The organism is Micromonospora sp. NPDC048063, from assembly GCF_043202855.1.
Lineage (GTDB): Bacteria > Actinomycetota > Actinomycetes > Mycobacteriales > Micromonosporaceae > Micromonospora.
The window spans coordinates 505,964-558,082 of sequence record NZ_JBIDBG010000004.1; the positions used below are offsets into that span (position 1 = coordinate 505,964).

The following is a 52,119-nucleotide window of genomic DNA, read 5'->3' on the forward strand; positions in this document are numbered from 1 at the left end:
TGAACGTCGCCGCGCTCGGGGGCCGGGCGGTGCTGGTCGCACCGGTCGGCGCGGACGTCGCCGGGGACGAGTTGCACGACTGTCTGGACCGGGCCGGCGTCTGGGACCGTACGGTCAACCAGCCCGGCCGCCCGACGCCGGTGAAGCGGCGCATGCTGGCCGGCAACCAGATCCTGCTGCGCGAGGACTCCGGCGACCCGGACGACGCGCTCGACGACGACGGGGTGGCCCGGCTGCTCACGGCACTGGACTGCGCCACCGAGGAGCTGCGCGCCGCCGCCGGTGGCGAGGCGCCCACCCTGGTGGTCTGCGACTACGGCCTGGGGGCGCTGCCCGCTCCGGTGCGCGCCTGGCTGGTCGCCCACCGGGAGCGGTACGCGACGGTCGCCCTGGACGCCCACGACCTGGCCGACTGGCGGGGCCTCGCCCCGACCGTGGTGACCCCGAGCTTCGCCGAGGCGACCCGGCTGCTCGCCCGGGCCGCCGGCACGCGGCCGGCCCACGCGACCGAGCTGCACCTGGACCACCCCGACGGCGATCCGGCCGACGGCCCCTCCGAGCTCACGGTGGGCGCCGCGCCGGGCGGCCTCGGGCCGCTCCACGGCACCCGCCACCCCGACGCGACGGGCCTGACCGGGAACGCCGGTGGCCTGCCCGGGGCCCACCCGGCCGGAAACGCCGGCGGCGTGGCCGGGACCCACCCGACCGGAAGCGCCGGCGTGGCCGGGACCGGCCCGGCCGGCGGCGGAACGGGACCGACCGGGCACGGGGCGGGCCCCGTCCGCGCCGGTGTCGGGCCGACCGGCGAGCCGACGCCCGGCGAGGGCCGGGTGGCGATGACCGGGGACGGGCTCACCGTGACCGGGACCGGCGTCACCGTCAACGCCACGGCCGGCGAGGGCGTCGACCGGGCGGTGCTGGCCGAGTCCCGTCTCGCCGAGCTGCGCGCACACACCGGCGCCGACGTGGTGGCGGTGACCCTGGACACGGAGGGGGCGGTGGTCGGCGGGGCCGACGGCGAGCCCCGGCGCAGCCACAGCACCCCGGTGCCCGCCAGCCACGCGGTCGGGGCGGGGGACGCGTACCTGGCGGCGATGACGCTGGCGCTGGCCGCCGACGCGCCGCTGCCGACCGCCGCCCAACTGGCCCAGCTCGCCGCGACCATCACCGTCTCCGACACCGGCACCTGCGTGTGCCGCCGGGAGGACCTGCTCGCGGCCCTGGACGTGCCGGTCGACGGGGCGGGCCACCGGTCGCTGGTCGGGGCCGACGAACTGGCCGCGCTCGCCGCGGAGCACCGCCGGGCGGGTCGCTCGATCGTCTTCACCAACGGCTGCTTCGACGTGCTGCACCGCGGCCACGTGCGCTACCTGGAACAGGCCCGGGCGCTCGGTGACCTGCTGGTGGTGGCGGTCAACTCCGACGGCAGCGTACGCCGGCTCAAGGGCCCGGACCGGCCGGTGAACCCGGTCGAGGACCGGATCGCGCTGTTGGCCGCGCTGGCCTGCGTCGACCACGTGGCGGTCTTCGAGGAGGACTCCCCGGCAGGTCTCATCGAGACCGTCCGCCCCGACGTGTACGTCAAGGGCGGCGACTACCCGCCGGAGATGGTGCCGGAGGGCCCGCTGGTCCGCCGGCTCGGCGGGCAGGTCCGCACCCTCGGGTACGTGCCGGACCGGTCCACCTCGGCGATCATCGACCGGATCCGGTCGCACAGCCAGGAACCCCAGGGGGACTCCTCCCTGACGAGCAAGCCGTCGTGAGCCGCCCGCTCGACCCCGGCACGGCCGAGCGGTTCCGCGCCGAGCGGCTGCTCGACGTGCTGGTCCCGACCCGCAACCGCCCGGCCGAGCTGGCGGTCACGCTCTCCGGGCTGGCCGCCCAGGAGGGCGTGCCCGGCTTCGGGGTGGTGGTCAGCGACCAGTCCGACGGCGACGCCGCGTACCGGCATCCGGCGTCGGCCACCATGGTCCGGGCGCTGCGCCACCGGGGGCACCCGGTGCTGCTGACCCGCCGGCTGCCCCGGCGCGGGCTGGCCGAGCACCGGGCCTACCTGCTGGCCGCCTCCGCCGCCCGGTACGTGCTCTGCCTCGACGACGACGTCTGGCTGGAACCGGGCACCCTGGGCCGGCTGGTCACCGCCATCGAGGAGCTGGGCTGCGGCTTCGTCGGCAACGCCGTGCACGGGCTGTCGTACGCCGACGACGTCCGGCCGGACACGCACCGGCACTACGAGGAGTGGACCGGGCGGCCCACGCCGGAACGGATCCGACCGGGCACCCCCGAGTGGGACCGGGCGTCGATCCACTCGGCGGCGAACCTGCTGCACGTCACGCGGAAGCTCGACCTGCCGCCGGGGGCCTGGCGGGCGTACAAGGTGTCCTGGATCGGGGGCTGCGTGCTCTACGACCGGGCCAAGCTCCTCGATTCCGGCGGGTTCGACTTCTGGCGGCGGGTGCAGGAGAAGCACCAGGGCGAGGACGTCGCCGCCCAGCTCGCCGTGTTGGCGCGCCACGGCGGCGCCGGCGTCCTGCCCAGCGGCGCGTACCACCTGGAGTCGCCGACCACCGTCACCGACCGGGACGTGGAGGCGTGGGAGGTCGTGCTCGCCGAGGAGGACGCGGCCCAGCCGGCCTGAACCCGCGACCGGCGGCCGTGCTCAGGGCGCGCCGGGCTCGGGGTGCAGCAGCTCGCGGGCCGCCTCCACCACCTCCACCACCGGCACGTCGGTGACGAACGAATCCCGGTGCGGGCACTCGCCGTCGCCGGGGCGGTGCGGGTAGATGCCGGGGGTGCAGTCCACCCCGCAGACCGGGCAGAGCACCGTCCACGAGGCGATCGGCCGGTGCCGGCCGCGCAGCAGGTTCGCCACGTTGATCAGGTTGCCGACCCAGTAGATGCCGACGGTCGCGGTGCCCACGGCGGCGGCGAGGTGCAGCGGCCCGGTGTCGTTGGAGATCACCAGTTCGCAGCCGGCGTAACAGCCGGCCAGCCCGCCGAGGCTGAGCGTGCCCACCTGCGGGCGGACCGGCACCCCGGCCGCCGCGACCACCCGGTCGACCACCTCCTGCTCCGCGGGGGTGCCGGTGACCAGCACCTCGTACCCGTCGCCGACCAGGTCGCGGGCGACCCCGGCGAAGCGTTCGGCGGGCCAGCGCCGGCGGGTGTCCGTCGCGCCGGGGTGCAGCGCGACCCTGGGCCGCTGCGCTGGGCCGAGCACCTCGGCCGCTTCGGCCCGGTCGGCGTCGGTGACGGCCAGCGTCGGGACGACCGTGGTGGCCGGCGCGCCCACCAGCGCGGCCACCTCCAGGTAGCGGACCACCTCGTGCTGGTAGTAGACGTACCGGATCCAGCGGTCCAGCGGCGGCGCGTCCTCGGCGCGCAGCCCGGCGGTGACCCGGGCGCCGAGCGCGCCGACGAACGGGTTGGAGTTGGCGCCCCCGCCGTGCACCTGCAGCGCCAGGTCGAAGCGCTCCTTGCGCGCCGTGGCGAGGAAGCCGTCCGTCGACGACTCCGGCTCGTCCGGCTCGGGGTGGCGGATCCCGGGCGCGGGCGGCACCACCAGGACCCGGTCCACCGGGCCGGGCCGGTCGCGCCAGAGCTTCGCGTGCCACGGCGCGCCGAGCAGCACGATCTCCGCTTCCGGGTACGCGGCGCGCAGCGCGTCCAGCGCCGGCAGGACGAAGATGAAGTCGCCGAGCGCGTTGGCGCGCAGCACGGCGATCCGCTCGACGTCGGGCACGCGCCCGGCGACCGGGCCGAGCACGTCCGGGGTGACCACGGGCCCCGCTACGGCCGGTCGGTCTCGCCGACGGCGATGTCCGGGTGGTGCATCTCCCGGTCGGCGGCCGGGTCGACGACGGTCCGCGTGCCCACGGGGGCACCGGGGCGGCCGACGGTGATGGTGCGGGGTGCGGGGCGGGCGGCCCGGGGCAGCCGGACCCGGAGCAGGCCGTGGTCCATCACCGCGTCGATGGCGTCCGGGTCCACGCGGGCGGGCAGGTCGACCCGGTACTCGAAGCCCCGCGTCTCGAAGCCGCCGGGGATGCCCTGGTCGGCGTTGACCTCGGCCTCGGAGCGGGCCCGGACGCACAGCTCGCGGTCGTCCAGCTCGACCGCCACCTCCTCCGGCGCCACCCCGGGCAGCCGCACCACGACCTCCCAGCCGTCGGCGGTCTCGGCCAGCTCGACGTCCGGCGGCCCGGCCCGCCCGCCGACCAGCCGGCGCAGCTCGGAGCGCAGGGACTGCAACTCGCCCATCGGGTCCCAGCCCTGCTGCCGCCCGCGCCAGCCCCGGCCGGACCCGCCGCCCTGCTCGCTCATGCCGACCCTCCGCTGCTCGCTCATCGCACCTCTCCGATCCGGTGGGTGGCCGCCGAGGACCGCAGTGAGCTGGGCGCGTCCAGGCCGGCGTCCCGGTCCACACCGACGCCGAGCCGGTCGACCAGTTCCCCACCGAGCCAGGCGCTGATGCCGAGGATGGCCAGTGCGACCACCTCGATGGCGATCAGCGCGCCGCCGGCAGCCCGGGAGTCGGCGTTGAGCCGCACCACCCAGGTCGCCGCGAACAGCAGGATCACGGCGAGGTTGGCGGCGGCATGGCTCAGCCCCACCCGCTTGGCGCGGGTCCCCGACGGGATGGCCAGGAGGTCGAACGTCCCGGCCGCCGCGGCCAGCAGGCCGCCGACCAGGCCGACGGTGATGTTCCAGTACGCGACCTCGCCGAGGAAGTCCGGCCCGCCGACGGTGTCGACCACGTCGAACAGGACCGCGGTGACCAGCAGGGCCACCGGGAACATCACCAGCATCGGGTGGACGGGGTGGCCCAGCACCTTGAGTCGGCTCTCCATCCGGGCCTCCACTGCTCGGTCTGTCCGGGCGCCTCGGGTGAGGCGGTACCCCCGCCGCCGATGGGCAAACCTCGCGCCGGCCGCCGCCCCCTAGGCTGGCGGGCGGCGGCCACGCCGCCACCGGAATCAACGCACGGGGGAGGGTCACGTGACGGTGGAGATCACGTCGCACGAGGAACTGCGCGAGCTGCTGGGGGCGCCGATGCCGCGGGCGCTGGCCAAGGAACGGCCCGTCCTGCACGAACGGGACCGGCAGTGGCTCGCCGCGTCACCGTTCTGCCTGGTGGCGACGGCCGGCGCGGACGGCAGCTGCGACGTCTCGCCGAAGGGCGACCCGCCCGGCTTCGCGCTGGTGCTGGACGACCGGACCATCGCGATCCCCGAGCGACCGGGCAACCGGCGCGCCGACGGCTACCGCAACATCCTCGACAACCCGCACGTCGGGCTGCTCTTCCTGATCCCCGGGCGCACCGACACGCTGCGGATCAACGGCCGGGCGCGGCTGGTCCGGGACGCCCCGTGGTTCGACGACATGGTGGTGAAGGGTCACCGCCCGATCCTCGCCGTGGTCGTGGAGATCGAGCAGATCTTCTACCACTGCGCCAAGGCGTTCCTGCGCTCGCAGCTCTGGCAGCCGGAGAGCTGGCAGCCGGAAGCGCTGCCGTCCCGGGCCCGGCTGATCAAGGAGGTCGAGAACCCGGCCGAGAGTCTGGCCGACCTGGAGCGCCACTACGGCCCGAGCTACGCCGCCACGATCTATTCCTGACGGCCGTCCCGGTGCGGTTTCGGCCGCCTCGCCTCCGCCATTGCTAAAGACATCTTTATAAAGATAGCTTTAGGGTATGTCCCTACCCGAGGTGAAGCTCTCCGACCCCAAGGCCCTGCGCGGCTACGCGCACCCGCTGCGGATGGCCCTGATCGGGCTGCTGCGGCAGCAGGGCCCGTTGACCGCCACCCAGGCCGCCGAGCGCCTCGGCGAGAGCGTGCCGAACTGCTCGTTCCACCTGCGACAGCTCGCCAAGTACGGGCTGGCCGAGCGGGCGCCGGGCACCGACGCCCGGGAACGGCCATGGCGGGCCACCGCCCTCAACACCTTTTGGGACGACGCCTCCGACGACCCCCAGACGCGCGCGGCCGTCGACGAGCTGAACGCCGTCCAGCTCGCCCTCTACACCCGCCGCGCCGAGGAGTTCCTGAGCCGACGGGCCGACGAGCCGACGGAATGGCGGGCGGTCACGGGGTTCAGCGACCGGCCTGTGCACGTCACCCCCGACGAGATGGCCGAGCTGACCGCGCGGATCGAAGCCCTGCTCGCGGAGTACGACGACCGGATCACCGACCCGACGAAACGTCCGGCCGGCAGCCGGAAGGTCAGCCTCATGCACCTGGCCGTCCTCACCGATCCGCCGCCGGCCGGAGCCTCCGCCGGCGAGCAGGGCGGTGCGCGATGAGCGCCGAGGCGACCGCCACCCCGGTCACCGCCCCGCCCGGCAGCCCGTCCCGACGCGGTCCGCTGCCCCGGCTGCTGCGCGACAGGGTGTTTCGCCGGTACTGGTCGGCGCAGACCGTGTCGTACTTCGGCGACGAGATCTCCGCTCTGGCCCTGCCGCTGCTGGCCGTGCTGGTGTTCCAGGCCACGCCCGCCGAGATGGGCTACCTGACCGCCGCCGCGCTCGTCCCGAACCTGCTCTTCTCGCTGCTCGCCGGCGCCTGGGTGGACCGGTACCCGCACAAGCGCCGACTCATGATCCTCACCGACCTCGGCCGGGCGCTGCTGCTCACCGCCGTGCCGGTCGCCTACCTGCTGGGCGTGCTCACCCTGACCCAGCTCTACGTGGTGGCCTTCGCGGTCGGCACGCTCGCCGTGCTCTTCGAGGTCGCCCGGGGGCCGCTCTTCGTCTCCATCGTGGCCCGACCCGACTACGTCGAGGCGAACACCCTGGTCAACGGCAGCCGGGCGATGTCCCACGTGGCCGGGCCAAGCATCGGCGGGGTCCTCGTGCAGGTGCTCACCGCGCCGATCGCCCTGATCGCCGACGCCCTGTCGTACGTCGTGTCCGCGTACTTCCTGATGCGGATCCAGCCGACGGAGCCGGCGCCCGCCCGCGGCGGCCTGGCCCTCGGCGGTGGGCTGGGCTTCATCGCGCGGACACCGATGATACGCGCGATCCTGCTCGGCACCACCACGCTCAACCTGTTCAACTTCATGCTGGCCGCGCTGTTCGTGCTCTACGCCACGCAGGAACTCGGCCTCTCGCCCGGCCTGCTGGGCGCGGTGCTGGGCGCGGGCGCGGTGGGTGGCCTGATCGGCGCGGCGCTGACCGGCCCGCTGGTCCGCCGCTTCGGCGTCGGGCTGACGCTGCTGGCCGGGTTCGTCCTCTTCCCTGCCCCCATGCTGCTCATTCCGCTCGCCGGCGGGCCGACACCGCTGGTCGTCGGGATGCTCTTCGCCGCGGAGTTCCTCGCCGCGGTCGGGGTGATGCTGCTCGACATCACGACCGGCTCGGTGCAGACGGCGCTGACCCCGCAGACGCTGCTGGCCCGGGTGGCCGGGGCTCGGCGCACCATCAACTACGGCATCCGGCCGATCGGCGCGCTGCTCGGCGGCGCGCTCGGCAGCACCCTCGGCGTACGGCCGGCACTGTGGATCGCGACGGCGGGCGCCCTCGCCGGGGTGCTCTGGGTGTTCTTCTCGCCGGTCCGCCACCTCCGTGACCTGCCGGAACAGGCCGACTGACGGGGCCGGACGTTTGAGGTGGCCGCCGAGGGTACTGCTATCGGGGACGGCCCGGCGCGTCACACGGCGCCATTCTCTGGACACGGGTCGAAGGAAGGACGGACCTCCCATGCCCACGCGAAGCAGCTCGGGGTCGACCGCGACCAAGAACCCCCCGGGCAACCAGACGCCGAACACCCCGGACATCAACGAGAGCGAGATCGCCCGGATGAAGGTCGACGACCTGCGCGACCGACTGCGTCGGCGCGGGGTCACCGACACCGCCGACATGAAGAAGGACGATCTGGTCGAGGCCCTGGTCACGAGCCTCCGGGACGCCTCGGACTCCTCCGGCTCCTCGTCCGGCGGCATCCGGACCGGCGCGCAGACCTCCACGTCGGTCAGGTACTCGCAGGTCATCGACTCGGTGGACGACGAGCCGGAGCGGCCGGGTCGCAGCCTGGTCACCACCGACCACGAGGTCATCCGGCAGTGGGCCGAGGCCCGCAAGGGCGTGCCGTGCACCGTCGACGGCACCGACCACGACGGCCACGCGGGCGTGCTGCGCTTCGACTTCCCCGCCAACGGCCGCGAGGACCGGCTGCGTGAGATCAGCTGGGAGGAGTGGTTCGAGGCCTTCGACAAGCGCCGGTTGAACTTCATCTACCAGGAGGAACGCGCCGACGGGCGGCAAAGCAACTTCTTCCGGCTGGACAGCCCGGACCGCGAGGACGGCTGAGCCCCTCGTACCGGACGGCAGGCCCGGGTCGGCATCCCGCCGGCCCGGCCGCCGCGTGTCGACGGCACGTCCTCGCCCGGCTCGCCGACATCGGGCGCGCTGTCCGATGTGGTGTTCCGCCAGGTCCGGCGATTGAGCGTCATCACCGGGGGTAGGAGTTCACACGGACGAGGGACGGCTCTCCCCTCCGACGAGAGCAGTTCGACCAACGAGGAGGATCACCCGTGACCACGAAGGTCGAGAAGTCCATCGAAGTGCAGGTTCCGGTCAGTACCGCGTACAACCAGTGGACGCAGTTCGAGGAGTTCCCCCAGTTCATGGGGGGCGTCCGCGAGGTGCGCCAGCTCGACGACCGACGGATGCACTGGGTCGCCGAGATCGCGGGCGTCAAGCGCGAGTGGGACGCGACGGTGCTGGAGCAGGTGCCCGACCAGAAGGTGGCGTGGGCGGCCACCGAGGGCGCGACCAACGCGGGGGCGGTCTACTTCCAGCCCGTCGGCCCCGACCGCACCATGGTCCGGCTGCACCTGGAGTACGAGCCCGAGGGCATGATCGAGAAGGCCGGCGACAAGCTGAACCTCGTCGAGCGGCAGGCCGAGTCCGACCTGCGGAAGTTCAAGTCGTACATCGAGGAGCGCGGCGTGGAGACCGGGGCCTGGCGCGGCACGGTCGACGGCGGTCTCGGGGTCGGCACGCCGGGCGTCGAGCACGCCGCGGGCACGCGCGGCGACAGCGGCAAGGCCGGGGTGTCCGGCAAGGCCGTGGCCGCGGGCGCCGCAGCGGCCTGGGCGGCGGCGGCCGGGGCCGCCGCGGCCGCGAAGCGCCGCTCCGACACCGACGAGGACGGCCGTCCGGCCACGGGGACCGACGCGGGGTACGTGGTGCCCGAGGTCGAGGTGGTGCCGGATGCCGGGGCCGCCGGCTACCCGCACCGCACGCTCTGAACCTTTCCCGTACGCCCAGGAGCGCCAGCGACCGGCCCAGGTCCCCGTGACCTGGGCCGTCGCTCGTGCCCATCCCGGCCCCCGCGGCCCGGCCGCCCGCCGCCCTGTCCGCGCCGGCCCTGCGGGGGATGCTGGGACGGCCGGGTGGCGCGCTGTCCCTTTCGCGGGCGGCGTCAGGCCGTCTCCGCGGACACCATCCACAGGTGGCCGTCCGGATCGGCGAAGGCACCCGCGTAGCCCCACGGCTGCTGGCCCGGCTCGACGACCACCTCCGCGCCGGCGGCCCGGGCCCGCTCGACGAGCTGGGCCGCTTCGGCCGACGTCGTCGCCGACAGGCTGAGGACGCACTCGCTCTGCCCGCGCCGGGCGACCTCGTGACGGCCGATGACCCAGCCGAAGCCGCCAGCCGGCACCAGCATGACCCGGAGACCGTCGTTGAGCGCGAACTGCAACGGCTCGGGGATGCCGTCCTCCGCGAGCTCCCCGATGGCGTCCAGGCCGAGCCCTTCGGAATAGAAGCGGTACGAGGTCGGGCGGTCAGCGATCGGCAGGCTGACGACGACCGGTGCGTACTGCATGAGCTGCCTCCAGAGGTTGACGGACGACGTGAGTCGTCAGGGTGGACGCCGACGGGCGCGGAAACTCACCGCCCCAGTTGCGCCCGGAGGCCGTACCGGTCGATCTGGATCCAGTACTCCACGATCAGCCCGTCGACCACCCGACAGACCGCGCTGGTCAACTGGCTCACCGACGCGCCCCGGTGGGCGCGAGACCGTCGACCTCCCCGACGCGGTGGGGACTGCGCTCGACCACGGCCGGGGCCTCGGCCTGCACCTGGCGGGCCGTCCCCGTCGGGGCCATGAAGCGCCCGGCCTGGGAAGGGTCGACGTCGGACCGGACCACTGTGCATCACGACAGTATTCCCGCAGGTCACCGGGATCGCGGCGCGACCGGCCCCCTCGGTCACTCGCGCCAGCCCGCCGCGTTCGTGCAAGACTCCCGCGAGATGCCGGAGCCGGTGTCCGGCCACCCGCCGAACCGCTTGTTGTGCAGGTGGGCGAAGAAGTAGCACATGCTCTCGCACGTGCCGTCCGGCACGGCCACGGCGGGGTCGGCGTTCACCGCCTCGTAGAACTCGCGCCCGAGCGCGACGATGTGACCCCGGGCGTAGAGGAAGCCGTCGTCGGACCCGTCGGTCACCTCGTGGACGTCCGCCCGGTCGATGTCGTGCAGCTTGCGCTCGACCACCCGGTCGAGATCGGTCAGCTCCTGGCTGGACAGATCCGCCGAGAGCTGGCGGAGGTTGTCGAGGAACGGGTTGAGCCACGCGTCGATGGCGTAGACGCTGTCACCATCGTCGTCGGCTCCCGGGTCGCGGGTCAGGAGCGCCCGGCGGAGCGCGGCGGGCTCGGCACCCAGCCGCTCCCAGGCGGCCTCGACGAGAGCCCAGAACCGGGCCTCGTCGTCGGCGCTGGGCAGCTTGGCGATACCACTGGCAGGATCAGTCACGGCGGGAGCGTAGCGACCGCGACCGACAACCTCGCCCCGCCGAGACGACACCGCAGATCGAGGACGCCGGCGAAGCTCCGGCCGCCGGTCGATCGCTTCGGTGGGTACCGAAGTGTCACGCCCGTACCGTCGGCGACCATGACGACGACGACCAGCTCTCTCGCCGCCACCGAGCATCTGACGATCAGCCCGAAGGTCCTGTACTTCGGGACCCCGGTGGTGCTGCTGAGCACCGAGAACGACGACGCCAGCCCGAACCTCGCACCCATCTCCTCGGCGTGGGCTCTCGGCCACGTCGTGGTGCTCGGACTCGGTTGCGAGGGCCAGAGCGCCGCCAACCTCGCCTCGCGCCCCGAGATGGTGATCAACTTTCCCGCCGCGCACCAGTGGGAAGCCGTCGAACGCCTCGCCCCGCTGACCGGCCGGCACCCGGTACCGGTCCAGAAGCGTGACCGCTTCCGCCACGAACCGGCGAAGTTCGAGGCCGCCGGGCTGCGCCCGCAGCCATCGCAACACGTGCGACCACCCCGGGTGGCCGACTGCCCGCTGCAACTGGAGGCCCGCGCCGCGCACGTCCGCGCCGACGCGGGCGGCGACTTCCTGATCGTCGAGGCCCACGTCCTGGCCGTGCACGCCGACGCCCGCATCGTCGTGCCGGGAACCGACCACGTCGACCCGAAGTCCTGGAACCCGCTGATCTACAACTTCCGCCACTACTTCGGCCTCGGCGACCAACTCGGTCACAGCTTCCGCTCCGAGACGCCCGCGGTGTGACCGCCGACGGCGTTGACGATCCGCCCGCCCCGCGCTCGTGGCCGGGGCCGCCTCTCATTCAGGCGGAACCGGCGCGGGGTGACGGCCGCCGCCACTAGCGTCGGGACCATGCCCGCCCGTCCGTCCCGATGGTCGATGCCGCCGCGGGTGCTGGAGGCACCGTCGTACCTGCAGGCGTTCGTGCTCTCCGGGGTGATGACGGTGCTGGTGACGCGGGCCTTCCTCCAGGCGGCCGGCTTTCCGCGGCTCGGCGGCGGCGGGCTCCACATCGCGCACGTGCTCTGGGGCGGGCTGCTGATGACCGCCGCCCTGGGTGTCGCGCTGGTCTTCCTCGGCAGCGCCCCGCGCATCCTGGGCGCGATCCTGGGCGGGACAGGGTTCGGGCTCTTCATCGACGAGGTGGGCAAGTTCGTCACGGCCGGAACCGACTACTTCTACGCCCCGGCCGCCGGCATCATCTACGGCGCCTTCGCCCTGCTGGTCGTGATCACCCAGGCGATCCGCGGGCGGACCAGGCTTTCCGGCCCGGAGCGGACGGCCAACGCGCTGTACACGGTCGTCGGCGGGCTCCGCACGGGGCTCACCGATCGGCGTCGCACAGCGGTCATGCGTCAGGTCGACGGCTGCGGCCCGGACGTCGAGGAGGCGGTGGCGAAGCTGTTGGACGCCGTACCCCGGCGTGAGCCGCCCGGCACCCGGTTCTGGCAGCCCTGGCTCAGCCGGGCCCGCCGGGCGGTGATCTGGGTGACCACCCACCGGTGGGTGGTGTCGCTGGTGGTGCTCTACCTGGTGGGCGAGCCGTTCGTCGTCGTGCTCACGGTCGTGCAGGACGCGGTCACCGGCCTGTTGCCCGACCAGCGGGAGTGGCGGGCGGTGGTCGGGGTCTCGGTCTCCGCGCTGATCACCGCGGTGTTCGGCATCCGCGGGGCGTTGCTGCTACCGCACGACCGGGTTCGAGCCTTCCGACTGTTCAAACTCGCGCTGCTCGTGGACCTGCTGTTCGGGCAGATCTTCAGCTTCACCGTCGATCAGTTCGGGGCGCTCTCCGCGCTCTGCGTGGACCTCTTCCTGCTCGCGGTGGTGACGGCCGAGTACCGCCGGCTCTGCCGGCAGGCACCGACGTCACGCACGTGAGATGCGGCTGACCGGCTTCGGCTGGTCGCTCCGCCACCTGATCGGCGGCGGCCTGAAGAAGCGGCGAAGCCGCTCGTTGACGGGACTTCTGCACCGTCGCGCGGTGCCGCCCAGGACGTGTTTGCCCCCACCGCTCCTGCACACAGCGTGCGGCCTCCCGATTCTGGTCGGGAGGCCGCCGTCGACTGAAATTCAAGCGCGGGAAGTGTGGGAACCGGCGATCAACGGACGAGGCGGATCTCCACCGGACCAGTGAAAGCACCGCCGTCGAAATCCGAAGCTGTGGCCACGGCCAGGCCCGGGTGGTACGGCGAACCGCTTCGCGACTGCACGAGAATCTGCGATGTCTGCGTGAAAGAACTGCAGACGCTGAAGAGGAAGCCGAAGCCCTCCACGAGTTGAGTCCCTCTGGCCTGCGCGACGTAGACCTCGATGTTGGCGGGTTCGGAGGGGGTGCACTGATAGGTGACCGAGACGGTCACGAAGACCCCTTGGGAGCTGACTTGTGCTGTCGGAGCAAGCTCGATCTGCGAGACAGCGGCTGAGGCAGGAGTGGGGTAAACCAGGACCGCAACGAGGAATACGACACCTGCCAACAGTGCCGACACTCGTCTTTTCATGATCCAACTCACCTTCCTTACGACTACCGCCCCGTACACAATTTCGGGGCATCGGTCGGCGTCGTTCAGGCATCACGCTACTCGTGACACTCCGTGATCGGCCTGACCAAGCAGACGGCGGTAGCCGACTGATCGGCTCGGCTTGCTTTTGGATGATCGGCCGATGCCACGTGCTCATCCGAGCCTCGAACCGCGCATCACTCTCCCTCACCGGACCGCAACCGCTCGGAAACCTGCCCAGCATCGCCGGCCGGGCTGACCGATGCCGGCCGGGAGGTCGCCAGCAGGTCGGCCCGGCCCGCTTGCGGGCCGCCTTGACGTGTACGCGGGGCTGTCCGGTGACGACTTGGACGCGGTCACCAACCGGCTGGACGAGGCGACCGCGGCACGGGATGCGGACCGTCCGCGGCTAACAGGCAGACTTCTGGACGAAGGTGCTCTTACCGCTTTCGGAGCCTGGTCTCAGCAACCCTGACCTTCACGTAGACGCCATCCTTGCCGGCGACGTCGGTTGGAATCTCCACCTGGGCGTCGATGCCGCCTCTCTGAAGCGTGATCGACCATCCTGAGTCCGACAGGGACCACTCTGCGACTCGCATGGTGGCAACGTCTGGAAAGTCGACCACCTCGGCTTGGGTGACTCGGTCTTGCAGAGCTTTTCGCGCGATCTCTACTGCTTGGGCTTGGCTGAGGGGCTTGGCTTCGCCGCCGGGGTCGCGGTGAAGTAGGCGTGAGATGGCGACCTTGAACGCGTCGTAGGCTGAGTTGCCCAGCATGCCGGCACCAACGGCACCGCTGATCCACACCATTGCCGTGGCGAGCATCTCGACGGTGACTACGTCGCCGCCACCCAATTGGGCGACTTCGGGATCGCGGTCGGCCGAGTCGCTTGCTGATCTGAACTCGGCGAGCAAGTCCATCAATTCGTCCATGCTCACCGGAGGTTGGGTATGAGGGCCGTCGTCGTGGGATTCGGGCAGCGAGGAAGGGTCGCTACTCATGCCTCAATGCTAGCGGGGCCAAGTACGGCGCTCCTCCGCCAGTTGTGCTGCACGCCCTCGACCGCGCCGGGCATCTGGCGACCCAGCGCGAGGCGCTCGACCGGGCGGTGTCGGCGCTGATGGAGGGCAACCTCGCGGCGCTACTGCAACCCAACAGCGCAACCCAGGGGCCCTCGGCCTGACTTCCCCGGACCTGACGAAGGCCCCGCGACCTTGGCGTTTCGCCTGGTCACGGGGCCTTCGCCTCGCTGGAGCCGCCTGACGGAATCGAACCGTCGACCTACGCATTACGAGTGCGTCGCTCTAGCCGACTGAGCTAAGGCGGCAACGATCGTCAAGTGTACGGCACGACCGGCCGCCCGGCCGAGCGGGATCCCCCACCCGCCCCGCCCGACCCGGACATCCGGGGCCGATCCGTCGTTCCCCGGACAGCGATGGCGGCGGGTCCGGACTACGCTGCGGCGGGTGACGGACGATCGTTCCCCCGACGACGACCCGCAGGACGGCGCGGCGGCGAGCCCGCATGCGAGCGAGGCGGCCGGCGGGCGGGCGGCGCGCCGACCGCGCAGCACGGATCCGCACGAGCTGGGCTTCACCCCGCGCAAGCCGGTGCCGTGGCTCGCGCCCTTCCTGCTGATCAGCACCGGCATCCGTACGCTGCTGGCGATGCTCTTCGGGGCGTACCTGGACAAGCGGGAGCTGCAGAACGCGTTCGGTGACGGGGTCTTCCGCCAGGTCGGGCCGGACGGCGGGCTCTGGCTGGACTACGTGGCCGACCTGGGCGACGGCTTCAACGCCACCTACTCGGTGGCCTACCTGATCGCCCAGCGCGAGCTGGAGGTGGACGGGCACCGGCTGCCCCGGGCGCAGACCCTGGTGATGGGCGGCGACCAGGTCTACCCGTCGGCGGCGTACGAGGCGTACGAGGACCGGTGCAAGGGGCCCTACCAGGCTGCCCTGCCCGTCAGCCCGCCGGAGCGGCCGACGCTCTTCGCGGTCCCCGGCAACCACGACTGGTACGACGGGCTGACCGCCTTCCTGCGGCTGTTCGTCCGGTCCCGGGACCGGCACTTCGGCGGCTGGGACACCGGCCAGTCCCGCTCGTACTTCGCCGTCGAGCTGCCCGCCGACTGGTGGCTGCTCGGCCTCGACGACCAGTCCGGCTCGTACCTGGACGACCCGCAGCTCACCTACTTCGACAAGGTCGCCGAGCGGCTGGGCCCGCAGAGCCGGGTGATCCTGACCGTGCCCGCGCCGACCTGGGTCAAGGCCGTCGACCACCCCACGGCGTACGACTCGATCGACTACTTCATCCGCACGATCATCGCGCCCACCGGGGCGCAGGTGCGGCTGCTGATCTCCGGCGACCTGCACCACTACGCCCGGTACGCCGGCCCGGACCGGCAGTTGATCACCTGCGGCGGCGGGGGTGCGTACCTCTACCCGACGCACAAGCTCCCGGAGCGGATCGAGGTGCCCCCGCGTGACACCCTCGCCCGGCGGGCCAGCACCTCCCGCCCGTACGACCTGGCCGGCCGCTTTCCGGACGCCGCCCGCTCCCGGCGGTACGGCTGGGGGATCTTTCCCCGGCTGCCGCTGCGCAATCCGGGCTTCACCACCCTGCTCGGCACCCTGCACACGCTGCTGATGCTGGCGATGGCCGGCGTCGTGAGCAACCGGACCGGCACCGAGCAGCGACTGTTCAGCGTGCCGCTGGTGGCGATGCTGGTCGTCACGGTGCTCGCCGCGGCGTTCTTCGCCAAGCCGCCCAGCTCCGGCGGGAAGCGGCACGCGCGGCACTGGCTCCTCGGCGTGGGTCACGGCCTGGCCCACGTCGGGCTGGCCGCCGCCGGCACCTGGGCCTGGCTGGCCCTGCCTCTCTACGACTGGCCGTGGCCGCTGCCGGCCGTCGCCGCGGCGGTGGTCTACGGTCCGGTGAGCGGGCTGGTGGCGAGCCAGCTCGTGGCCGCGTACCTGCTGGTGGCGGGCGCGTTCGGGGTGAACGTCAACGAGCTCTTCGCCGGCCAGGGCATCGAGGACGCGAAGGCGTTCCTGCGGCTGCGCATCGACCCCGACGGCACGCTGACGATCTATCCGATCGCGGTCGACCGCGTCGCCCGCCACTGGCAGGTCAACCCCGACCAGTCCCCCGAGTCCTCCTGGCTGGCGCCGAAGCACCCCCTCCACCCCCGCCTGGCCGAACCCCCCACCACCCTCACCTGACCACCCCGCCCGGGCGACCCACGCCGCCGGCCGCCGGCCTCGTTGATCATGAAGTTGTTGCCGCGACACGCCGCTGGGGTGGCAACAACTTCATGATCAACCGAGCGGGGCGCACGGGGAGAGGGGGCGGGGGCGGGGGGCGGGGCGGGGGTTAGGGGTTGTAGTGCTGGTCGTGGGCCTGGCGGGGGCCGCAGACCGAGGCGCGGGAGCAGGAGCAGCGGGAGCCGTCGGCGTCCAGGCGGACCGTGACGGAGTCGCGCGGGACGCTGTGGCCGACCACCCGGCCGTCGCCCTCCGGCGTCGACACCCGCGCGCCGATCGCCGGGGCGGATTCCTGGAACCGCTGGTAAAGAGGATGCTCGTACTTGAGGCAGCACATCAGCCGACCGCACGCGCCGGAGATTCGCAGCGGGTTGAGCGGCAGGTCCTGCTCCTTGGCCATCCGGATGGTCACCGGTTCGAAGTCGGTGAGGAAGGTGGCGCAGCAGAGGTCGCGGCCGCAGGAGCCGATGCCGCCCTGCACCCGCGCCGAGTCCCGGGCGGAGAGCTGGCGCAGCTCGACCCGGCAGTGCAGGGTGGCCCCCAGGTCGCGGACCAGCGAGCGGAAGTCCACCCGGTGCGGGGCGGTGAAGTAGATGGTGCTCCGCTCGCCGCTCCCCTCGCCGGAGCCGAGCACGTGGTCGACCGCCACCACCTTCATCGGCAGGCCGTGCTCCCGGATCAGCCGCTTCGCCGCGACCTTCGCCTCGGCCTTGCGCCGGCGCACCGCCTCGTCGCGGCGCAGGTCCTCGTCCTGCGCCAGCCCGGCCAGCCGGGGGAAGCCCGCCGTGTCCTCGGAGACCCACTGCGCGGCCCAGACACACTCGGCCACCTCGGGCCCGTCGTCGGTCGGCACCAGCACCTTGTCGCCGACCTGCGGGCGCAGCTCGCCCGGGTCGAGGTAGTAGAGGCGCCCGTACCGCTGGAAGCTGACCGCGCAGAGCATGCCCATGCCTCTCACCCTACGACGGCCGGGCGGCTGCGGCCGGGCCGGCCGTCGCCGCCCGACTACGCCGTGCAGCGATCCACAGTGGTCGAATCGACCGATCCGCAGGCCACCCCGTCGTGCCGTCCCCCCTCGCCCGGACGGTTGATTCCGCTGCCCCGTACGGGACAAACGAGCACCGGAGGCGTTGAGTGGAGGCAGACCTGCGGGGGGTGCAGGGGGAAAGGCCACGGCGTCGCCGCCGGAGCCCGGCGGACCGGGCCCTGGGCGCGACGCCGTGCGCCGTGCCGGGGTCCGTCACGGAAACGCCGGGCGCGCCACCCGGACGGGGGCGGTCGGGAACTACCAGCCGACCCGGGTGGGGGCGTCGTAGCGGGGACGGTCGGTCACCGGCTCCCACCAGCGGGACTCGGCCAGGCTCGGCCCCCACTGGCGCAGCAACGTCTCCGCCCCGTCGTACGCGACGCAGAGCACCGCCAACACCCGCGCGGCGATCTCGGCGGCCTCGGTCCCGCCCGGCCCGGCCGGCCCCTGGTGCACCGGTCCGCCGCCCGGCACCGAGGTCGCCGCGACCACGGCCACCGCCTCGGCGGAGCGCAGCACGTCGGCCAGCGCCCGGGCCAGCGCCAGCCGGCTGCCCTCCACCCAGTCGGCGAGCGCGTCGGCGTAACCGGCGGTCGACTCCAGCCGCCCGACCAGGCTCTCCGGCCCCTCGTCGAGATGGCGCAGCAGGGCCGCCCGGGACTGCCCGTAGGCCGACGCTGCCGGACCGGACCAGAGCACCGGATCGGCCAGCGCGGCGGAGGCGGCGTCGTAGCCCCGGACGAGCCGGCGCGCCGCGTGGCCGGCGCCCGCCAGCGGCGCCGGGTGCAGGTCGAGGAAGTTCCGGACCGCCTCGCCGGGGAGCACCTGCATGCGGCGCAGCAGCGGCCAGACGCGGTGGCCCTCGGGCGCCCCGGCGGCGAGCAGCGTGTCGACCCGGCCCAGCAGGTCGAGCCCGGGCTCGGCGAGCCGGTCCAGCGTGTCCATCACGCCTCCCCGGTCAGCCGGTGGCGGGCGGCGCGGTCGGCGTCGGCGTAGTGGTCGGCGGCGGCCCGCACCGCCGCCGCCGCGGCCGCCAGCCGCTGCGCCACGGCGTGCGCCTCCCGGGCCCGGTCGCCGGTGGCCGCGATCCACTGCCGGTGCAGGGCCCGCCCGATCTCGCCGGGCCGGCCGGGGGCGTCGACGCCGAACGCGGCCTGCGGCGGGTCGCCGGCGGTGACCGTGCGGGACACGGCCGTCATGGTCTCGCTCGCCTGGTCGAGCCGGGCGGCGAGGGCGTGCAGGGTGTCCATGTCAGGCTCCCGCCAGCGGACGGTAGGCGGCGAAGGTCTCGTTGTGCAGCTTCTCCCGGGCCCACTGGGCGGCATCCGCCGCCGCGGTGACCGCGGCCTGCACCGAGCCGGCGACGTCCCGGGGGCTGCGGGTGTGCAGCGGGCCGAGGAACCGGACGTCGGTGATCCGCCCGCCGGCGGTGACCACCACCTCGACCAGCCCGTCGGGCGACCGGACGGTGACCTCGACGGTCGCCACCGCCCGTTCGAACTCGGCCTGGAGGGACTCGATCCGGCGGTAACGCCGCACCGCCTCCTCGATCCAGGCCTCGTCGATCTCCCCCCGCGACATCGGCGGACTCCTCCCGGACAGCCATCACTGAGCGTGCCGCCACCGTCACGGCACACCGGACCGTACCGCACAGCAATTGCGGCTGTCGATGCCTGTGGACAACCGATGCGGCCGGCGGAATCCGGCCCGCGCGGAACGGGGCGGGTCAGCCCTTCCAGAGCGCGAGCATCATCGCCTCGACGGCGATCCGGGGCTTGACGTTCGCCTCGATCGCCGCCCGGCACTCCAGCACCGCCTCCAAGCGGCGCAGCGCCCCCTCGGCGTCCCACTTCTGCGCGCCCGCCCCGGCCAGCGCGGCGGTGTCGGTGTGCACCGGCGCCACAGGGGCGCGCAGCGCCATGGTGAGCGCGTCCCGGTAGAAGCCGGCCAGGTCGACCAGGGCGCGGTCGAGCGCGTCCCGCTGCGCCCGGGTGGCCCGCGACTTCTGCCGCTTCTCCAGGTCCTTGAGCTGGCCGGCGGCGCCCCGGATCGCGCCGGCCGCGCCCCGCCCGGTGCCGCCGGCACCGAGTGCCGTCTCCAGCGCCGCCCGCTCGGTCGCGTCGGTCTCCGCCACCGACGCCGCCGCCTCCGCCTCCGCCGCCTCGATGAGCGCCGACGCCGCGTCGAACGCGGCCCCCACGCCGGTCAGCCGGCGCGGCACCGCGAGCACCGCCTCCCGGCGGGTGCGCGCCTCCGGGTCGCGGGCCAGGCGGCGGGCCCGGCCCACGTGCCCCTGCGCGGCCGCCGCCGCCCACTGCGCCACGTCGGGCGCCACGCCGTCCCGGCGGGCCAACACCTCGGCCACCGCCTCGGCCGCCGGCTGCCGCAGCGGTACGACCCGACAGCGCGACCGGATGGTCACCGAGATGTCGTCCGGGTGGGTGGACGGGGCACAGAGCAGGAAGACCGTACGCGGCGGTGGCTCCTCGATGGCCTTGAGCAGCGCGTTGCCGGCGGCCTCCGTGAGCCGGTCCGCGTCCTCGATGATCACCACCTGCCACCGCCCGCCCGACGGGGTGCTGGCGGCGCGCAGCACCAGCGCCCGCATCTCGTTGACGCCGATGGAGAGCCCCTCCGGCACCACCAGCCGGACGTCGGCGTGCGTGCCGGCCATGGTGGTGTGGCAGCCGGGGCACTGGCCGCAGCCGGTGCCGTACGCGCACTGCAGGGCGGCGGCGAAGGCCCGGGCCGCCACCGACCGGCCCGACCCGGGCGGCCCGGTGAAGATCCAGGCGTGCGTCATCCCCGCCCCGGGATCGACGGCGGCACCCGCCCCCGCGCCCCCGGCACCCGTGCCCTCGGCCTCCTCGGCGAGCGCGTCGAACTCGTCCCCGGCGGCGGCGGTCGTGGGCGGGACGACGGCGGCGCGCAGCACGGCCGCCGCCGAGGCGGCGGCGCGGCGCAGCGTGTCGACCGCCTCGTCCTGCCCGACCAGGTCGGCGAAGACGTCCGGCATCAGGTCCGATGCTCCATCGTCACCAGCTCCGATTCGGATAACTCCGGCTGCACCGAGGTGTCCGGCCCCTGGGCGGGGCGCGGGTGCACGATGCCGCCGGGGGCGCCCAGCATCTCCTCGACCCGCCGGGCCACCTGCTCGGCGATCTCCTCGACCGGGCGGGACGCGTCGAGCACCAGGTAGCGCTTCGGGTCGGCGGCGGCGAGGTCGAGGAAGGCGTACCGGACCCGCTCGTGGAAGGCGACCGACTCGGCCTCCACGTGGTCGGCCGCCTCGGCGCGGGACGCCACCCGGGACAGGCCGGTGTGCGGGTCGACGTCGAGCAGCACCACGAGGTCGGGCTTGAGCCCGCCGGTGGCCCAGGAGGACAGCCAGGAGACCTCGTCGACGGGGAGCGTCCGCCCCGCCCCCTGGTACGCCAGGGACGAGTCGACGTACCGGTCGCTGATCACCACCGCGCCGCGGACGAGCGCCGGCCGGACGACGGTGGCCACGTGGTGCGCCCGGTCGGCGGCGTAGAGCAGCGCCTCGGCGCGCGGCGACGGTACGTCGGACCCGGGCGCGCCGAGCAGCAGCGACCGGATCCGCTCGCCGACGGCGGTGGCGCCCGGCTCGCGGGTGACCACCACGTCGCGCCCCTGCCCGCCCAGCCGCTCGGCGAGCGCGGCGAGCTGGGTGGACTTGCCGGCGCCCTCGCCGCCCTCGAAGACCACGAAGAGGCCGGCGGAGACGAACGATTCGGCGGGCATCAGCGGGCGACCCCGGACGGAGCCCCAGAGGTCGGCCAGGACGGGGACGCCCTTCTTGTCGTCCATCTGCCCGAACGCGCTGATCCCGGCGAAGATGCCGGCGGCACCGGCGGCGAGCAGCAGCAGTCGGGTGGACGAGATCGAGACGCCCAGGTCGGCCAGTTCCAGCCGGCGCGAGCCGCCGACGCCGGCGAGCAGGCTGCTGAGGCCGATCGCGAGGATCAGCACCAGCCGGGTGCCGATCTGCACCACCGCGAAGACCCGGCCCCGCACCTCGTCGGCGATCTCCCCGCCGAGCAGGGTGGTGCCGGAGAGGAACGCCATCCCGGCACCCGCGCCGACCAGGACCGCGCCGACCATCGCCATGGACAGGTGGATGGCGAAGGCCAGGGCCATCACCGACGCGCTGGCCAGCACGATGCTCATGCCGAACCAGCGCCGCCGGGACATGTCCTTGACGATCATCGGGCCGAGCCCGATGCCGAGCGCGAGGCCGATGAAGATGGCGCCGAAGAGCAGGTAGAAGGCGGCGTCGCCGGCGCCGAGCGAGGTGGCGAAGAACTTGGCGGTGCCGATCACGATGCCGCCGCCGGCGAACGCGCCGAAGATGCCGAGCACCAGGCCGCGGACCAGCGGGGTCTGGCCGATGTAGCGCCAGCCCTCCTTGAACTGGCGCAGCATGCCCTGCTCCGCGCCGCTCCGCTCCGCGGCCTGCCCCTGGCTGATCTCCTTGATGCCGTACGCCACCACCAGCGCGGTGGCCAGCCGGGAGAACGCGTTGAACCAGAGCGCCAGATCGGCCGGCTCCGCCCAGTTGGGCGTCGAGCCCCCGGTGGCCGCCCGCACGATGCCGTCGAGCGCGGCGAGGATCAGCGCGGCGAGGACCGGCGTGAGGCCGTACGTGGTGATCAGCGTGAGCTGGTTGGCGGCCTCCAACCGGGCGCGCGGGATCAGGTTGGGGACCGCGGCCTCCTTGGCCGGGATCCACAGCAGCGTGAGCGACTCGATCAGGAAGGTGGCGATCGCCGCCCAGGCGACCACCGCCCCGCCGGGGGCGCCGAGCAGCGCGGCCAGCGGGATCGAGGCGAAGAGCAGGAACCGCAGGATGTCGCAGATGACCATCGTCCAGCGCCGGTCGAAGCGGTCGGCCAGCACGCCGGCAACCGGGCCGAGCACCAGCGCCGGCAGCAGCCGGATGGCGATGACGCCACCGAACGCGGCGCCCTGGGCGGTGCTCCCCTCGACCTGGGAGGCGGCGAAGACCGACGTGGCGAGCAGGCCGAACCAGTCGCCGAACGACGCCGCGCCGAGCACGATCCAGAGCCGGCGGAACGGCGTGATGCGCAGCACCGACCGGATGCCGGCGTAGCCGGACAGGTCGGCAACAGGCTGGTCGGCGGTGCCGCCGGGCTTGTTCGATGACGGCGACACGCCGGGCGACTCGCCGTTGAACTGGCTTTCGATGGCCGTACCTCCACGTGCCGGCCCATCGCTGGGCAGTCCCGGTGGAACACTCTAGACCCGGTGGGGGACCTTCCCCGCCGCGACATTCTCCTGCTCGCCGAGCCTAGGCCGCCGCGGCCACCGCCGTCAGCCCGGACAGACGCGAGGGTATTTCGCATTCACTCCCAGACAGTTAGCGTGCAGACGTGGCCACCGAAAGCGACAGACTCCGTGAGCGGCTCGACCGGGCGACCGCACACCTCGACCCGCCGTACGCCGTGATCGACCTCGCCACCTTCGACGGCAACGCCGACGCGCTGGCCGGCCGCGCCGGCGGCAAGCCGGTCCGTGTCGCCAGCAAGTCGGTCCGCGCCCGGGAGCTGATCGGCCGGGCGCTGGGGCGGCCGGGCTGGCACGGAGTGATGGCCTTCACCCTGCCCGAGGCGATCTGGCTGGTCCGCGCCGGCGTGACCGACGACGCGCTGGTGGCGTACCCCACCGTCGACCGGCGAGCGCTCGCCGAGCTCGCCGCCGACCCGGCGCTCGCCGCCGCCGTCACGCTGATGGTCGACGGCACCGACCAACTCGACCTCGTCGACGCCGTGCGCGCCCCCGGCGGGCGTCCCGAGCTGCGGGTCTGCCTCGACCTGGACGCCTCCTGGCGACCGCTGGGCGGGCGGGTGCACATCGGGGTGCGCCGCTCGCCGGTGCACAGCGCCCGGGCGGCCGGCGCGCTCGCCGCCACCGTCGCGGGCCGCGCCGGCTTCCGGCTCGTCGGGCTGATGTCGTACGAGGCGCAGATCGCCGGCCTCGGGGACGCGCCGCCCGGGCGGGCGGTGCTCGGCTCCGCGATCCGGCTGGCCCAGCGCGGGTCGTACCGCGAGTTGCTGGCCCGCCGGGCCGCGGCGGTGGCCGCCGTACGCGAACACGCCGACCTGGAGTTCGTCAACGGCGGCGGCACCGGCAGCGTGGCCGCGACCAGCGCCGATCCCGCGGTCACCGAGGTCACCGCGGGATCGGGCCTGTACGGGCCGACGCTGTTCGACGCCTACCGCGCCTGGCGCCCCACCCCGGCGGCGTTCTTCGCCTGCGCGGTGGTCCGCCGCCCGGCGCCCGGCCTGGCCACCGTGCTCGGCGGCGGCTGGGTCGCCTCCGGCCCGGCGGAGAACAGCCGGCTGCCCCGCCCGTGGCTGCCCGGCGGGCTGAAGCTGGTCGGCACCGAGGGGGCCGGCGAGGTGCAGACCCCGCTGGCCGGCGCGGCGGCCGCCACCCTGCGGGTCGGCGACCGGGTCTGGTTCCGGCACGCGAAGGCCGGCGAGCTGTGCGAGCACGTCAACGAGCTGCACCTGGTCGAGGGGGATGCGGTCGTGGCCACCGTGCCCACCTACCGGGGCGAGGGCCACGCCTTCCTCTGAGACTCACCGACCCGGCGCACCCCGGGCCGTCCTGCCGCTTTCCGCCGCCCGGCGCACCCCGGCCGTCGTGCCCCGCCCACCGGCCGGCGCACCCCGGCCGTTCCGTCTTTTCCGCACCTGTCGCCCGGCGCACCCCGGGTACGTCCTACGCACCGTGTCGTCCCGCGCCCCGCTTCGCGCCCGGCGCACCCCGGGCCTTCGCGTCCGGAACCGCCACCCACGCACCCGGGCCGGCGATCCGGGTCAGCCCGGCCGGCGATCCGGGTCAGCCGGGCTGACCGGCGTCGGCCGGGGCGTCGACCTGCCGGTGCAGGTAATCCCGGATCAGCGCCTTCGCCTCGGCCAGCACCCGCTCGTCACCCTCCGGCTGCCGACGGAACGCCAGCTTGATCAGCGCGTCGGCCGTCTCCACGGCGACCTCCAGGTGGAACCGGAGGTCGGGGACGTCGGTCAGGCCGAAGCGCTCGCCGAGCACGCGGGCCAGCTGGTCCGCGATCACCCCGTTGTTGTCCCGCTGCTCATCGAGCAGGTGCAGGTCGACCACGTCGCCGAAGTGCAGGGTACGGAATCCCGGGACGGTGCGGTGCATCGTGATGTACTCGTCGATCCCCGCGTCGACCCCGTCCCACCAGTGGGTCAGGTCGTCGGAGGCGAAACGCTCGTCGAGCCGCTGGAGGTAGGACTCCATCGTGCGCAGGGTGAGCGCCTGCACGATCGCCCGCTTGTCCGGAAAGAACTGGTACACCGACCCGATCGCCACCTCGGCACGCTCGGCGAGCAGGGTCGTGGTGAGCCCCTCGTACCCCACCTCGTCGACGAGTTCGGCGCAGGCGTCCAGCATCCGCTGGACCCGAGCGACACTTCGACCCTGCACCGGTACGCGGCGCAGCGGCCCGGCTGTGGCGGCTGGTGTGGACACTCGGCGCCACCCCCCTTCGACGGATGAACATATCTGCACGTCACGAGTTCGTGACTACCGGTACAACGAGCAAGACTCGATTGCGGTATTTACCTGCGACAACGTTCCTGATATGAAGTCAGTTCACATTCATGTCGAGGAGTGTGCATGGTCGGCACCGCAGCGTCCACCGCCGCCTGGTCCAACTGGGCCGGCAACCAGCGCGCCACCGCCACCGCCATCCTGCGCCCCACCTCTCTCTCCGACGTCACCGATGCCATCCGCGCCGCCGCGACGGCCGGAGACCGGATCCGGGTGGTCGGCAGCGGCCACTCCTTCACCGGCGTCGCGGTCGCCGACGGACGGCGGATGGAACTGACCGCACTGGACACCGGCGTACGCGTCGACGTCGACCGTCGACTGGTCACCGTACCGGCCGGGATCACCCTGTGCGCGCTCAACGACCTGCTCGCCGCGCACGGTCTCGCGCTGCCCAACCTTGGCGACATCGACGCGCAGACCATCGCCGGAGCGATCTCCACCGGCACCCACGGCACCGGTGCCGCGTACGGCTGCCTGTCGACGTTCGTCGAGGCGCTCACCCTCGTCACCGGCACCGGCGAGGTGCTGCGCTGCTCCGCCGACGAGAACCCCGACGTCTTCGCCGCCGCCCGCGTCTCCCTGGGCGCCCTCGGCGTGCTGGTCGAGGTCACCCTGCGCTGCGTGGACGCCTTCGTGCTGCACGCGCACGAGCGGCCGGCGCCGCTGGACGCCGTGCTGGCCGACCTGCCGACGCTGGTCGAGGGGCACGACCACGCGGAGTTCTACTGGTTCCCGTACACCGACCGGGTGCAGGTCAAGACCAACGACCGGGTGCCCGTCGACGACCGGCCGCTGCCCCGGTGGCGCGGGTGGCTGGACGACGACTTCCTCTCCAACACCGTCTTCGAGGGCGCCTGCCGGCTCGGCCGCGCCGTGCCGGCGCTCGCGCCGAAGATCAGCGCGATCTCCGCGCGGGCGCTCACCGAACGCCACTACACGGGCCGCTCCGACAGGGTGTTCTGCACCCCGCGCCGGGTCCGCTTCGTGGAGATGGAGTACGGGCTGCCGCGCGAGGCGCTCGGCGAGGCGCTCGGCGCGCTCCGGCGGATCGTGGACGGCCTGCCCTTCAAGGTGCTCTTCCCGGTGGAGGTGCGGTTCACCGCCGCCGACGACATCTGGCTCTCCCACGGGTACGGGCGCGAGTCGGCGTACGTGGCGATCCACCAGTACGTCGGCATGCCGTACGAGCCGTACTTCCGCGCGTTCGAGCAGGTCGCGGAGGGGTTGGGCGGTCGCCCGCACTGGGGCAAGCTGCACTGGCGGGACGCCGGGTCGCTGGCCCCCGCGTACCCCCGCTTCCCGGACTTCCTGGCAGTACGCGACCGCCTGGACCCCGACCGTCTCTTCACCAACCCACACCTCACCCGAATCCTCGGCTGAGCTGAGTTGAGCGGCTGCGGGGAGGATCTTGGAAGGCGATGGCCCCTCCAGGGGCCGACGACTTCCAAGATCTCAAGGAGCGTTCTTCATCCCGGCCAGCCCGCCCTGCGGAGTGCTGCGCGGAGTTGGGCGATGACCTCGGCGGGGTGGGCACGAAGGGCCCAGGACGGGAAGCGGAGGACGCGGTCTCCCTCGGCCCACAGGTCGTTCTGTCGACGCATGTCAGCCCAGGCGGCACGCGGGTCGATATGCTGACCACCGTCGATCTCGACGTGGACCCTCCACTCCTCGAAGTACGCGTCGAGGTAGCGGCGCCGCCCGCTGGCGTCACGCCGGATCATCTGCCGGATCGGTTCGGGCAGCCGTGCACGGCGCACCAGGCCGAGGAAGTCCAGCTCGGCCAGGGAATGCGCACCGCCGGCCGCGTCGGTGGCGACGCCCAGGATCAGCTTCCGGCGACGCAGTCGGGGCATCCGGTCGAGGACCTCGCGCAGGTCCTCGTCGCGCACGATCCTCTGCTGGAAGCCTGCCGCGACAATCGCCCGGGCCTCCGCGTCGGTGCCCGCCCACTGCGCCGCGTCCACGATCGAACGGGCCGGCATGGTCCGACGCGGCTGCCCGACCGCAAGCACGTCCCGCTCAGGCAGATGGGTCGTCCGGTGCACCGTTACACCCTGCGGAGGGTCCCGCCGTCGGGCGGCCGGTAGCAGGAGATGGATGGGCCGGCCGGGAAAGCCGTGCAGCCCTCCCGCCTGGGCGGCGGTCAGCCCCCCGAGCAGCGCGCCCGGCCCGGCGGCCAGTACTGCGATCCACCGGAGCTGTGCGGGGCCGATCGGCCCGTTGTGGGCGACGAAGACAGCGCGGTGAACCTGTCGCCACCGCCCGGTCGCCACCCGGTGCCTGAGCGCCTTTCGGGACAGGTGTCGTAGCGCCTGGTCGAGGCTGACTACCTCGTCCTGCCGGAAGAGCAAGCAGGTCAGGTCGTCGGCGTCGTTCCCCGGCACCGGCCGGGTCAACGCCGCGAGCGAGGCTCTTGAACGCGGACTCACGCCCCCACCATGCCCGTCCGGCACCGGTGTCAGCTGCCCCTGTGGACAACGTCAAGATCTTGGAAAGCGGCGGCCCCTGGCGAGGCCGCCGCTTTCCAAGATCCTTACGTCAGTGGCCCGACGGGGCAGGTCAGTCGGCGGTGGTGGTGGCCCTGCGGGGGGCCGCCTTCTTGGCCGGGGCCTTCTTCGCCGGGGTGGCCTTGGCCGTCGTCGTGCTCTTGGCGGCCGTGGACTTGGTCGCCGCGGCCGTCTTCTTCGTCGCCGTCGCCTTCGTCGCCGTGGCCTTCTTGGCGGGGGCCTTCTTCGCGGCGGCCTTCTTCTTCGGCGCCGGGCCCTTCGCGCGCTTCTCGGCGAGCATCTCGGAGGCTTCCTCGATGCTCAGCGCCTCCGGGGTCTGGCCCCGGCGCAGCGACGCGTTGGTCTCCCCGTCCGTGACGTACGGGCCGAACCGACCGTCCTTGATGACCAGCGGCTTCTCGGTCAGCGGGTCGACGCCCATCTCCCGCAGGGGCGGCGCGGCAGCCCGACGCTGGCGGGTCTTCGGGGCGGCCAGCAGGGCCAGCGCCTCGTCCAGCGTGACGCTGAACATCCTGTCCTCGGAGTCCAGCGAGCGGAACTCGTCGCCGCGCTTGACGTACGGGCCGTAGCGGCCGTTGTTCGCGAAGACCTCGACGCCGTCCGGGGCCACGCCGACCAGCCGGGGCAGGCTGAGCAGCTTCAGCGCCTCGTCGAGGGTGAGCGAGTCCGGCGACTGCGAGCGCAGCAGCGACGACTTGCGCTCGCCGCTGGCCACGTACGGGCCGAAGCGACCCGACTTGAGCAGGATCGGCTCGCCGGTGGCCGGGTCGTCGCCGAGCTTCCGCTCGCCCCCGCCCCCGAGGAACAGCTCGTGCACCTTCTCCGGGGTCAGCTCGTCCGGCGCCAGCCCCTCGGGGATCGGCGCCCGGTCGCCCTGGCCGCCGCCCTCCTCGCCCTCCGCGGCGGGCGCCGGCGGCTCGCCCGGCACCGCCCGCTGGAGGTACGGGCCGTAGCGGCCGACCCGGACGACGACCTCGCGGCCGTCGTCGTCGGTGAACAGCGGGATCGAGTTGACGCTGCGCGCGTCGATCTCGCTGAGGTTCTCGGTGACCAGCTTCTTCAGGCCGCCGGAGCGGGCGATGTCCCGGTCGCCGGCGCCGTTGGCGCTGCCGAAGTAGAACGCGGTGAGGAAGTCGACCGCCGCGTGGTCGCCGCCGGCGATCTCGTCCAGCTCGTTCTCCATGCTGGCCGTGAAGTCGTAGTCGACCAGGCGCGGGTAGTGCCGCTCCAGCAGGCCGATCACGGCGAACGCCAGGAACGACGGGATCATCGCCTGGCCGCGCTTGAAGACGTACCCGCGGTCCTGGATGGTCTGCATGATCGACGCGTACGTCGAGGGACGGCCGATGCCCAGCTCTTCGAGGGCCTTGACCAGCGACGCCTCGGTGTAGCGCGACGGTGGCTGGGTGTGGTGGCCCTGCGCGGCCAGCTCGTCGGCGGTGAGCGGCTGGTCCTTGACGAGGGTGGGCAGCCGGCGCTCGGCGTCCTCGGCCTCGGCGTTCTCGTCGTCGCTCGACTCGACGTACGCGCGCAGGAAGCCCGGGTCCGTGATGGTCTTGCCGGTGGCGCCGAAGTCGGCCTCCTCCTGCGCCGAGGAGACGGCGCGGATGCGCACCGAGACGCTGGAGCCGACGGCGTCGGTCATCTGCGAGGCGATGGTGCGCCGCCAGATCAACTCGTAGAGCTTGAACTCCTCGGCCGACAACTCCTTGGCCACGTCGCCCGGGGTGCGGAAGTTGTCCCCCGCCGGGCGGATCGCCTCGTGCGCCTCCTGCGCGTTCTTCACCTTGCCGGTGTAGCGGCGCGGCTCCGGCGGCACGCTGCGCTCGCCGTACAGCTCGACGATCTGCCGGCGGGCCGCCGCGATGGCGGTCTCCGACAGGTTCACCGAGTCGGTACGCATGTAGGTGATGTAGCCGTTCTCGTAGAGGCGCTGCGCGGTGCGCATCGTCTGCTGCGACGAGAACCGCAGCTTGCGGGCCGCCTCCTGCTGGAGGGTGGAGGTGATGAACGGCGCGTACGGGCGACGCCGGTAGGGCTTCTCCTCGACGCGGGTGACGGTGAACGGCCGGCCCTCCAGCCGGGCCGCGAGCCCCCGGGCCCCGCCCTCGTCCAGGTGCACCACCCCGGCGCCGGGCTTCACGCGACCCGTGGTCGGCTCGAAGTCCTTGCCGGTGGCGATGCGGTCGCCGTTCAGCGCGACCAGGGTGGCGTTGAAGTTGCGCGGCCCCTCGCCGGCGTTCGCCACGGCGAGGGTGGCCAGGATGTCCCAGTATTCCGCCGTGCGGAAGGCCATCCGCTGCCGTTCCCGCTCCACCACGATCCGGGTCGCCACGGACTGCACCCGGCCCGCCGAGAGCTTCGGCATGACCTTCTTCCACAGCACCGGGGAGACCTCGTAGCCGTAGAGCCGGTCGAGAATGCGCCGGGCCTCCTGGGCGTCGACCAGGTCCCGGTCGATCTCGCGGGGGTTGGCCACCGCCGCCTGGATCGCCGGCTTGGTGATCTCGTGGAAGACCATCCGCTTGACCGGCACCTTGGGCTTGAGGGTCTCCACCAGGTGCCAGGCGATCGCCTCGCCCTCGCGGTCCTCGTCCGTCGCCAGGAAGATCTCGTCGACCTCCTTGGCCAGCTTCACCAGCTTGCTGATCTGCTGCTTGCGGTCGGCGGAGACCACGTAGAGGGCGTGGAAGCCGTTGTCGACGTCCACCCCGAGCCGCGCCCACGGCTCGCCCTTGTACTTCGCCGGCACGTCGGCGGCGTTGCGTGGAAGGTCCCGGACGTGGCCGAAGCTGGCCTCCACGACGTATCCCGGGCCGAGGTAGCCCGAGATCGTCTTGGCCTTCGCCGGTGACTCGACGATGACCAGACGGGTGGTTCCAGCGTTGCTCGGCACGTTTCTCCCCGACCTCACTCCTGCTCGCAGCCGCGCGGTGCCCGGTTCGGGCCCGCTTCCGACCCGCCGACCCCCGGCGGCCCGGACGTCCAACGTAACGCGCCGCCCGCGTTTCGGGTTTCGCGGGCGGCAAACCGCCCCCGGCGGGGCGGCACCTTCTCTCCGGCGGTGCTGGCGGTGCCGGACGGCGCCACCGTACACCGTGCGTGTGCCGGGAGGCGGGACACTGTGACGATGGCGAACCGTCGGTCGAGGCGCCACCCGGCCGTTTTCCTGCGGATTTCCGCGTCCGGCTGTCCCGGATCGGACACCGGCGGGGCGGGGGCGGGCCGGGTCAGGGGTGGCCGGGCCAGGCCGCCGGCGGGGCGGCGGGCGGCGGGTCCCCGACCAGCTCGGCCAGGCGGGCGAGCCGGCGGCGGCCGGTGATCCGGTACGCCGGGCCGCCGTCGGCCGGCCCCAGGAGGGCCCCGGACAGGCCGACCGCGGCGAGCGCCCCGCCGACCGGCTCCCAGCACTCCTCGTCGGCCACGCCGAGCCGGAGCAGGTAGCCGGGCGGCTCGGCCACCCCCGCCGCGGCGAGCCAGAGCCGCAGCCGCCGACCGTTGAGGTGGAACCCGGCGGGCGGGCGCTTGCCGGAGCCGCGCAGCCAGGCCACCGCGAGCGGCTTCAGGGTGCGGGCGTACGAGGTGCGCACCGCGTGCCGCCCGTCGGCGGTCGCCTCCCAGGTGGCCGCCACCCCGCGCAGCGCCAGCTCGGCAACGAGCACGTGCACGCGCCAGGCGGCGTCCACCACCACCGAGAGGCGGGCCGTCCCGCCCATCCGGACCACCTCGCCCGGACCGGCGAGCAGCCCGGCGAGGTCGGCGAGGGACGGGTCCGCCGCCTCGGCGGCGAAGAACGGCAGTTGCCGGGCGGAGTCGTCGACGTCGCCCGGCGGGGGCGGGGCGACCCGCCGGGGCGCCGGCGCCACCCGGTCCGGCTCGGGTGCCGGGAACAGCGCGGGCGGCGTCAGGCCGTCCGACTCACCGGTCCCGCTCAGCGACACTCCGGCACCTCGTCGAAGGCCCGTTTCAACTCCTCCGAGTTGAGCCGGCTGGTGTCGAGCGCGCTGGCGTCGTACTCCTTGTTCAGGGTGTCCACGGCGGCCCGGACGCCGTCGTAGAAGGCGGCGGGCTGGCCGGTGCTCAGCCCGTCGATGGTGTCGCGGGCCCGGCCGTACGCGTCGCGCATCTTCTCCAGGGACGCGCGGAAGCCGGCGGAGACCTCCGCACCGTGCTCGGCCTCCGGGATGCCGGCCTGCTCGACCTTGCGCCGGGCGGTCTCGCTGGCCTGCTCCGCGCCACCGAAGAGCCGCACCAGGTTCTCCTTCGCCTGCGCCGGGGTGGTCTGGGCGGTCATCTGCTGGTCGGTGCTGCTGGTCAGCTTGCTGATCTCGGCCCGCCACGGGGTGAGCGCCGAGCAGACCGACGCCGCCCACGCCTGCGGGCTGGGGCCGCCACCGCAGCCGGCGGCCACGAGGACGAGCGTGGCCAGGACCACCGTGAGCTTTCCGGCGGTTGCCGCCCGGCACGTGCGCATGCGAAGCAGCGTACGGCCTGTGTCGAGCCGGGGCACCGGTCAGGTTTACCGCGGCGGCACGGACGGTCCCCGGCCGGCCACGCGGGCCGACCGGGGACCGGATGCCGGACGGATCAGGCGTTGACCGTCTCCGGTCGCTGGTCCGGGCTGCCCGTGCCGGTGCCGGCACCGGAGTCCGACATCGCCACGCCCTTGCGCTTGCTGAACACCACCGCCGCGACGACGATCAGCGTCGCCACCACGGCGATGCCGACCCGCAGGGCGGTGTTCTTCTCGTCGCCCACGCTCCAGGCCACCACGGCCGGCGCGATCAGCAGCGAGACCAGGTTCATCACCTTGATCAGCGGGTTGATCGCCGGGCCGGCGGTGTCCTTGAACGGGTCGCCGACGGTGTCGCCGATGACGGTCGCGGCGTGCGACTCGGAGCCCTTGCCGCCGTACGCGCCGTCCTCGACGAGCTTCTTCGCGTTGTCCCAGGCGCCGCCCGAGTTGGCCAGGAAGACCGCCATCAGCGTGCCGGCCCCGATCGCCCCGGCCAGGTACGCCGCGAGCGCACCCGGCCCGAGGCCGAAGCCGACCGCGATCGGGGCGAGGATGGCGAGCAGGCCGGGGGTCATCAGCTCCCGCTGCGCGTCTCGCGTGCAGATGTCGACGACCTTGCCGTACTCGGGACGCTGGGTGCGGTCCATGATCCCGGGCAGCTCGCGGAACTGCCGGCGGACCTCCATCACGACCGCGCCGGCCGAGCGGGAGACCGCGTTGATGGCCAGCCCGGAGAAGAGGAAGACCACCGCCGCGCCGATGATCAGGCCGACCAGGTTGCGCGGGTTCGCCACGTTCAGCGAGTTGAGGATCTCGGCGCCGACGTCGCCCACCCCCGCGTCGGAGTACGCGGTGCGCAGCGTGTCGGTGTAGGAGCCGAAGAGCGCCGTCGCGGCGAGCACGGCCGTGGCGATCGCGATGCCCTTGGTGATCGCCTTGGTGGTGTTGCCGACCGCGTCCAGCTCGGTCAGCGTCCGGGCGCCGTGCTCGTCGATGTCGCCGGACATCTCCGCCACGCCCTGGGCGTTGTCGGAGATCGGGCCGAACGTGTCCATCGCGACGATCACACCGACCGTGGTGAGCAGGCCGGTGCCGGCCAGCGCCACGGCGAACAGCGAGAGCGTGATGGAGCTGCCGCCGAGCAGGAACGCGCCGAACACGCCGGCGCCGATCAGCAGCGCCGAGTAGACCGCCGACTCCAGGCCGACGCTGATGCCGGCGAGGATGACGGTGGCGGGGCCGGTCTGGGAGCTCTTGCCGATGTCCTGCACCGGGCGCCGGTCGGTCTCGGTGAAGTAGCCGGTCAGCGCCTGGATCGCGGCGGCCAGCACGATGCCGATGACGACCGCGCCGATGGCGACGACCCGCGGGTTCTCGTCGACGTCGGTGAGCCCGCCCTCCAGCTCGGCGAAGGTGGCCGGCAGGTACGCGTACGTGGCGACCGCGACCAGCACCGCGGACAGCAGCGCGGAGATGTAGAAGGCCCGGTTGATCGCGGTCAGGCCGCTGCGGTCCGAGGCGCGCAGCCGGGTGATGAAGACGCCGACGATCGCGATGAGCACGCCGATGGTGGAGATGATCAGCGGGAAGACCAGGCCCTGCTCGCCGAAGGCGGCGCGGCCGAGGATCAGCGCGGCGACCAGGGTCACGGCGTACGACTCGAAGAGGTCGGCGGCCATGCCGGCGCAGTCGCCGACGTTGTCGCCCACGTTGTCGGCGATGGTGGCGGCGTTGCGCGGGTCGTCCTCGGGGATGCCCTGCTCGACCTTGCCGACCAGGTCGGCGCCCACGTCGGCGGCCTTGGTGAAGATGCCGCCACCGACCCGCATGAACATGGCGAGCAGCGCCGCGCCGAAGCCGAAGCCCTCCAGCACCGTCGGCGCGTCGCCCCGGAAGAAGAGCACGACCAGCGCGGCACCGAAGAGGCCGAGCCCGACGGTGAGGAAGCCGACGACGCCGCCGGTGCGGAAGGCGATCTTCATGGCGCCCTCGCGGCCGCCCTGCCGTTCCCGGGCGGCGGCGGCGACGCGCAGGTTGGCCCGGGTGGCCAGCCACATGCCGGCACCGCCGATGAACGCGCTGAACAGCGCGCCGACGACGAAGAAGGCGGAGCGCCCGATCTTCACCGCCGTCTCGCTGCCGTCGGTGTCGTGCACCGGCAGCAGGAAGAGCAGCACCACGGCGATGACCACGAAGATCGCCAGGGTGCGGAACTGCCGGAGCAGGTAGGCCGAGGCGCCCTCCTGGACCGCGCCGGAGATCTCCTGCATGTTGGTGGTGCCCTTGCCGGCGGCCAGTACGGCCTTCGTCAGTGCGGCGGCGAAGGCGAGCGCCACCAGCGCGATCACCGCGGCGATGACGACGTACGTGACGTTGTTTCCGGTGAGGGAGATCCCGCCGCCCTCGGCGGCCAAGGTGTCGGACATCTGTGTCCTCCTGTACCGAACGCTCGCGCCGGCCGGTGGAGACGCACCGACCCGGCGCCTGGATGCGGATTCGCAAGCGCGCGCCAACCCACCCCGGCGGATCAGCGATGACACCGTTCCCGCTGGTTGCGGGATGCGATCACTTGCTGACAACCCGCGTACTGTAGCCCTCCGCAGTGTCGGAGGTCACACCGAGGGGGCACCCTGTCTCGATGATCTTCGTCGCTGTGTTATGAGGAAAAATCTGATATAGGAGTCCGTCCATGACAAGGAGGCCGCGTCCCTTCCCGGGACGCGGCCTGACGGCGTGCGACACCCTCTGCCGGAGGGCGGTGGAGGTGCGGCTCGACCCCTCGCCGGGGCCGGGCGGATCAGCTTCGGCGGCCCACGGGCCAGACCATCCGCACCTCGGTGCCGATGCCCTCGTCGACCGGGCGGACCTGCAGGTCCTCGACGAAGCCGGCGAGCAACGCGAAGCCGACGCCGGTGGTGAGGTCGTCCTCGTTCAGCGACTCGTTGGCGAGCTGGTCGGCGTCCAGCGCGGCCAGGCCGAGGCCGGCCTCGATCGGCGCGCGGTCGACGACCCGCACCGCGTACGCCCCGCTGTCGGACATCTCGACGAGCACCGGGTCGGGCACGCCGTACTGCCGGTGCAGGGCGACCGCACGCGTGCACGCCTCGCCGATGGCGAGGCGCACCTCGTCGAGCAGGTCCTCGCGGACCCCGGCGCGCCGGGCGACCGCCACACCGACCAGGCGCGCGGTGCGCACGTGCACCGGGGCCGGCGAGAAGGAGAGCCGGACCGTGGCCATCACGCGCCAGCGCCGGCCGGGCCCGCGCCGATCGCCGCGTCGACCGTGGGATGCAACGGGAAGACCTGGTCGAGCGCGGTGATCCGGAAGATCTTGAGCAGCGGCTCCTTGTCGCAGACCAGCGCGAACGAACCGCCGGCCGAGCGCAGCCGCTTGAGCGCGCCCACCAGCACGCCCAGGCCGGTGGAGTCGAGGAAGTCCACCCGGCCGAGGTCGACCACGACGTGGCGGGCCCCGCCGTCGATCAGTTCGAGGAGCCGTTCCCGCAGCCGGGGGGCGGTGTAGACGTCCACCTCACCGCCGACCTCAAGCACTGTGTGCTCGCCCACGGTGCGGGTCGCCAGCGACAGCTCCATCGGTCCTCCCTCGCAAGAGCCGTAAACTCTCCTGGGCATCTAACCATCCCCGCCGGATACGGCTCTGCTCACCGGCGAAGGCATCCCCATACCCCGCTTTTCATCTCCGAACACCAGTGCGAGAGTGCAGGACGTGACCTCCGACAGCTTCAGCTCGGCACGTCTGACGCCGCGCGACGACCTGAAGCCGTCGTCCGACAGCTCCGGCTCGACACCCCCGACGCCGCGCGACGACCTGAAGCCGTCGTCCGACAGCTCCGGCACGGCGCGTCTGACGCCGCGCGACGACCTGAAGCCGTCGTCCGCAGCCACCGTATCCGCAGGCACCGGTCCCGGGCGATCGCCGGCTGACCTGCTGGGCCGGCTGCGCGCCCGCAACGGCGTCGATCCGGTCACCCACGTCGAACGGGTCCCGGCCCGGGCCGGCGAGCCCGCCCCGTGGCCGGGCTGGGCGCCGGAGGAGTTGCGCGCGGCGTTCGCCCGGCGTGGCGTGGTCGCGCCCTGGCGGCATCAGGCCGAGGCCGCCACCCTGGCGTACGACGGCCAGCACGTGGTGGTCGCCACCGGCACCGCGTCCGGCAAGTCCCTGGCCTACCAGCTCCCCGCGCTGGCCACCCTGCTCGCCGACCCCCGGGCCACCGTGCTCTACCTGGCGCCGACGAAGGCGCTCGCCGCCGACCAGTTGCGCTCCGTCGCCGCGCTGGAGCTGGAGGGCGTACGCCCCGCCTGCTACGACGGCGACACCCCGCGCGCCGAGCGGGAGTGGATCCGGCGGCACTCGCGGTTCGTGCTGACCAACCCGGACATGCTGCACCACGGCATCCTGCCCGGCCACGCCCAGTGGTCCGGGTTCCTGCGCCGGCTCGCGTACGTGGTGATCGACGAGTGCCACACCTACCGGGGGGTCTTCGGCTCGCACGTCGCGCACGTGCTGCGCCGGCTACGGAGATTGAGCGGCGCTTCGGGCCGATCCACCTCCCCCGCGCTCGCAGGCTCGCGCAAGGCGCCCGTCTTCGTGCTGGCCTCGGCGACCTCCGGCGACCCGGCGGCGGCGGCCGGGCGGCTCACCGGGCTGCCCGTCGCCGCCGTCACGGAGGACACCTCGCCGCGCGGCGGGGTGACCTTCGCGCTCTGGGAGCCGCCGCTGCTGCCGCCGGACTCCCACGCGGACCAGCAGGCGGACCTCACCCAGGTCCGCCGGTCGGCGCTGCGGGAGACGGCCGACCTGCTCGCCGACACGGTCGCCGAGGGGGTACGCACACTGGCCTTCGTGCGCTCCCGGCGCGGCGCCGAGGTGGTCGCCGCGAACACCCGCCGCGCCCTCGACGAGGCGGTGCCCGGCCTCGGCGACCGGGTGGCCGCCTACCGGGCCGGGTACCTGCGCGAGGAGCGACGCGAGCTGGAACGCGCGCTGCTGCACGGTGACCTGCTCGGGCTGGCCTCGACCAACGCGCTGGAGCTGGGCGTCGACCTGATCGGGCTCGACGCGGTGCTGATCTGCGGTTACCCGGGCACGCGGGCCTCGCTGTGGCAGCAGGCCGGCCGGGCCGGGCGCTCCGGGCAGGAGGCGCTCGCCGTGCTGGTCGCCCGGGACGACCCGCTCGACACCTATCTGGTGCACCATCCGGAGGCGCTGTTCGGGCGGCCGGTGGAGGCGACCGTGCTCGACCCCGCCAACCCGTACGTGCTGGCCCCGCAGCTCGCCCGCGCGGCCGTCGAGGCGCCGCTGACCCCTGCCGACCTGGAACTCTTCGGCGACGGGGCCAAGGAGGCGGTGGACCAGCTCGTGGCGGCGGGGGCGCTGCGACAGCGGCCGACCGGCTGGTACTGGCGGCACCGGGAACGGCCGGAGGTGGACCTGCGCGGCGAGGGCGGCGCGCCGGTCTGCGTGGTGGAGGCGGCGACCGGGCGGCTGCTCGGCACCGTCGACGGCGGCTCGTCGCACTTCCTGCTCCACCCCGGCGCGGTCTACCTGCACCAGGGCGTCTCGTACGTGGTCGACTCGCTCGACCTGGCCGACGGGTGCGCGCTGGTGCACCCCGAGGAGCCGGACTGGTCCACCCATGCCCGGGACGTCACGTCGCTGTCGGTGGTGTCGGTCCGCTCGTACGTGGACGCCGGGCCCGTCGGCCTCTTCCTCGGCGAGGTCGACGTGACCAGCCAGGTGGTGTCGTACCAGCGACGACGGATCGCCTCCGGCGAGGTCATCGACACGCGCCCGCTGGACCTACCGGCCCGGGAGCTGCGCACCGTGGCGGTCTGGTTCACCCTGTCGCCGCAGTCCCTGGTGGCCGCCGGCGTGGAGCCGGCCGACGTACCGGGCGCACTGCACGCCGCCGAGCACGCCGCGATCGGGCTGCTGCCGCTCACCGCCACCTGCGACCGCTGGGACATCGGCGGGCTCTCCACCGCCGTGCACCCGGACACCGAGGCGCCGACGGTCTTCGTCTACGACGGGCACCCCGGCGGGGCGGGATTCGCCGAGCGCGCGTACGGCACGGCCGCGGCCTGGCTGCGGGCCACCCGGGACGCGATCGCGGAGTGCGGCTGCGAGGCGGGCTGCCCGTCCTGCGTGCAGTCCCCGAAGTGCGGCAACGGCAACAACCCGCTCTCGAAGCCGGACGCGGTGAAGGTGCTGGACGTGGTGCTCGCCAACCTGCCCGACGGCGTACCGGCGCCCCGCCGGTCCGGGGATGCCGGCGGCACCCCGGATCCTCGCGCCGCTGCTCCGGGTGACGCTGCCGTCCGGGACTGACCAGCCGCCGTGCGCGCTGCCGTCCCACGCGGGGCGGATTCCGGCGGCGCGATCTCGCGGCGCGATCTGGCGGCACAATCTGGCGGCACAATCTCGCGGCACAATCTCGCGGCGCGATCTCGCGGCGGCTCGGGAGGTGGGTTCTGGCGACGAGTTCGGGCGACGAGTTCGGGCGGCGGGCTCCGGCGAGGGGTTCGGGGTGGCGGAGGCGCGGGTGACGACGGGGCCGCTCGCTACCAGAGGGCCGGCGGGACGGTTGAGCCTGTGCGACACTCCGGCCCACCCCTCGAAGGAGACTCAATGCAGCCCGACACCTTGCAGTCCCAGCAGCAGTTCCACATCCGGCAGCGGATCCGGATGATGGTCAACCAGTACGAGGTCCACGCCGTCGCACCGGACGGCTCCGAAGGCGGGATGCTGGCGTTCGCCCAGCAGAAGCGGCTCGCCTTCAAGGAGCAGGTGACGATCTACACCGACGACTCGAAGCAGCAGCCGCTGCTCGGCTTCAAGGCCCGCCAGCGCCTCGACATCGGCGCCACGTACGACGTGACCGACCACGCCGGCAACCCGATCGGCCAGTTCCGCAAGGACTTCGCCCAGTCGCTGCTCCGGTCCACGTGGCACGTGGAGCAGGCCGGCCTGCCGCAGATCACCGGCCAGGAACGCAGCATGCCGGTGGCGCTGCTGCGGCGCTTCGTCGACTCACTGTCCTGGCTGCCGTACCACTTCGACTTCGTCGCCGACGGCCAGCCCGTCTTCTCGGTGATCAAGCAGTGGGGCCTGCGCGACCGGTACGTCGTCCAGGTGCAGCACCCGCAGATCGACCGCCGACTCGTGATCGCGATGGCCGTCGCCCTCGACGCCCTCCAGGCACGCTGACCCGCCGGTGCCGGGCTACGCCTGGCGGCGCTCGACGGCGACCTGAGGTGCCGAATCACGGCGACCTGAGGTGCCGAATCACGGCGACCTGAGGTGCCGAATCACGGCGGCGCGAGGTGCCGAATCACGGCGGCGCGAGGCGGCGTTCCCGCCACCCCGCCCGGCTCCTTGCCGACCTGGTCGGGGCGACCTGGCGTCTGACCAACCCCTCTCCTGGTCAGCTCCCCTCCTGGTCAGCCCGGACCGGTCCGGCGCGGGCGGTCGCCGTGGCGGCCCGCGCCAGGCCGGGCAGCGGGGTGACGGCCACCTCCGCGGTCACCAGGAGGTCGAGGCCGTCGAGCCGGCAGTCCAGCAGTGAGCCGCCGTTGGCGGCGGCGATCTCCGCTGCCCGACCGCACGCCGCCGTTTCGCCACGGAGGGCCTGCCCGGCACCGGCGAGCGCGCCGAAGTCCGCCGCGACCCGGGCCTGCTGCCGGGCGGTCTGGGCGGCCCCGACGGCCGCCCCGAACAGGCCGACCACGACGAACACCAGCCCGACCGCGAGCAGGCAGACCGTCGCTCCGCCACGCTCCCCGCCGTTTCCTCTGCGGCGAGGCACTGACGGGCCGGTCACGGTCGGGCCGCCGGGACGCCGGGTTCCACGGCCGCGACCGCGGTCGCGGTCACGGTGATCCGGGGCAGCCGCGTGCCGAGTGCGCGTACGGGCCCTCGGACGGTGGCGGTGACCCGCTGGCCTTCGACCGTGACCGTTACCTCGGCGCCCGCCGGGGCCGCCCGGCCGGCGGCGGACGCCCCGTCCTCGCCCCGGGAGGCGGCGAGCGCCGCCTCCCGGGCCGCGTGCAGGCAGCCCGCCCTCGTGCCGACGGCGTTCACCGCGGTCAGCCCGGTGAGCAGGAGCAGCATGAGCGCCGGCAGGCCGGCCGCCAGTTCGGCGGTGAAGGAGCCCCGGTCGCGGCCGGCCGACCGGCGCCAGCTCACTTGAGCGCCCGGTCGATGACGGCGGTCAACGCGGACTGCACGTTGCCGGAGGTCAGCACCTTCAGCAGGATCCCGGCGAAGGCGACGGCGGCGAGCGTGCCGACGGCGTACTCGGCTGTGTTCATCCCGGCGTCCCCGCGCAAGCGGGCGAGAAGTTTGCGCACGTGATCGTCCTTTCTGGAGGGTGTGTCAGAGCACGTCGCCGAGAACGGCGACGATCACCGGCACCAGGCCGGCGAGAATGAAGGCCGGCAGGAAGCAGAGCCCCAGCGGCAGCACGATGAGGACGCCGGCGCGGCGGGCGGCCGCCTCGGCAGCCGTGGACCGGTCGGCGCGCAGGTCGTCGGCGAGCCGGGTCAGCGCGCCGGCCAGCGCCCCGCCGCTGTTAGAGGAGCGCAGGACGGCAGCCGTCAGCCGCTCGGCGCCCGGCACCGACGCGAGCGGCTCCCACGCCTCCTCGGGGCCGCCGCCGAGCCGCAGCAACCGGCCCACCCGGGCGAGCCGGTCGGCGAGGGGCCCGTCGAGCGCGTCCGCCACGGCCAGGACGGACCTGTCCACCGGTGCCCCCGCCCGCATCGCCGCCGCGAGAAGGTCGGCGGCGAGCGGGAGGTCGGCGGCCTCCCGCAGCCGCCGCCTGCGTACGGCCGACGGCTCGATCCGGCGCAGCATCCGGTCGAGCAGCAGCGCCGCAGGAACGGCTGTCAGCAACCCGGGCCAGCCGCCGACCACGACGGCCACGGCCAGACCACCCAGCCCGGCGGAGAGCCGGATCGCATCCGGCCGTCGTCGGGACCGCGCACCCTCCGGCGCCTCGTCACCGGTCCCGGGCACCACCGGTCGGTGAACCGAGCCGGCCGGACGTACGCCGGGCGGCGCCCCGCGCAGGGCGTGCAGGCGGCGCAGCGGCCGCCGGCCGGCGAGGAACGCGACGGCGAGCAGCGCCACCGCCGCCAGGCAGCCCGCGACCAGCACCGCCCGGAGCATCAGCTCGCCCGCCCCGGTGTCGCGCCGAGCCGCTCGGCCCAGAACAGGCCCGCGACCTGGAGACCGACGGCGGCGACCGCGCACGCACCGCCGACGGGGGTGTGCAGCAGCACCGCCACGGGGTCGACGCCGATGCCGTAGCCGAGCCCGATGCCGCCGAGCGGCAGAGCGGCGAGCAGCAACGCGGTGGCGCGCGCCCCGGCCGCCTGGGCGTCCGCGGCGGCCAGTCCCCGGTCGGTGGAGCGGGCGTCGGCCTCGATGCGCTCCAGTAGCTCGGCCAGCGGCGCGCCCGTCCGGTCGGCGAGGCGTACGGCCGCCCGCGCCAGCCGCTCCAGCCGGTCCGGGCCGTTGCCGGCGGGTCGCCGGAGCGGCTTGAGCAGCGTGTCCGCTCTGGCATTGGCGGCCCGCCCGTCGCCCGGCGCCGCATCCTGCGGTCCGATCCCGGCGGGGATTCCGACCCGTCCGAGGGTGAGTTGCTCGGCGGCGACCGGCACCGGCAGGCCAGCCCGCAGATCGGCGGCCAGCCCACAGAGTTCGTCCAGCCGACGTCGCCGGGCCCGGTCCGCCAGCTGGCCGGACTGCCGTCGGAGCAGCGCGCGGGCGGCCAGCGTGCCGTAGGCGCCGACGGCCACCGCCGCCACCGGCCCGGCCAGCAGCAGTCCGGCCGCGACGCCGGCCAGTCCCACCAGCAGCAGGGTGCGCCTCGGTGACGTGGTCAGCACACCCGACCAGTCTCGCCGTCCCGCACCGGCAGGACGGGCTGCCCGTACGTCGGGTCGACGGGTGGGTGCAGCGGTCGGGGCCGGCGCGCCGACGGGACGTCGCGCGTCCCGCCGGACGGGTGGTCGGACGGGTCCCGGCGGTCGGGACGGGCCGGGATGACCACCGGCGGGCCACAGCCAGGACGTCCGGTCCGCGACGTCCCGCGGCAGCCACTGCGCCGCGCCGCCCGGTCCGCGCCCGCTCGGAGGCACCCGGCGGACCGAGGCGGCCTGGGCGGCGGCCGGCAGGCGCGCCGGCGCGGCCACCTCGGACATCTCACCCGGTTGCCGGCCGGTCGGCACCGCCGCAGCGGCCGGGCCGGGAAACGTCTCGGCGGGACGGTCCGGCGGGGCGGGGCGGAGGTCCGGCTCCGACGCCCGACGCAGCTCGGTGACCCAGTCGACGAGCGGATCGTCCGCCCCGGTCGACGCGTTCCCTTGTGCCTCGCTCGCGAGGGCGCGCCGCCTGCTCCGAAGGCCGCCCACCAGGTTGGCCACGACGACCGCCGACGCGATCGACAGCAGCGCCACCAGCGCGTACGGGGCGCTCACTTCGGGCCCGCCGATCCGGGCCACGGCTCGCTGAGGACCGGCGGCACCGGCACGCCGCGCTCCCGCAGCAGCGCTCCGAGCGCGCGGGCGGCGGGACCGAGGCCGCGCCCGCGTACCCAGGCGGGAACCGCGGCGACCAGGCGGTCCGGGCCCTCGGGCAGGAGCAGGCACACCGACTCCAGCAGCCGCCCCTGCTCGCCCCGGCGCACCTGGAGCAGCACCTGGAGCGCGGCGGCCACCTGGGCGTGGAGCGCGGGGCGGGGCAGCCCACCGAGCATCCCGAGCGCCTCCAGCCGGGCCGGCACGTCGGAAGGGGCGTTGGCGTGCAGGGTGCCGGCACCGCCGTCGTGACCGGTGTTCAGGGCGGCGAGCAGGTCGACCACCTCCCCGCCCCGGCACTCGCCGACCACCAGCCGGTCGGGCCGCATCCGCAGTGCCTGCCGGACCAGGTCGGTCAGCCCGACCGCGCCGGAGCCCTCCACGTTGGCAGTCCTGGCCTGCAACCCGACCACGTGCGGGTGCCGGGGGTGCAGCTCGGCCGCGTCCTCCACCAGCACGATCCGCTCGGTCGACGGCACCAGCCCGAGCAGCGTGTTCAGCAGAGTCGTCTTGCCCGAGCCGGTGCCGCCGGTCACCAGGTACGCCAGCCGGGCCGCCACCACGGCGGATAGCACCGGCGCCATCGGCCGGGGCACCGTCCCCTGGCGTACCAGCTCGTCGAGGGTGAACGGCCGCTGCCGGAACGTCCGCAGGGACAGGTAGGGACCGTCGGTCGCCACCGGCGGCAGCACGGCGTGCAGCCGGGTGCCGTCGGGGAGTCGGGCGTCCGCGTACGGCGAGCCGTCGTCGAGCCGCCGGCCGGCGCTGGCGGTGAGCCGCTGGGCGAGCCGGCGAACGTCGTCGACCGTGCCGATCGGCACCGCGACCTGGTGCAGGCCCTGCCCCCGGTCCACCCAGACCCGGACGCCGTTGACCAGCACGTCGGTGACCTCCGGGTCGGCCAGCAGCGGCGCGAGCGGACCGGCGCCCACCAGGTCGTCGTGCACCCGGTCGGCCATCCGCAGCAGGGCGGTGTCGCCCAGCACGGCGGCGGTGGGTTCCGCGCGTACGGCGGACACGATCGCGGCGGGGGTGACCGGGGTCGCCGTGGCCGCGATCCGCTGCCGCACCCGGGAGGCGAGGGTGTCGCCCTCGGACGGTCCGGTCATGCCGCACCCGCCGTGGGTGTACCGGTCAGGTCGGCGACGATGCGCTGGCAGAGGGCCGCCAGCGGCCCCCGGCCGTGGGCGGCCGGTGCCTCGCCCCGCTCCAGCCCACGGGCCAACGCCGGCTCCGGCCGCAGCGTGCCGGCGAGCGGCAGCCCGAGCGCGCGGGCCACCTCGGCGGCCCCGAGCCGGCCCGGTGCCGGACCGCGCACGATCACCGACATCGCGGCGCAGTGCGGTGCGGCGGCCGCCACCACCCGGGCGGCCGCGGCGGTGGCCCGCAGTTCGGCCGGTACGACGACGAACACCTGGTCGGCCGCCTGGAGTGCGGTGACGGCAGCGTCGTCCAGTTGCCGGGGCAGGTCCACCACCACGAAGTCCCGGCCCCGCCGGGCGGCGTCGACCGTGGCCGCCATCGCCTGGGCGGGCAGGGCGAGCAGGTCGCCCCGGTCCCAGGAGAGCACCACCAGGTCGCCCCGGCTCGGCAGGGCCCGTACCAGCGTCGGCGCGTCCACCCGGCCGTCGGCGTCGGTCAGCGCCGGCCAGCGCAGCCCCTCCAACTGCTCCCAACCCAGCACCAGGTCGAGCCCACCGCCGAGCGGGTCGGCGTCGACGAGCAGGGTGCGCAGCCGGGCACGGGCGGCCGTGACCGCGAGCCCGCCGGCCAGGATGCTCGCCCCGGCGCCGCCACGCCCGCCCAGCACGGCGGTGATCCGGGCTACGCCCCGATCGGCGCCCTCCGGCCCGCACTCGGCGAACCGGTCCACCAGCCACGGCTCGGCGGCCGGCAGGACCGCCACGTGCTCGGCGCCGATCAGCTCGGCGACCTGGAAGCCGGGATCGGGCTCCCCGGACCGGCCGACCAGCACCATCCGTGGCCGCTGCGGCAGCCGCGCCCGCAGGCACGGCTGGGCCTGGTCGGCGCCGACCAGCACGAGCGGGGCGGGCAGCCAGCGGGTCCGGGCCGCCGCCGGGTCGGCGGCGAGTTCCACCTCGACGCCGCCCGCCGCGGCGAGCCGGAGCAGGTCGTCGAGCAGGTCGCCGTCCGAGGTGACGAGCAGCGGCAGTCGCCGGTGCGGCGGGACGGAGGTACGGGGTGGCATCGCGGCCTCCAGCGGTCGGGCTCCGGGGTTGCTGACCCGAGACCCTGCCCCCGATCCGCCGCCGGACGCCGCCCCACGGCACCAGCCTGTGGACAACTTCGGCGCCTGTGGACAACGCCCACTGCGCGAGTCGATCTGCTATGTCCGTCGGCCACGGCACGGCCCCTGTCGTACGCCGCCGCGTGATCCGCCACCGTGACCGACGACCTCGTGGAGCTTCTCGACCGGGCGGGCGACGCCGACCACCCGGACCGACCCGCGCCGCCGACCGACCCGCGCCGCCGACCGACCCGCGCCGCCGACCGACGCGAGCCGCGGCAGGCGGTAGCCACGCTCGGCTTTCCCCCGCACCCGCGGCAGCCCTCCGCGACGACGGCGACGGGCCGTACGCATCGATAGCCTGCGCTGTATGCACCGCAGTCGTCTGCACGCCGTCCTGATCGACGCCCCTTGCACACCACCCACGTACCTGACGGCCGGGACCACCACCCTTCTCCCGGTAGTGCATCGCGGTGATTGCCAAGCATCAGTTCCTCGACGTCAAGCAACCACGGAGCAACCAGCAGAGTGAGCCCCGCCCACCTCGCACCGGCCGCCAACTACCCAGAGTTTTAGGTCTGCCTTGCCGCCCGGTGCTGGTTGGCCAGGTCAGTGGCGAGCCCGTCAAGCCAGGGTCGAGCGTCGGACTGGGTGATGTCGAACCGATTCCGAAGACGAAACGCCGCGACGAATGTCTCCGCGACAAGTTCGTCTGCGGCCGACACACCGAAGCGTCGCGCTAGGTGACGATGGATGCGCCGCGCGTGCCGGTCGATGATCGTCGAGAAGATCTCGGGATCCTCCTCGGACCAAGCGATTATTTCGGCATCTGTCAATGCACCGCCGCCGACATTCTTCGTCCGCCGTCGCAGGAATCGCATGGTAGGCCTCTCACAGAAGAGCGTCATCCGTTATCCGGATCCAGTGGCTGGACAGTTCATGCATGGGAGGCGGCTGGCCGCTGGGACGGATGTCAGGTCCTCTGGCCGACTCGGTCAACGATGGCGAGGGCCAACACCGCCGATCCGCCTGCCGGCCCGCCCACGCCGAGGAAGGTGTAGGTCTCGGGGTGGAAGACGAGCACGATTTCGCCCGAGCCGTGCGTCGATGGCCAGGTGATCCCGATGCCCGGCCGGCCCGCGGCGTCCTTGACGGGCTTCACGGCTTGCAGGTCCGGCATCGTCGCCGCAGCCTCATAGAGCGCCGCCAGGGTCCGGGGGCGTAGGTAGCTGTCGGTGAGGTAGTAGAGGATCTCCTTGCCGGCGGCATTGGCGTCGCCCGGTTCCCCCTTGGCATTCTCGGCCAGGAAGGCCCGCATCGCGGCGGCGTCGGTGGGCAGGTCGGCGCGGTAGGCGGGTGCTGGGGTGCACCGCTCGGTCTCGCCCGGAACCACCCGGCCCCCCTTCAGCACCACCGCCCGCCCATTCCGGCAGCCGGGAACGACTATCTCCGTGCGGCTGGCGGCAGAGGTCTCGATAACCAGACCGTCCCGCGTTCCGTCCACCGACGTCCAGCTCTCCCGCAGATCACGCCCCTGCTGCAGGCGTGTGTAGACGAACTGGTTCGGCCGGGGATCGACATCGCGCACCCGCAGCGCGGCGGCCGCCGCGTTCTGCAGAATCTGGGTGGCATCGGCCCGTGCGGGTGGCGTGCTGCCACCGAGCTGGTCCGGTACGAGCACCAGTACGGAAGCGATCGCCCCCGCTAGACCCGCCGCCGCCACCCCGCTGAGCACCAGCCGCCAGGCCGGTCGCCTCCAGCGGGAAGGCGTCGGGCGCACGGTGGACACCGCGGGCAAAGGCTCAGCAGCCGTCGCCGCCATGGCGGCCTCCAGCCGGCTGCGGGCCGGCTCCAACCGCTCGGCTGCCGGCAGCCCGGTCTCACCGCCGAGCTGCTGGAGCAGTCGCATCTCATCCATTGCTCAGTACCTCCTCGATCGTGCTGGCCGGTGCGCCGCCCAACCGTTCACGGAGCAGCTTGCGGGCTCGGTTGAGTCGTGATCGCACGGTGCCGACCGGAATCGACAGTGCGGCGGCGACCTCGTCGTATCTGAGTCCCTCCCAGGCGATCAGCAACAACACGTCGCGATCTCCGTCGGAGAGCCTGGCCAGCGCCTCGAGGAGGGGCCGGCGTAGTGATTGCGCCGTCACCACGGTGGCGACCCGGTTGGCATGCGATGCCTCGCTCGTCGCGGGGACGTACGCCTGCCGCAGCCGGTACTCGCGCTCCTCATTTCGCCGGTGCTGGCCAACGATTTTGGTGGCGATCCCGTACAGCCACGGCCGCGCGTTCGGATAGGTGGTGTCGAAGCGGTCCCGGCGGCGGAACGCCGCGAGGAACGTCTCCGCAACCAGATCGTCCGCAGCCGGCACACCAAGGCGACGTGCCAGGTAACGGTGGATGTGCGGCGCGTGTCGGTCGAAGATCGTCGAGAAGGTCTCCGGGTCCCGCACGGAGCGCTCGATGATCACTGCGTCCGTCACCGCACCGACATCGGCGTCCGACGTTGGTCTGAGTTCTTTCACGCAAGGCCTCTCGCGGAGCAGGGAAGCATCACCTGTTATCCGCAGCTCGCGGCAAAACGGTTCATGGGTGGCCACCAACGATCACCCTGACCGTCCTGGTACGGCACACGGCACGCGAACCTCCACATCCTCGCCCGGCGGACCGGGCGGAGCGAGCCCGATGTAGTGGCTGCATGCCCAGGGGTAGTTCGCCATCCTCACTACCTGCCGTTGACCCGCCGCCCGGGGAGCGGGCCGCCCGCCTGGCCCGCCATCGCGCTCTGCTGCGCGCGGTCCAGATCACCGCGGAGACCCACGGCGGCATCCTGTTCCATCCGTACCCGAAGAGTCGCGCTGGCGTGCGGACCGTGCCGCTTCCGGGTTTCCTGTTGGCCGCGCTGCGCCAGCTGCGCACCGAGGCCGGGGACCTAGACCCGCGCACGCTCGTCGTCCGTGACCGGATCGGGTGCCCCCTGCGCCGGTCGATCTTCCGCCGCCGGGTCTGGCTGCCCTCGCTGGTCCCCGCCGCGAGCACGGCGGGCCACCCCTGCCAGATCCCGGTGTGCATCGGCCTGCTCGGCCAGGTCGTCAACACCGGCCCGATCAACCTGGTGCAGCGGGTCATCGGCCACAAGCAGGCGTCCACGACGCTGAATCGTTATACGCACACCCGGACGGACTACGCCGCCCGGATCTTGGCGGCCTTCGACAGCTCTGCTGCCTCTCTGCTGCCTCCGGCCGAGGATTCGCCCTCCGAGCGCGGCCTCGGCGAGGACAGAGACGGCCTGTGAGCTGCGGTGGAGCGCCCACTCCGGAAAGGGACGACCCCCGTCGGGGGGAAAGTGACCTGACGTAGCGGCGAGTGTGATCAAGTGCCGTACCGCATGGTCAGACGCATCGGTCGTGCCGTCGAGCATGATCGAGTCGGATCACGCGGTACGGCGTTCGCTGACGATCCGCTGACTCCCTGCGCTTTGCGCCGTACCGCCGAACCGCCAGCGATCAACCGTGACGGGCGTTACTGGCCGCCTGGCGCTGCTGCCGCCGCAGTAGCCAGTTCGGCTTCAATCCCTCATACCTGTCGATGTGCTCGCACAGCTCGTGCTGACGATAGGCACCCGGAACAGCACGTCCCACGGCATTCCAGAAGGTCTTGGCATCGCCTAGGTGCCCGCTGCCGGTATACCAATACAGTCCCGGGTTCTCCTCGCGGAGCGCCCAAAGAGCCACCGCAGCTAGGCCCCGCCGCTGGTATTCCTCAGCGGTGTACGGCTTGTCCACCCAGGCTGTCCCGCAGTGCGGGCACACGATGTACTCAACCGCAAAGGCGAACTCCTCGTGGAGGTTCGCCTGCCGGCATCGCCAGCCGAAGTACCTGCCAGAAGCGGTGTCCTGCCAAGGCGTAGCAAGCGTTGGAAGCTGGCCGACCGAGTAGCGTGGGCGCTTGTCGATCCGCCCGCGTGTCACGCGGTACAAGGCATCCCGAAGTGGAGTCCGCCCAGACCAGCGGCCGACGCCTGTGAGTGCCCGCTCACACAGTCGCCGGACGGCTCGCTCGACCTCTTCCGCCACGGACGCAACGCTATCGGCAACGCGGCGCGCGCTCTAGGTGAGGAGTCCGGTTCGGCTTCGCTGGTCTGCCGGCCAACACCCAGTTTGGAAGATCGTTCTCTGCTGTCGTGATCTGTCCGTAGTGCCTGGTCGGCAATGGTGCCCTGCTGCCCCACCATGGCCGTTGTTGACCGTCTGGGGCACCCGCTACTGGCCCGTGGCCGGCACGGCTGCGTGATGGGCGCGTGGCTGTGCGGAGATGCACAGCATGCTGCCCCTGGTCCTTGGGCCGGAGGTGGCTTGCCCTGCCGCCGGGTCCCGCGTGGCTGGACATCGGTATTCGGTGGCAAGCCGCGTAGCGGCGCGGCAGTCGATCGCCCCTGCCTCAGCGGTGGTAGACCGTGGGCGCGATCGTCCCTGTGTGCCGCGCTTGCGGTTGATTCCTGTTGTGCAGTCATGCGGTTCAATAGGCGGGTCAGCTTTGGTGAGGCGCGGGTTACGGAGGGTGATCCACTGTGGTGCTACGGGGTCGCCGATCGTGGTCGTTGCTGTCTGCCACGTTGGTGGTGGGTGCGGTGGCGGGGCTGCTGGCCACGGTGGGAAGTCTTCTTGCGCTGGCGGTCAACGCGGCGAGTGAGTTGGGCCGGTGGCCGTGGGGACTGGATCTCATTCAGCGTTACCCGTTTCCGTCGGTGCTGGTGCTGACCGTGGTGACGGTGGTGTTGGGCGGATTGGGGCTGTCGGTGCAGCGCAGCCGGGATGCGTTGATCGCGTCCCCATCGAGTTCCGAGGAGCGGGTCCCCGACCCGGCGAGAGTGACGGTGCCCGAAGAGTCTGCTCGGACCGGGATGGTGGATCCGCCGATCGGTGAGTTGCCGGTGGTGCGGGGCCGTGACGGCGTCGTGGGGGATGTGTTGGCGCCGGCTGACGCCGGGTCTTCTGGGGTGCGGGTGTTGGCCGGTATGGGTGGGCGTGGGAAGACGACGGTGGCGTTGGCGGCGGCGAAGGAGGCGCGGGCTGCGGGTTGGCGGGTGTGGTGGGTCTCGGCGGTCGACCGGGCGACGCTGGTGGCGGGTATGTCAGCGGTGGCGCGGGAGGCGGGGGCATCGGCGGAGGAGGTGGCTGGCGCCGACTCGGATCTGGCGTTGGCGGGGGTGGTGTGGCGGTGGTTGGAGCGCGTGCGGGGCCGGTGGTTGCTGGTGGTCGACAACGCTGATGACCCGGCGGTTTTGGCTCCGGAGGGTACGAGTGTGGCGGGGGGCGGCGGTTGGGTGCGGTCCGTGGGTGGGGGGATCGTGCTGGTGACCACTCGGGTGGCCGAGCGGCAGGTCTGGGGCCATCGGGCGGCGTGGTTCCCGCTGGGTGAGTTGGATCAGCAGTCGGCGGCGTTGATGTTGCTGGACCGAATGGGCCGTGCGGACGAGCTAGGGCTGATGGAGTCGGCGGTGGCGGTGGTGGATCGGCTGGGGCGGCTGCCGTTGGCGGTGCACCTGGCGGGGTCGTACCTGGGCTCGGGGATGGCCGCGGTGGGGTTGAGCGGCTATCTGGACCTTTTGGCGCAGCGGTCGTTGAGACTTCTGGACGAGGGCGCGCCGGGGTGGGGAGAGCAGGACCCGCGCCGGCTGATCGTGTCGACGTGGGAGATTTCGTTGGACGCCCTGGAGCGGCAGGGCCGGGTGCGGGCCCGCATGGTGTTGCGCGTGTTGTCGTTCCTGGGGCCGGGCTCGGTGGTGCCGGTGTCGATGCTTGACTCGGGGGTTCTATCCGATGCCGGGCTGCTGTCCGGCGGGGATGAGGGCCCGGTGGAGTTTGCGGCGGGGTTGGCGGGTCTACGGGCGGTGGGCCTGGTTGAGGGGATGCCGGTAGGGGCGGGCGGTGGCGACGGGCTGATGGTGCATCCGCTGGTGGCCGAGGTATCCCGATGGTGGGCTGATCGGGATGGACAACGACTGCCCCTGATGGCGGCGGCAGCGCGCCTGGTCGTGGCGGCGGTAGAGGCATTGCATCCGGCGGATCCCGGTGACCGGGACGTCTGGCAGCTACTCGCCCCGCATGCGAGGCAGGCTCTGGAGACGGTCGCTGACCTGAGTGAAGACGTGGGCTCCCGTGTGATCGGTGTCAACAATGCTCTGACCTACCACTTCACCGCTCGCGGCTCATATCCGGCTGCTATCGACCAGGGCGAGGAGGTCCGAGCCACTGCCACCGCATGGCTCGGTGAGGAGCACCCGGACACGCTGACATCGCGGAACAATCTTGCCGCCGCCTATCGAGCGGCGGGCCGGTTGGGTGAGGCAATCCCGCTGTACGAGGCGATCTTGGCCGCGCGTGAGCGGGTCCTGGGCGAGAAACACCCGGACACACTGATGTCGCGGAACAATCTTGCTACCGCCTACGACTTCGCAGGCCGGTTGGGTGAGGCAATCCCGCTGTTAGAGGCAACCCTGGCCGCGCGTGAGCAGGTCCTGGGCGAGAAACACCCGGACACACTGACATCGCGGAACAATCTTGCTGCCGCCTACGACTCCGCAGGCCGGTTGGGTGAGGCAATCCCGCTGTTAGAGGCAACCCTGGCCGCGCGTGAGCAGGTCCTGGGCGAGAAACACCCGTCCACACTGACATCGCGGAACAACCTCGCCGCCGCCTATCGAGTGGCGGGCCGGTTGGGTGAGGCGATCCCGCTGTACGAGGCGACCCTGGCCGCGCGTGAGCAGGTCCTGGGCGAGGAACACCCGGACACACTGACATCGCGGAACAGTCTTGCTGTCGCCTACGACGTGGCGGGCCGGTTGGGTGAGGCAATCCCGCTGTACGAGGCGACCCTGGCCGCGCGTGAGCAGGTCCTGGGCGAGAAACACCCGGACACACTGACATCGCGGAACAATCTTGCTACCGCCTACGACTCCGCAGGCCGGTTGGGTGAGGCAATCCCGCTGTTAGAGGCAACCCTGGCCGCGCGTGAGCAGGTCCTGGGCGAGAAACACCCGAC

The 52,119-nt window shown here is 73.2% G+C and carries 47 protein-coding genes, 1 tRNA gene and 2 pseudogenes (1 of these 50 running past the window's edge); 17 read left to right on the forward strand and 33 right to left on the reverse strand.

All coding sequences use genetic code 11. The features are described 5' to 3' along the window. Positions 1 to 1,724: pseudogene (rfaE2, locus tag ACGFZ2_RS14130) on the forward strand (D-glycero-beta-D-manno-heptose 1-phosphate adenylyltransferase); its annotated part reaches 199 nt to the left of the window's first position; the annotation flags it as partial. Positions 1,725 to 1,759: 35 nt separating this feature from the next. Next, entirely contained in the window at positions 1,760 to 2,638 is an 879-nt protein-coding gene (locus ACGFZ2_RS14135; protein WP_393453362.1) for a glycosyltransferase family 2 protein, read from the forward strand. A 21-nt stretch (positions 2,639 to 2,659) separates the two neighbouring features. On the opposite strand, the gene ACGFZ2_RS14140 is transcribed toward ACGFZ2_RS14135, so the two are convergent. Genes ACGFZ2_RS14140 through ACGFZ2_RS14150 form a run of 3 tightly spaced genes read right to left on the reverse strand, consistent with a single transcriptional unit; the run spans position 2,660 to position 4,850 of the window. Beyond that, positions 2,660 to 3,781, reverse strand: coding sequence for a glycosyltransferase family 9 protein (locus tag ACGFZ2_RS14140; RefSeq protein ID WP_393257755.1), 1,122 nt, complete (start codon positions 3,779 to 3,781; stop codon positions 2,660 to 2,662). 8 nt (positions 3,782 to 3,789) lie between these two features. Next, entirely contained in the window at positions 3,790 to 4,323 is a 534-nt protein-coding gene (locus tag ACGFZ2_RS14145) for an Hsp20/alpha crystallin family protein (protein WP_393259175.1), read from the reverse strand. Between the two features lie 20 nt (positions 4,324 to 4,343). Beyond that, complete coding sequence (locus ACGFZ2_RS14150; protein WP_393257752.1) at positions 4,344 to 4,850, reverse strand: DUF2231 domain-containing protein; 507 nt, start codon at positions 4,848 to 4,850, stop codon at positions 4,344 to 4,346. A gap of 148 nt (positions 4,851 to 4,998) precedes the next feature. Here ACGFZ2_RS14150 and ACGFZ2_RS14155 point away from each other — a divergent pair, with 148 nt between their 5' ends. From ACGFZ2_RS14155 to ACGFZ2_RS14175, 5 genes and pseudogenes are all read left to right on the forward strand, one after another. Beyond that, positions 4,999 to 5,616 (forward strand): pyridoxamine 5'-phosphate oxidase family protein, encoded by a 618-nt coding sequence (locus ACGFZ2_RS14155; RefSeq protein WP_393257749.1) that lies wholly within the window; start codon positions 4,999 to 5,001, stop codon positions 5,614 to 5,616. A 76-nt stretch (positions 5,617 to 5,692) separates the two neighbouring features. Then, a complete protein-coding gene (locus tag ACGFZ2_RS14160) occupies positions 5,693 to 6,301 on the forward strand; it encodes a helix-turn-helix domain-containing protein (RefSeq protein WP_393257746.1) in 609 nt (202 codons plus the stop codon). Further along, positions 6,298 to 7,587 (forward strand): MFS transporter, encoded by a 1,290-nt coding sequence (locus ACGFZ2_RS14165; protein WP_393257744.1) that lies wholly within the window; start codon positions 6,298 to 6,300, stop codon positions 7,585 to 7,587. Before ACGFZ2_RS14160 ends, ACGFZ2_RS14165 begins: the two co-directional genes overlap by 4 nt. Before the next feature lie 109 nt (positions 7,588 to 7,696). Next, positions 7,697 to 8,305, forward strand: a complete 609-nt coding sequence (locus tag ACGFZ2_RS14170) for a hypothetical protein (protein WP_393257741.1) — start codon at positions 7,697 to 7,699, stop codon at positions 8,303 to 8,305. A 224-nt stretch (positions 8,306 to 8,529) separates the two neighbouring features. Next, positions 8,530 to 8,979, forward strand: a pseudogene (locus ACGFZ2_RS14175) (SRPBCC family protein); the annotation flags it as partial. Positions 8,980 to 9,422: 443 nt separating this feature from the next. Here ACGFZ2_RS14175 and ACGFZ2_RS14180 read toward each other — a convergent pair. Together ACGFZ2_RS14180 and ACGFZ2_RS14185 are read right to left on the reverse strand one after the other, a co-directional pair. Further along, entirely contained in the window at positions 9,423 to 9,827 is a 405-nt protein-coding gene (locus ACGFZ2_RS14180; protein WP_393257738.1) for a VOC family protein, read from the reverse strand. Between the two features lie 385 nt (positions 9,828 to 10,212). Beyond that, the gene (locus ACGFZ2_RS14185; RefSeq protein WP_393453365.1) at positions 10,213 to 10,758 is read right to left on the reverse strand and encodes a DUF4240 domain-containing protein; all 546 of its coding nucleotides are present in this window, start codon (positions 10,756 to 10,758) and stop codon (positions 10,213 to 10,215) included. 138 nt (positions 10,759 to 10,896) lie between these two features. On the opposite strand from ACGFZ2_RS14185, the gene ACGFZ2_RS14190 reads away from it, so the two are divergent. Further along, positions 10,897 to 11,532 (forward strand): flavin reductase family protein, encoded by a 636-nt coding sequence (locus ACGFZ2_RS14190; RefSeq protein ID WP_393453368.1) that lies wholly within the window; start codon positions 10,897 to 10,899, stop codon positions 11,530 to 11,532. Positions 11,533 to 11,667: 135 nt separating this feature from the next. Continuing rightward, complete coding sequence (locus ACGFZ2_RS14195; RefSeq protein WP_393453688.1) at positions 11,668 to 12,666, forward strand: hypothetical protein; 999 nt, start codon at positions 11,668 to 11,670, stop codon at positions 12,664 to 12,666. A 221-nt stretch (positions 12,667 to 12,887) separates the two neighbouring features. Here ACGFZ2_RS14195 and ACGFZ2_RS14200 read toward each other — a convergent pair whose 3' ends face one another. After that, positions 12,888 to 13,148: a hypothetical protein gene (locus ACGFZ2_RS14200; protein ID WP_393257731.1), complete on the reverse strand. Its 261-nt coding sequence runs from the start codon at positions 13,146 to 13,148 to the stop codon at positions 12,888 to 12,890. Between the two features lie 578 nt (positions 13,149 to 13,726). Next, positions 13,727 to 14,287 carry a hypothetical protein gene (locus ACGFZ2_RS14205; protein WP_393257728.1) on the reverse strand — a complete coding sequence of 187 codons (561 nt, stop codon included), beginning with the start codon at positions 14,285 to 14,287 and terminating at the stop codon, positions 13,727 to 13,729. Positions 14,288 to 14,331: 44 nt separating this feature from the next. Here ACGFZ2_RS14205 and ACGFZ2_RS14210 point away from each other — a divergent pair, with 44 nt between their 5' ends. Beyond that, entirely contained in the window at positions 14,332 to 14,469 is a 138-nt protein-coding gene (locus tag ACGFZ2_RS14210) for a hypothetical protein (RefSeq protein ID WP_393257725.1), read from the forward strand. 67 nt (positions 14,470 to 14,536) lie between these two features. Here ACGFZ2_RS14210 and ACGFZ2_RS14215 read toward each other — a convergent pair. Further along, a tRNA-Thr gene (locus tag ACGFZ2_RS14215) sits at positions 14,537 to 14,613 on the reverse strand. Positions 14,614 to 14,752: 139 nt separating this feature from the next. Here ACGFZ2_RS14215 and ACGFZ2_RS14220 point away from each other — a divergent pair. Further along, a complete protein-coding gene (locus ACGFZ2_RS14220; RefSeq protein ID WP_393453371.1) occupies positions 14,753 to 16,510 on the forward strand; it encodes a metallophosphoesterase family protein in 1,758 nt (585 codons plus the stop codon). A 151-nt stretch (positions 16,511 to 16,661) separates the two neighbouring features. Here the strand turns inward: ACGFZ2_RS14220 and ACGFZ2_RS14225 are convergent, their stop codons facing one another. The 6 genes from ACGFZ2_RS14225 to tmk form a co-directional block, all read right to left on the reverse strand. Then, positions 16,662 to 17,501 (reverse strand): stage 0 sporulation family protein, encoded by an 840-nt coding sequence (locus tag ACGFZ2_RS14225; protein WP_393257589.1) that lies wholly within the window; start codon positions 17,499 to 17,501, stop codon positions 16,662 to 16,664. Positions 17,502 to 17,837: 336 nt separating this feature from the next. Next, positions 17,838 to 18,524 carry a hypothetical protein gene (locus ACGFZ2_RS14230; protein WP_393257586.1) on the reverse strand — a complete coding sequence of 229 codons (687 nt, stop codon included), beginning with the start codon at positions 18,522 to 18,524 and terminating at the stop codon, positions 17,838 to 17,840. Then, on the reverse strand, positions 18,524 to 18,829 hold the full coding sequence (locus ACGFZ2_RS14235) for a hypothetical protein (protein WP_393257584.1): 306 nt from the start codon (positions 18,827 to 18,829) through the stop codon (positions 18,524 to 18,526). The genes ACGFZ2_RS14230 and ACGFZ2_RS14235 overlap by 1 nt, the downstream gene beginning before the upstream one ends. A 1-nt stretch (position 18,830) precedes the next feature. After that, the gene (locus tag ACGFZ2_RS14240) at positions 18,831 to 19,160 is read right to left on the reverse strand and encodes a YbaB/EbfC family nucleoid-associated protein (RefSeq protein ID WP_393257582.1); all 330 of its coding nucleotides are present in this window, start codon (positions 19,158 to 19,160) and stop codon (positions 18,831 to 18,833) included. A 145-nt stretch (positions 19,161 to 19,305) separates the two neighbouring features. Continuing rightward, positions 19,306 to 20,595 (reverse strand): DNA polymerase III subunit delta', encoded by a 1,290-nt coding sequence (locus tag ACGFZ2_RS14245; RefSeq protein ID WP_393257579.1) that lies wholly within the window; start codon positions 20,593 to 20,595, stop codon positions 19,306 to 19,308. Further along, positions 20,595 to 22,694, reverse strand: coding sequence for a dTMP kinase (gene tmk / locus ACGFZ2_RS14250; RefSeq protein WP_393259170.1), 2,100 nt, complete (start codon positions 22,692 to 22,694; stop codon positions 20,595 to 20,597). Before tmk ends, ACGFZ2_RS14245 begins: the two co-directional genes overlap by 1 nt. 299 nt (positions 22,695 to 22,993) lie before the next feature. Between tmk and ACGFZ2_RS14255 the strand changes: the two genes are divergently transcribed. After that, positions 22,994 to 24,202 carry an amino acid deaminase/aldolase gene (locus ACGFZ2_RS14255; RefSeq protein ID WP_393453374.1) on the forward strand — a complete coding sequence of 403 codons (1,209 nt, stop codon included), beginning with the start codon at positions 22,994 to 22,996 and terminating at the stop codon, positions 24,200 to 24,202. Between the two features lie 265 nt (positions 24,203 to 24,467). On the opposite strand, the gene ACGFZ2_RS14260 is transcribed toward ACGFZ2_RS14255, so the two are convergent. Next, positions 24,468 to 25,043, reverse strand: coding sequence for a TetR family transcriptional regulator (locus ACGFZ2_RS14260; protein WP_393259168.1), 576 nt, complete (start codon positions 25,041 to 25,043; stop codon positions 24,468 to 24,470). A gap of 225 nt (positions 25,044 to 25,268) precedes the next feature. On the opposite strand from ACGFZ2_RS14260, the gene ACGFZ2_RS14265 reads away from it, so the two are divergent. After that, positions 25,269 to 26,582, forward strand: coding sequence for a D-arabinono-1,4-lactone oxidase (locus ACGFZ2_RS14265; protein WP_393453377.1), 1,314 nt, complete (start codon positions 25,269 to 25,271; stop codon positions 26,580 to 26,582). Between the two features lie 86 nt (positions 26,583 to 26,668). Here the strand turns inward: ACGFZ2_RS14265 and ACGFZ2_RS14270 are convergent, their stop codons facing one another. The 7 genes from ACGFZ2_RS14270 to ACGFZ2_RS14300 all read right to left on the reverse strand — a co-directional run bounded on the left by ACGFZ2_RS14270 (position 26,669) and on the right by ACGFZ2_RS14300 (position 35,819). Further along, positions 26,669 to 27,631, reverse strand: coding sequence for a DUF559 domain-containing protein (locus ACGFZ2_RS14270; RefSeq protein WP_393453380.1), 963 nt, complete (start codon positions 27,629 to 27,631; stop codon positions 26,669 to 26,671). Between the two features lie 130 nt (positions 27,632 to 27,761). Further along, entirely contained in the window at positions 27,762 to 30,605 is a 2,844-nt protein-coding gene (gene topA / locus ACGFZ2_RS14275) for a type I DNA topoisomerase (protein WP_393453383.1), read from the reverse strand. Positions 30,606 to 30,939: 334 nt separating this feature from the next. Beyond that, entirely contained in the window at positions 30,940 to 31,644 is a 705-nt protein-coding gene (locus ACGFZ2_RS14280; RefSeq protein WP_393453691.1) for a hypothetical protein, read from the reverse strand. Further along, the gene (locus tag ACGFZ2_RS14285; protein ID WP_393257568.1) at positions 31,641 to 32,183 is read right to left on the reverse strand and encodes a hypothetical protein; all 543 of its coding nucleotides are present in this window, start codon (positions 32,181 to 32,183) and stop codon (positions 31,641 to 31,643) included. The genes ACGFZ2_RS14280 and ACGFZ2_RS14285 overlap by 4 nt, the downstream gene beginning before the upstream one ends. A 113-nt stretch (positions 32,184 to 32,296) precedes the next feature. After that, complete coding sequence (locus ACGFZ2_RS14290; RefSeq protein WP_393257566.1) at positions 32,297 to 34,651, reverse strand: sodium-translocating pyrophosphatase; 2,355 nt, start codon at positions 34,649 to 34,651, stop codon at positions 32,297 to 32,299. 371 nt (positions 34,652 to 35,022) lie between these two features. Then, complete coding sequence (locus ACGFZ2_RS14295; RefSeq protein WP_393257563.1) at positions 35,023 to 35,463, reverse strand: ATP-binding protein; 441 nt, start codon at positions 35,461 to 35,463, stop codon at positions 35,023 to 35,025. Next, positions 35,463 to 35,819 (reverse strand): STAS domain-containing protein, encoded by a 357-nt coding sequence (locus tag ACGFZ2_RS14300; protein ID WP_091099109.1) that lies wholly within the window; start codon positions 35,817 to 35,819, stop codon positions 35,463 to 35,465. Before ACGFZ2_RS14300 ends, ACGFZ2_RS14295 begins: the two co-directional genes overlap by 1 nt. A gap of 64 nt (positions 35,820 to 35,883) precedes the next feature. Here ACGFZ2_RS14300 and ACGFZ2_RS14305 point away from each other — a divergent pair, with 64 nt between their 5' ends. Then, complete coding sequence (locus ACGFZ2_RS14305; protein ID WP_393453694.1) at positions 35,884 to 38,574, forward strand: DEAD/DEAH box helicase; 2,691 nt, start codon at positions 35,884 to 35,886, stop codon at positions 38,572 to 38,574. A 300-nt stretch (positions 38,575 to 38,874) separates the two neighbouring features. Continuing rightward, positions 38,875 to 39,453: a hypothetical protein gene (locus ACGFZ2_RS14310; RefSeq protein WP_393257561.1), complete on the forward strand. Its 579-nt coding sequence runs from the start codon at positions 38,875 to 38,877 to the stop codon at positions 39,451 to 39,453. Positions 39,454 to 39,670: 217 nt separating this feature from the next. On the opposite strand, the gene ACGFZ2_RS14315 is transcribed toward ACGFZ2_RS14310, so the two are convergent. The 10 genes from ACGFZ2_RS14315 to ACGFZ2_RS14360 form a co-directional block, all read right to left on the reverse strand. Further along, entirely contained in the window at positions 39,671 to 40,066 is a 396-nt protein-coding gene (locus ACGFZ2_RS14315; RefSeq protein WP_393257559.1) for an Rv3654c family TadE-like protein, read from the reverse strand. Then, positions 40,063 to 40,431 carry a TadE family type IV pilus minor pilin gene (locus ACGFZ2_RS14320; protein ID WP_393257556.1) on the reverse strand — a complete coding sequence of 123 codons (369 nt, stop codon included), beginning with the start codon at positions 40,429 to 40,431 and terminating at the stop codon, positions 40,063 to 40,065. Before ACGFZ2_RS14320 ends, ACGFZ2_RS14315 begins: the two co-directional genes overlap by 4 nt. Further along, on the reverse strand, positions 40,428 to 40,556 hold the full coding sequence (locus tag ACGFZ2_RS14325) for a DUF4244 domain-containing protein (protein WP_208418639.1): 129 nt from the start codon (positions 40,554 to 40,556) through the stop codon (positions 40,428 to 40,430). The genes ACGFZ2_RS14320 and ACGFZ2_RS14325 overlap by 4 nt, the downstream gene beginning before the upstream one ends. 64 nt (positions 40,557 to 40,620) lie before the next feature. Then, positions 40,621 to 41,415 carry a type II secretion system F family protein gene (locus tag ACGFZ2_RS14330; RefSeq protein ID WP_393257554.1) on the reverse strand — a complete coding sequence of 265 codons (795 nt, stop codon included), beginning with the start codon at positions 41,413 to 41,415 and terminating at the stop codon, positions 40,621 to 40,623. Continuing rightward, the gene (locus ACGFZ2_RS14335) at positions 41,415 to 42,728 is read right to left on the reverse strand and encodes a hypothetical protein (protein WP_393453386.1); all 1,314 of its coding nucleotides are present in this window, start codon (positions 42,726 to 42,728) and stop codon (positions 41,415 to 41,417) included. The genes ACGFZ2_RS14330 and ACGFZ2_RS14335 overlap by 1 nt, the downstream gene beginning before the upstream one ends. Further along, complete coding sequence (locus ACGFZ2_RS14340) at positions 42,725 to 43,936, reverse strand: TadA family conjugal transfer-associated ATPase (RefSeq protein WP_393257550.1); 1,212 nt, start codon at positions 43,934 to 43,936, stop codon at positions 42,725 to 42,727. Before ACGFZ2_RS14340 ends, ACGFZ2_RS14335 begins: the two co-directional genes overlap by 4 nt. Next, positions 43,933 to 45,036 carry a septum site-determining protein Ssd gene (gene ssd, locus ACGFZ2_RS14345; protein ID WP_393453389.1) on the reverse strand — a complete coding sequence of 368 codons (1,104 nt, stop codon included), beginning with the start codon at positions 45,034 to 45,036 and terminating at the stop codon, positions 43,933 to 43,935. Before ssd ends, ACGFZ2_RS14340 begins: the two co-directional genes overlap by 4 nt. A 611-nt stretch (positions 45,037 to 45,647) precedes the next feature. Further along, the gene (locus tag ACGFZ2_RS14350) at positions 45,648 to 45,956 is read right to left on the reverse strand and encodes an RNA polymerase sigma factor (protein WP_393453392.1); all 309 of its coding nucleotides are present in this window, start codon (positions 45,954 to 45,956) and stop codon (positions 45,648 to 45,650) included. Positions 45,957 to 46,048: 92 nt separating this feature from the next. Continuing rightward, positions 46,049 to 46,993 (reverse strand): CU044_5270 family protein, encoded by a 945-nt coding sequence (locus ACGFZ2_RS14355; RefSeq protein ID WP_393453395.1) that lies wholly within the window; start codon positions 46,991 to 46,993, stop codon positions 46,049 to 46,051. Further along, complete coding sequence (locus tag ACGFZ2_RS14360; RefSeq protein ID WP_393453697.1) at positions 46,986 to 47,600, reverse strand: RNA polymerase sigma factor; 615 nt, start codon at positions 47,598 to 47,600, stop codon at positions 46,986 to 46,988. The genes ACGFZ2_RS14355 and ACGFZ2_RS14360 overlap by 8 nt, the downstream gene beginning before the upstream one ends. A gap of 338 nt (positions 47,601 to 47,938) precedes the next feature. On the opposite strand from ACGFZ2_RS14360, the gene ACGFZ2_RS14365 reads away from it, so the two are divergent. Next, on the forward strand, positions 47,939 to 48,370 hold the full coding sequence (locus tag ACGFZ2_RS14365; protein WP_393453398.1) for a hypothetical protein: 432 nt from the start codon (positions 47,939 to 47,941) through the stop codon (positions 48,368 to 48,370). 211 nt (positions 48,371 to 48,581) lie between these two features. Here ACGFZ2_RS14365 and ACGFZ2_RS14370 read toward each other — a convergent pair whose 3' ends face one another. After that, on the reverse strand, positions 48,582 to 49,151 hold the full coding sequence (locus ACGFZ2_RS14370) for a hypothetical protein (RefSeq protein WP_393453400.1): 570 nt from the start codon (positions 49,149 to 49,151) through the stop codon (positions 48,582 to 48,584). 554 nt (positions 49,152 to 49,705) lie between these two features. Here ACGFZ2_RS14370 and fxsT point away from each other — a divergent pair. Further along, on the forward strand, positions 49,706 to 52,119 hold a 2,414-nt coding region (gene fxsT, locus ACGFZ2_RS14375; RefSeq protein WP_393453402.1), incomplete at its 3' end, for an FxSxx-COOH system tetratricopeptide repeat protein.

Coding starts and splice junctions, on each gene's coding strand:
- ACGFZ2_RS14300 (WP_091099109.1), bottom strand. CDS start 35,819: ATGGAGCTGTCGCTGGCGACCCGCACCGTGGGCGAGCACACAGTGCTT.
- ACGFZ2_RS14165 (WP_393257744.1), top strand. CDS start 6,298: ATGAGCGCCGAGGCGACCGCCACCCCGGTCACCGCCCCGCCCGGCAGC.
- ACGFZ2_RS14240 (WP_393257582.1), bottom strand. CDS start 19,160: ATGTCGCGGGGGGAGATCGACGAGGCCTGGATCGAGGAGGCGGTGCGG.
- ACGFZ2_RS14160 (WP_393257746.1), top strand. CDS start 5,693: ATGTCCCTACCCGAGGTGAAGCTCTCCGACCCCAAGGCCCTGCGCGGC.
- ACGFZ2_RS14195 (WP_393453688.1), top strand. CDS start 11,668: ATGCCGCCGCGGGTGCTGGAGGCACCGTCGTACCTGCAGGCGTTCGTG.
- ACGFZ2_RS14260 (WP_393259168.1), bottom strand. CDS start 25,043: ATGCTGGACGCCTGCGCCGAACTCGTCGACGAGGTGGGGTACGAGGGG.
- ACGFZ2_RS14310 (WP_393257561.1), top strand. CDS start 38,875: ATGCAGCCCGACACCTTGCAGTCCCAGCAGCAGTTCCACATCCGGCAG.
- ACGFZ2_RS14190 (WP_393453368.1), top strand. CDS start 10,897: ATGACGACGACGACCAGCTCTCTCGCCGCCACCGAGCATCTGACGATC.
- ACGFZ2_RS14340 (WP_393257550.1), bottom strand. CDS start 43,936: ATGACCGGACCGTCCGAGGGCGACACCCTCGCCTCCCGGGTGCGGCAG.
- ACGFZ2_RS14180 (WP_393257738.1), bottom strand. CDS start 9,827: ATGCAGTACGCACCGGTCGTCGTCAGCCTGCCGATCGCTGACCGCCCG.
- ACGFZ2_RS14225 (WP_393257589.1), bottom strand. CDS start 17,501: ATGGGCATGCTCTGCGCGGTCAGCTTCCAGCGGTACGGGCGCCTCTAC.
- ACGFZ2_RS14350 (WP_393453392.1), bottom strand. CDS start 45,956: ATGCGATTCCTGCGACGGCGGACGAAGAATGTCGGCGGCGGTGCATTG.
- ACGFZ2_RS14355 (WP_393453395.1), bottom strand. CDS start 46,993: ATGGATGAGATGCGACTGCTCCAGCAGCTCGGCGGTGAGACCGGGCTG.
- ACGFZ2_RS14205 (WP_393257728.1), bottom strand. CDS start 14,287: ATGAGTAGCGACCCTTCCTCGCTGCCCGAATCCCACGACGACGGCCCT.
- ACGFZ2_RS14285 (WP_393257568.1), bottom strand. CDS start 32,183: ATGCGCACGTGCCGGGCGGCAACCGCCGGAAAGCTCACGGTGGTCCTG.
- ACGFZ2_RS14230 (WP_393257586.1), bottom strand. CDS start 18,524: ATGGACACGCTGGACCGGCTCGCCGAGCCCGGGCTCGACCTGCTGGGC.
- ACGFZ2_RS14170 (WP_393257741.1), top strand. CDS start 7,697: ATGCCCACGCGAAGCAGCTCGGGGTCGACCGCGACCAAGAACCCCCCG.
- ACGFZ2_RS14330 (WP_393257554.1), bottom strand. CDS start 41,415: ATGCTCCGGGCGGTGCTGGTCGCGGGCTGCCTGGCGGCGGTGGCGCTG.
- ACGFZ2_RS14265 (WP_393453377.1), top strand. CDS start 25,269: ATGGTCGGCACCGCAGCGTCCACCGCCGCCTGGTCCAACTGGGCCGGC.
- ACGFZ2_RS14145 (WP_393259175.1), bottom strand. CDS start 4,323: ATGAGCGAGCAGGGCGGCGGGTCCGGCCGGGGCTGGCGCGGGCGGCAG.
- ssd (WP_393453389.1), bottom strand. CDS start 45,036: ATGCCACCCCGTACCTCCGTCCCGCCGCACCGGCGACTGCCGCTGCTC.
- ACGFZ2_RS14295 (WP_393257563.1), bottom strand. CDS start 35,463: ATGGCCACGGTCCGGCTCTCCTTCTCGCCGGCCCCGGTGCACGTGCGC.
- ACGFZ2_RS14150 (WP_393257752.1), bottom strand. CDS start 4,850: ATGGAGAGCCGACTCAAGGTGCTGGGCCACCCCGTCCACCCGATGCTG.
- ACGFZ2_RS14245 (WP_393257579.1), bottom strand. CDS start 20,595: ATGCCGGACGTCTTCGCCGACCTGGTCGGGCAGGACGAGGCGGTCGAC.
- ACGFZ2_RS14325 (WP_208418639.1), bottom strand. CDS start 40,556: ATGAACACAGCCGAGTACGCCGTCGGCACGCTCGCCGCCGTCGCCTTC.
- ACGFZ2_RS14235 (WP_393257584.1), bottom strand. CDS start 18,829: ATGGACACCCTGCACGCCCTCGCCGCCCGGCTCGACCAGGCGAGCGAG.
- ACGFZ2_RS14290 (WP_393257566.1), bottom strand. CDS start 34,651: ATGTCCGACACCTTGGCCGCCGAGGGCGGCGGGATCTCCCTCACCGGA.